Source organism: Streptomyces sp. NPDC002835 (genome assembly GCF_053591995.1).
The window spans coordinates 167,538-223,776 of sequence record NZ_JBSFUW010000009.1 but is presented as its reverse complement, the minus strand read 5'-3'; the positions used below and the strand labels follow the sequence as shown (position 1 = coordinate 223,776).

Annotated in this window: 54 protein-coding genes, 4 tRNA genes and 2 pseudogenes (2 of these 60 only partly in view); 29 read left to right on the top strand and 31 right to left on the bottom strand. The window is 69.7% G+C overall.

Annotation, left to right across the window (positions count from 1 at the left end; translation table 11 throughout):
- The 15 genes from ACWD01_RS13115 to ACWD01_RS13045 form a co-directional block, all read right to left on the bottom strand.
- On the bottom strand, positions 1-146 hold the 5' portion of the coding sequence (locus tag ACWD01_RS13115) for a hypothetical protein (protein WP_451161065.1). It extends 13 nt beyond the left edge of the window; only the first 146 of its 159 coding nucleotides appear in the window; it begins with the start codon at positions 144-146; its stop codon lies beyond the left edge, outside the window.
- Complete coding sequence (locus tag ACWD01_RS13110; protein ID WP_451161063.1) at positions 143-352, bottom strand: hypothetical protein; 210 nt, start codon at positions 350-352, stop codon at positions 143-145. The genes ACWD01_RS13115 and ACWD01_RS13110 overlap by 4 nt, the downstream gene beginning before the upstream one ends.
- Positions 345-626: a DUF7848 domain-containing protein gene (locus tag ACWD01_RS13105; protein ID WP_451161061.1), complete on the bottom strand. Its 282-nt coding sequence runs from the start codon at positions 624-626 to the stop codon at positions 345-347. Before ACWD01_RS13105 ends, ACWD01_RS13110 begins: the two co-directional genes overlap by 8 nt.
- A complete protein-coding gene (locus ACWD01_RS13100; RefSeq protein WP_451161059.1) occupies positions 626-799 on the bottom strand; it encodes a hypothetical protein in 174 nt (57 codons plus the stop codon). The genes ACWD01_RS13105 and ACWD01_RS13100 overlap by 1 nt, the downstream gene beginning before the upstream one ends.
- 156 nt (positions 800-955) lie before the next feature.
- Positions 956-2,188: a helix-turn-helix domain-containing protein gene (locus ACWD01_RS13095; protein ID WP_451161057.1), complete on the bottom strand. Its 1,233-nt coding sequence runs from the start codon at positions 2,186-2,188 to the stop codon at positions 956-958.
- A 112-nt stretch (positions 2,189-2,300) separates the two neighbouring features.
- Positions 2,301-2,627, bottom strand: coding sequence for a DUF6303 family protein (locus ACWD01_RS13090; RefSeq protein ID WP_451161055.1), 327 nt, complete (start codon positions 2,625-2,627; stop codon positions 2,301-2,303).
- Between the two features lie 5 nt (positions 2,628-2,632).
- A complete protein-coding gene (locus ACWD01_RS13085) occupies positions 2,633-4,702 on the bottom strand; it encodes a phage tail protein (RefSeq protein WP_451161053.1) in 2,070 nt (689 codons plus the stop codon).
- Between the two features lie 15 nt (positions 4,703-4,717).
- The gene (locus ACWD01_RS13080) at positions 4,718-5,476 is read right to left on the bottom strand and encodes a hypothetical protein (RefSeq protein ID WP_451161051.1); all 759 of its coding nucleotides are present in this window, start codon (positions 5,474-5,476) and stop codon (positions 4,718-4,720) included.
- Positions 5,466-5,714, bottom strand: a complete 249-nt coding sequence (locus ACWD01_RS13075; protein ID WP_451161049.1) for a hypothetical protein — start codon at positions 5,712-5,714, stop codon at positions 5,466-5,468. Before ACWD01_RS13075 ends, ACWD01_RS13080 begins: the two co-directional genes overlap by 11 nt.
- A 383-nt stretch (positions 5,715-6,097) precedes the next feature.
- The gene (locus ACWD01_RS13070; protein WP_451161047.1) at positions 6,098-6,406 is read right to left on the bottom strand and encodes a hypothetical protein; all 309 of its coding nucleotides are present in this window, start codon (positions 6,404-6,406) and stop codon (positions 6,098-6,100) included.
- Positions 6,403-6,855 (bottom strand): hypothetical protein, encoded by a 453-nt coding sequence (locus ACWD01_RS13065; RefSeq protein ID WP_451161045.1) that lies wholly within the window; start codon positions 6,853-6,855, stop codon positions 6,403-6,405. The genes ACWD01_RS13070 and ACWD01_RS13065 overlap by 4 nt, the downstream gene beginning before the upstream one ends.
- On the bottom strand, positions 6,852-7,580 hold the full coding sequence (locus tag ACWD01_RS13060; protein ID WP_451161043.1) for an ATP-binding protein: 729 nt from the start codon (positions 7,578-7,580) through the stop codon (positions 6,852-6,854). The genes ACWD01_RS13065 and ACWD01_RS13060 overlap by 4 nt, the downstream gene beginning before the upstream one ends.
- Positions 7,580-7,840 carry a hypothetical protein gene (locus tag ACWD01_RS13055; protein WP_451161041.1) on the bottom strand — a complete coding sequence of 87 codons (261 nt, stop codon included), beginning with the start codon at positions 7,838-7,840 and terminating at the stop codon, positions 7,580-7,582. Before ACWD01_RS13055 ends, ACWD01_RS13060 begins: the two co-directional genes overlap by 1 nt.
- 581 nt (positions 7,841-8,421) lie before the next feature.
- Positions 8,422-8,778 carry a hypothetical protein gene (locus ACWD01_RS13050; protein WP_451161039.1) on the bottom strand — a complete coding sequence of 119 codons (357 nt, stop codon included), beginning with the start codon at positions 8,776-8,778 and terminating at the stop codon, positions 8,422-8,424.
- Positions 8,779-8,899: 121 nt separating this feature from the next.
- Complete coding sequence (locus ACWD01_RS13045; RefSeq protein ID WP_451161037.1) at positions 8,900-9,118, bottom strand: helix-turn-helix transcriptional regulator; 219 nt, start codon at positions 9,116-9,118, stop codon at positions 8,900-8,902.
- Between ACWD01_RS13045 and ACWD01_RS13040 the strand changes: the two genes are divergently transcribed.
- Both ACWD01_RS13040 and ACWD01_RS13035 read left to right on the top strand, forming a co-directional pair.
- A complete protein-coding gene (locus tag ACWD01_RS13040; RefSeq protein ID WP_451161035.1) occupies positions 9,117-9,953 on the top strand; it encodes a helix-turn-helix domain-containing protein in 837 nt (278 codons plus the stop codon). The two genes, ACWD01_RS13045 and ACWD01_RS13040, sit on opposite strands and share 2 nt — an antisense overlap.
- Positions 9,946-11,277: a tyrosine-type recombinase/integrase gene (locus ACWD01_RS13035; RefSeq protein ID WP_451161033.1), complete on the top strand. Its 1,332-nt coding sequence runs from the start codon at positions 9,946-9,948 to the stop codon at positions 11,275-11,277. The genes ACWD01_RS13040 and ACWD01_RS13035 overlap by 8 nt, the downstream gene beginning before the upstream one ends.
- 19 nt (positions 11,278-11,296) lie before the next feature.
- Here ACWD01_RS13035 and ACWD01_RS13030 read toward each other — a convergent pair whose 3' ends face one another.
- Positions 11,297-11,785, bottom strand: coding sequence for a YajQ family cyclic di-GMP-binding protein (locus ACWD01_RS13030; RefSeq protein ID WP_356898622.1), 489 nt, complete (start codon positions 11,783-11,785; stop codon positions 11,297-11,299).
- A 194-nt stretch (positions 11,786-11,979) separates the two neighbouring features.
- Here ACWD01_RS13030 and ACWD01_RS13025 point away from each other — a divergent pair.
- Positions 11,980-12,061, top strand: a tRNA-Tyr gene (locus ACWD01_RS13025).
- Between the two features lie 100 nt (positions 12,062-12,161).
- On the opposite strand, the gene ACWD01_RS13020 is transcribed toward ACWD01_RS13025, so the two are convergent.
- The 3 genes from ACWD01_RS13020 to ACWD01_RS13010 all read right to left on the bottom strand — a co-directional run bounded on the left by ACWD01_RS13020 (position 12,162) and on the right by ACWD01_RS13010 (position 14,768).
- On the bottom strand, positions 12,162-12,671 hold the full coding sequence (locus tag ACWD01_RS13020) for a GyrI-like domain-containing protein (protein ID WP_451161031.1): 510 nt from the start codon (positions 12,669-12,671) through the stop codon (positions 12,162-12,164).
- Positions 12,672-12,779: 108 nt separating this feature from the next.
- Positions 12,780-13,436, bottom strand: a complete 657-nt coding sequence (locus ACWD01_RS13015; RefSeq protein ID WP_451161029.1) for an SDR family oxidoreductase — start codon at positions 13,434-13,436, stop codon at positions 12,780-12,782.
- Positions 13,437-13,535: 99 nt separating this feature from the next.
- Complete coding sequence (locus tag ACWD01_RS13010) at positions 13,536-14,768, bottom strand: amidohydrolase family protein (RefSeq protein ID WP_451161027.1); 1,233 nt, start codon at positions 14,766-14,768, stop codon at positions 13,536-13,538.
- Positions 14,769-15,141: 373 nt separating this feature from the next.
- Here ACWD01_RS13010 and ACWD01_RS13005 point away from each other — a divergent pair.
- The 6 genes from ACWD01_RS13005 to ACWD01_RS12980 all read left to right on the top strand — a co-directional run bounded on the left by ACWD01_RS13005 (position 15,142) and on the right by ACWD01_RS12980 (position 17,876).
- Positions 15,142-15,214, top strand: a tRNA-Thr gene (locus tag ACWD01_RS13005).
- 46 nt (positions 15,215-15,260) lie between these two features.
- Positions 15,261-15,333: transfer RNA gene (locus ACWD01_RS13000), tRNA-Met, on the top strand.
- 117 nt (positions 15,334-15,450) lie between these two features.
- Complete coding sequence (gene rpmG / locus ACWD01_RS12995; RefSeq protein ID WP_003956487.1) at positions 15,451-15,615, top strand: 50S ribosomal protein L33; 165 nt, start codon at positions 15,451-15,453, stop codon at positions 15,613-15,615.
- Positions 15,616-15,739: 124 nt separating this feature from the next.
- On the top strand, positions 15,740-16,192 hold the full coding sequence (locus ACWD01_RS12990) for an FAS1-like dehydratase domain-containing protein (protein ID WP_451161025.1): 453 nt from the start codon (positions 15,740-15,742) through the stop codon (positions 16,190-16,192).
- Positions 16,192-16,620 carry a MaoC family dehydratase gene (locus ACWD01_RS12985; protein WP_451161023.1) on the top strand — a complete coding sequence of 143 codons (429 nt, stop codon included), beginning with the start codon at positions 16,192-16,194 and terminating at the stop codon, positions 16,618-16,620. Before ACWD01_RS12990 ends, ACWD01_RS12985 begins: the two co-directional genes overlap by 1 nt.
- Before the next feature lie 200 nt (positions 16,621-16,820).
- Positions 16,821-17,876, top strand: coding sequence for a UDP-N-acetylmuramate dehydrogenase (locus ACWD01_RS12980; protein ID WP_451161021.1), 1,056 nt, complete (start codon positions 16,821-16,823; stop codon positions 17,874-17,876).
- A gap of 57 nt (positions 17,877-17,933) precedes the next feature.
- Here the strand turns inward: ACWD01_RS12980 and ACWD01_RS12975 are convergent, their stop codons facing one another.
- A complete protein-coding gene (locus tag ACWD01_RS12975; RefSeq protein WP_451161019.1) occupies positions 17,934-18,566 on the bottom strand; it encodes an NAD(P)-dependent oxidoreductase in 633 nt (210 codons plus the stop codon).
- Positions 18,567-18,653: 87 nt separating this feature from the next.
- On the opposite strand from ACWD01_RS12975, the gene ACWD01_RS12970 reads away from it, so the two are divergent.
- Positions 18,654-19,268: a TetR/AcrR family transcriptional regulator gene (locus tag ACWD01_RS12970; RefSeq protein WP_451161017.1), complete on the top strand. Its 615-nt coding sequence runs from the start codon at positions 18,654-18,656 to the stop codon at positions 19,266-19,268.
- 9 nt (positions 19,269-19,277) lie between these two features.
- Here the strand turns inward: ACWD01_RS12970 and ACWD01_RS12965 are convergent, their stop codons facing one another.
- Positions 19,278-20,339, bottom strand: coding sequence for an adenosine deaminase (locus ACWD01_RS12965; RefSeq protein ID WP_451161015.1), 1,062 nt, complete (start codon positions 20,337-20,339; stop codon positions 19,278-19,280).
- A gap of 168 nt (positions 20,340-20,507) precedes the next feature.
- Positions 20,508-21,734 (bottom strand): pyridoxal phosphate-dependent aminotransferase, encoded by a 1,227-nt coding sequence (locus ACWD01_RS12960; RefSeq protein WP_451161013.1) that lies wholly within the window; start codon positions 21,732-21,734, stop codon positions 20,508-20,510.
- 226 nt (positions 21,735-21,960) lie between these two features.
- On the opposite strand from ACWD01_RS12960, the gene ACWD01_RS12955 reads away from it, so the two are divergent.
- The 10 genes from ACWD01_RS12955 to ACWD01_RS12910 all read left to right on the top strand — a co-directional run bounded on the left by ACWD01_RS12955 (position 21,961) and on the right by ACWD01_RS12910 (position 35,293).
- Positions 21,961-22,033: transfer RNA gene (locus tag ACWD01_RS12955), tRNA-Trp, on the top strand.
- Positions 22,034-22,137: 104 nt separating this feature from the next.
- Positions 22,138-22,425: a preprotein translocase subunit SecE gene (gene secE, locus ACWD01_RS12950; protein ID WP_356898612.1), complete on the top strand. Its 288-nt coding sequence runs from the start codon at positions 22,138-22,140 to the stop codon at positions 22,423-22,425.
- 73 nt (positions 22,426-22,498) lie between these two features.
- Positions 22,499-23,398, top strand: a complete 900-nt coding sequence (gene nusG, locus ACWD01_RS12945) for a transcription termination/antitermination protein NusG (RefSeq protein WP_451161011.1) — start codon at positions 22,499-22,501, stop codon at positions 23,396-23,398.
- Between the two features lie 182 nt (positions 23,399-23,580).
- Positions 23,581-24,015 carry a 50S ribosomal protein L11 gene (gene rplK / locus ACWD01_RS12940; protein ID WP_005313632.1) on the top strand — a complete coding sequence of 145 codons (435 nt, stop codon included), beginning with the start codon at positions 23,581-23,583 and terminating at the stop codon, positions 24,013-24,015.
- 80 nt (positions 24,016-24,095) lie between these two features.
- Positions 24,096-24,824, top strand: a complete 729-nt coding sequence (gene rplA, locus ACWD01_RS12935) for a 50S ribosomal protein L1 (RefSeq protein WP_356898610.1) — start codon at positions 24,096-24,098, stop codon at positions 24,822-24,824.
- 149 nt (positions 24,825-24,973) lie between these two features.
- Positions 24,974-25,948 carry a hypothetical protein gene (locus tag ACWD01_RS12930; RefSeq protein WP_451161009.1) on the top strand — a complete coding sequence of 325 codons (975 nt, stop codon included), beginning with the start codon at positions 24,974-24,976 and terminating at the stop codon, positions 25,946-25,948.
- Positions 25,949-26,220: 272 nt separating this feature from the next.
- On the top strand, positions 26,221-26,751 hold the full coding sequence (rplJ, locus tag ACWD01_RS12925) for a 50S ribosomal protein L10 (protein ID WP_005313626.1): 531 nt from the start codon (positions 26,221-26,223) through the stop codon (positions 26,749-26,751).
- A 109-nt stretch (positions 26,752-26,860) separates the two neighbouring features.
- A complete protein-coding gene (rplL, locus tag ACWD01_RS12920) occupies positions 26,861-27,244 on the top strand; it encodes a 50S ribosomal protein L7/L12 (RefSeq protein WP_005313624.1) in 384 nt (127 codons plus the stop codon).
- A gap of 554 nt (positions 27,245-27,798) precedes the next feature.
- Positions 27,799-31,281 (top strand): DNA-directed RNA polymerase subunit beta, encoded by a 3,483-nt coding sequence (gene rpoB / locus ACWD01_RS12915; RefSeq protein ID WP_356898608.1) that lies wholly within the window; start codon positions 27,799-27,801, stop codon positions 31,279-31,281.
- Positions 31,282-31,378: 97 nt separating this feature from the next.
- On the top strand, positions 31,379-35,293 hold the full coding sequence (locus ACWD01_RS12910) for a DNA-directed RNA polymerase subunit beta' (protein ID WP_451161006.1): 3,915 nt from the start codon (positions 31,379-31,381) through the stop codon (positions 35,291-35,293).
- A gap of 75 nt (positions 35,294-35,368) precedes the next feature.
- On the opposite strand, the gene ACWD01_RS12905 is transcribed toward ACWD01_RS12910, so the two are convergent.
- Entirely contained in the window at positions 35,369-36,265 is an 897-nt protein-coding gene (locus ACWD01_RS12905; RefSeq protein ID WP_451161004.1) for a hypothetical protein, read from the bottom strand.
- Positions 36,266-36,326: 61 nt separating this feature from the next.
- Positions 36,327-36,617, bottom strand: coding sequence for a hypothetical protein (locus ACWD01_RS12900; protein WP_451161002.1), 291 nt, complete (start codon positions 36,615-36,617; stop codon positions 36,327-36,329).
- Positions 36,618-37,061: 444 nt separating this feature from the next.
- Between ACWD01_RS12900 and rpsL the strand changes: the two genes are divergently transcribed.
- The 5 genes from rpsL (at position 37,062) to ACWD01_RS12875 (ending at position 44,283) form a co-directional block, all read left to right on the top strand.
- On the top strand, positions 37,062-37,433 hold the full coding sequence (gene rpsL, locus ACWD01_RS12895; protein WP_003948652.1) for a 30S ribosomal protein S12: 372 nt from the start codon (positions 37,062-37,064) through the stop codon (positions 37,431-37,433).
- A 2-nt stretch (positions 37,434-37,435) separates the two neighbouring features.
- Positions 37,436-37,906 carry a 30S ribosomal protein S7 gene (rpsG, locus tag ACWD01_RS12890; RefSeq protein WP_147987673.1) on the top strand — a complete coding sequence of 157 codons (471 nt, stop codon included), beginning with the start codon at positions 37,436-37,438 and terminating at the stop codon, positions 37,904-37,906.
- A 38-nt stretch (positions 37,907-37,944) separates the two neighbouring features.
- The gene (gene fusA, locus ACWD01_RS12885) at positions 37,945-40,071 is read left to right on the top strand and encodes an elongation factor G (protein WP_451160999.1); all 2,127 of its coding nucleotides are present in this window, start codon (positions 37,945-37,947) and stop codon (positions 40,069-40,071) included.
- A 154-nt stretch (positions 40,072-40,225) separates the two neighbouring features.
- Positions 40,226-41,419 (top strand): elongation factor Tu, encoded by a 1,194-nt coding sequence (gene tuf / locus ACWD01_RS12880; RefSeq protein ID WP_451160997.1) that lies wholly within the window; start codon positions 40,226-40,228, stop codon positions 41,417-41,419.
- A gap of 236 nt (positions 41,420-41,655) precedes the next feature.
- Entirely contained in the window at positions 41,656-44,283 is a 2,628-nt protein-coding gene (locus ACWD01_RS12875; protein WP_451160995.1) for a peptidoglycan recognition protein family protein, read from the top strand.
- A gap of 141 nt (positions 44,284-44,424) precedes the next feature.
- On the opposite strand, the gene ACWD01_RS12870 is transcribed toward ACWD01_RS12875, so the two are convergent.
- From ACWD01_RS12870 to ACWD01_RS12845, 6 genes and pseudogenes are all read right to left on the bottom strand, one after another.
- Positions 44,425-46,629 (bottom strand): PIG-L family deacetylase, encoded by a 2,205-nt coding sequence (locus tag ACWD01_RS12870; protein WP_451160993.1) that lies wholly within the window; start codon positions 46,627-46,629, stop codon positions 44,425-44,427.
- Between the two features lie 447 nt (positions 46,630-47,076).
- A complete protein-coding gene (locus ACWD01_RS12865) occupies positions 47,077-49,890 on the bottom strand; it encodes a poly(A) polymerase (protein WP_451160991.1) in 2,814 nt (937 codons plus the stop codon).
- Positions 49,891-49,892: 2 nt separating this feature from the next.
- Positions 49,893-51,527 (bottom strand): RNA ligase family protein, encoded by a 1,635-nt coding sequence (locus tag ACWD01_RS12860; protein WP_451160989.1) that lies wholly within the window; start codon positions 51,525-51,527, stop codon positions 49,893-49,895.
- Between the two features lie 146 nt (positions 51,528-51,673).
- On the bottom strand, positions 51,674-51,907 hold the full coding sequence (locus ACWD01_RS12855) for a hypothetical protein (protein ID WP_451160987.1): 234 nt from the start codon (positions 51,905-51,907) through the stop codon (positions 51,674-51,676).
- Between the two features lie 86 nt (positions 51,908-51,993).
- Positions 51,994-52,880: pseudogene (locus ACWD01_RS12850) on the bottom strand (hypothetical protein).
- 104 nt (positions 52,881-52,984) lie between these two features.
- Positions 52,985-53,443: an ATP-binding protein gene (locus tag ACWD01_RS12845; protein WP_451160985.1), complete on the bottom strand. Its 459-nt coding sequence runs from the start codon at positions 53,441-53,443 to the stop codon at positions 52,985-52,987.
- Positions 53,444-53,600: 157 nt separating this feature from the next.
- Between ACWD01_RS12845 and ACWD01_RS12840 the strand changes: the two are divergent.
- Positions 53,601-54,352, top strand: a pseudogene (locus tag ACWD01_RS12840) (DUF5753 domain-containing protein).
- Positions 54,349-54,573 (top strand): DUF397 domain-containing protein, encoded by a 225-nt coding sequence (locus tag ACWD01_RS12835; protein WP_451160983.1) that lies wholly within the window; start codon positions 54,349-54,351, stop codon positions 54,571-54,573. The pseudogene ACWD01_RS12840 and the gene ACWD01_RS12835 overlap by 4 nt, the downstream one beginning before the upstream one ends.
- Here ACWD01_RS12835 and ACWD01_RS12830 read toward each other — a convergent pair.
- A complete protein-coding gene (locus ACWD01_RS12830) occupies positions 54,562-55,020 on the bottom strand; it encodes a hypothetical protein (protein ID WP_451160981.1) in 459 nt (152 codons plus the stop codon). The genes ACWD01_RS12835 and ACWD01_RS12830 overlap by 12 nt on opposite strands.
- Before the next feature lie 657 nt (positions 55,021-55,677).
- Between ACWD01_RS12830 and rpsJ the strand changes: the two genes are divergently transcribed.
- Both rpsJ and rplC read left to right on the top strand, forming a co-directional pair.
- Positions 55,678-55,986 carry a 30S ribosomal protein S10 gene (rpsJ, locus tag ACWD01_RS12825; protein WP_003948644.1) on the top strand — a complete coding sequence of 103 codons (309 nt, stop codon included), beginning with the start codon at positions 55,678-55,680 and terminating at the stop codon, positions 55,984-55,986.
- Positions 55,987-56,000: 14 nt separating this feature from the next.
- A protein-coding gene (gene rplC / locus ACWD01_RS12820) for a 50S ribosomal protein L3 (protein ID WP_356898595.1) crosses the window boundary here: on the top strand, positions 56,001-56,239 show its 5' end (the start). 406 nt of this gene lie beyond the right edge of the window; 239 of the gene's 645 nt are visible here — the first part of the coding sequence; its start codon is at positions 56,001-56,003; its stop codon lies beyond the right edge, outside the window.

The window sequence follows — 56,239 nt, the reverse complement described above, 5'->3', positions numbered from 1 at the left end:
TGGGTTCGGGGGCGGCACTCCGGGTCGCCGGCCTTGTGCCGGTGGTCATCCGGCCGGGCGCCGCTGGTCGCCCAGAGCTGCGGCACGGTCTCCGCCTCGCCCATGATCGGCCGATCACAGCGGACACAGATCTGCAGCGCTGTCACGGTGCGCCTCCCGCCCAGGCGCGCGCCAGCTGCTCGGTGTCCTCGCTGGTCCACTCGCCCACGACGGCGGCGCCGGACTGGGCGGCGCAGACGAGGTGCGCGAGGATCGGCCAGCCGGGGCCGGACCCGGCCGGGCGGTAGCCGATGACTGCGTCCGGCGGCGGTGTCGTCTCGGGACAGAGGGCGCAGGCCAGGGTGCTAGCCACGAGATACCTCCGCCTCGCTGCCGGCGTAGGGGTTGCCGGGCGCCGGGGTTACGCGCCAGAACGAGGTGGCAGTGGCGCGGAAGGAGCGGTGCGCCGGCCTCTCTCCGGTGTGCTTGATGGCCCACGTCTCCGCCGGGAGCCGCTTCCCCTCCGTCGCGCCCGAACGGGCCCCGCACGTCGTGCACTCGGCTTCGTGCAGCGGCTGCTGCGGGGCTCCCTCCGTGGTGTCCAGGCCCAGGTGCCAGTCGGCGGCCCTGATGATCGTGCGCCGCATCACAGGACCCCAGATGGACGGTGCTGCCCGACGAGCCGCGAGGGGTTCATCAGGCGCGAGAGGTGCGCGTGCAGGTGCTCCGCCTCGAGCCGGGAGAGCACCAGGTCAACGTCGCCCTGGGAGCGGTCGAGGCTGAAGATCTCCAGCGGCACGCGGATCTCTCCGGTGTCCACGTCCCCTGTCGGAGCTGCGTTCGGGCGCGGTGAGGCGTGCCAGTGTTTGCCGACCATGGTCTCCCCTGGTGTGAGCGGCCGTTGACGGGCCGTCACCGTACGGGGAGTACCAACGGGTAACGGGGACAGAGTGTCCCCGTTACCCAGACTGTCCCCCTATCCGGCCTCGGGCAGACCGATCTCCTCGGCGAGCCGGGCGGCCTCCGGGCGCAGGGCGCGGGGCGCGCGCTTCCACAGCTCCGCCACCGCAGTACGGGCGGAGGGGGTGAACTCGACTGTCTCGGCACCGATCTCGTGGGCCAGGGCCATGACGTGCAGCGCAGCTGTGTGGTCGCCGCGCTGGAGGTGCCCGCGGGCGACTTCCACCCACAGGCGGGCGCGACGCTCCACAGAGGGCATGGCGTCGGGGTCGATGTCGTCGGCCAGGGAGAGGGCTTCGCGGGAGGTGTGGAGGTCTACGGCGACGGACACCTGGTGGAAGTCGACGTTCGCGCGGCCGAACACGGTCGACGGGTGGACGTAGTGCGCCGGCAGGCTCTTGGCCACCTGGTCACCGGCGCCCCAGTACCGCCATGCCTCGCCCTTGCGCCCGTCGCGGGCGGAGGTGACGGCGGCATGCAGCTGGAGCGCGCCGTAGATGCCGCGCCAGTCGTCCGGCGCGGTCTCCAGGTGGGGGCGGATGAGGTCGGCGGCCTCGGTGACGACGCGCAGGGCCTCTTCGGGATACGACGTCTCGCGGAGGATGTTGCCCATGTTCCAGGCGGCGGCCGCTATGGCGGCGGGCTGGTCGGCGTCCTGAGCGGCGGCCAGGGCGCGGTCGGCCACGACCCAGGCCAGTTCTCCGGGAGCGACGTACGCGGTCGCCTGGCCCGTCAGGCGGTAGATGTCCGACTGGGCGACCAGGGCGGCGCGACGGTCGTCTCCGTCGAGGGAGCGGACGGCGGTGTCGGCCTGGCGGATGAGCGCGGGCAGCAGCTGGAGGACTTCGGTGCGGTTGCTGCTGGAGGTGTGCCAGAGCTGCCATGTCTGGTCGGCGCGGCCTTGGAGGCCGGCGACATCGATGGGGCCGGCCTGCGGGGCGATGGTGAGGCGCCGGTTCATCACGGCGTCCCAGATCGGGGGCATTGCTGGGTGGTTCAGGCGGCCGATCTGGACGGGCTGCGCGACGTCGGTGGTGCCGGTGATGACGGAGGCGTCGGAGAGCTGGAGGGCGGCGGCCAGGCGGTGGATGAGTGTGTGCTGGCGGAGCTGCCGTTCGCCGGATTCGATCTTCTTCAGCCAGTCGGAGCCGCGGCCGCACATGCTGGCCAGCATGTCGCGGGACATGCCCCGTGATTCGCGCAGGAGCCGGATGCGCTGCCCTATGGGGAGGTCCTCGGGGATGTCCACGGTTGTGCCCCTTCCGCTGGCGTAAGGCCTACCTGTGCAGCGTACGGGCGGACGCGGGGGCTTGGGGAGAGCAGAGCGCCGGCCCTCGAGGGACCGGGCGCCTGGTCGTCGTTCAGGCCGGGTCGGGCAACGGTTCGGCCGTGAGCTCATCCGCGCCCAGCAGCCGCACGGCGGTGAATGTGGCACTGGGGATCGGCATTCCGTCGTCGTCGTGCAACGGGCGCCATGCATCCGGACCACCGGCCATCACCACGTAACCCAGCTGTGCCAGCGCGTCATAGCGCATGAGCAGCGTCGGCGGACCGTCCTGGACCTGCCACTCCGGCCATGTCACATGGAACAGTCCGGGTTCATCGTCGGCGGTGAGGATCAGGAGCTGCCAGCAGGCGACCTCTGTCGACCAGTGCACAAGGGCATAGGGGTTGGCGATGCCGTTCACGGTTGTCATCTCCCTTGCCCCAGGTAAAGCTGGACGTTGCCGCCGCCGATGCGAATCGACCTGCGGAGCGTCGTGACAAGCAGGTCGTCCAACCGACTTCCGGCTGAGTCGATGCGGATCTGGATGGGCTTCTGGCGGCCGTCACGACCTGCGGAGGCGCTGCCCATGGCGGCGGGCGTGGGCGTGGTCGCAAGGTTGGACATGGCCTTGTCTACGGCTGGTGAGCCGGCCTGGATGCCATCGACGACACCAGCGGGAATCCACCGGCCGACCTGCTTCGCCATCACGCGCGAGGGGCTGGAGATCCCGAGGGCCTTCGCGATCGGCCCGGGGATCAGATCGCGGGCCCAGCCCATCAGGGTGTCGCGCAGCCAGCCGCCCATGCCCTTGATGCCGTTCCACAGGCCCAGCACGATGTCGCGGCCCTTGTTGTAGAGCAGGCTGCCCATGTTGCCGATGGCGCGGGTGATCCGGCCCGGCATGTCGCGCACCCAGGCGACGAAGCCGGCGACCTTGCGGGCCGCCGCGTCACGGAATTTCTGGAAGCCCTTGCTCGCCGCCTCGCTCAGCTTGGAGCCGAGCCCCGAGATGGCGGACCAGACGCGGCCCGGCAGGCCGGTCAGCCACACGACCATCTCGGCCATCTTGCGGATGGCCCAGTCCTTCGCGTCCTGGAACCATCCACTGATCTTGTCTGGCAGGTCGGCGAACCAGCCGATGGTCGCGGCGATCGCATCGACAGCGGTCTTGATCCACGTCTTCAGGGTCGTCCAGACGGCCTGGACGATGTCCCGGAAGGTCTCCGACTTCTGGTACGCGATGACGACGATCGCGACCAGGGCGACGATCGCGGCGATCACCAGGAACACGGGGTTGGCCAGCATCGACGCGTTCAGCTGCCACTGGGTCGTGGTCCAGATCCGGTTCCGCAGGGCCACCAGGGCCTGCGCCGCAGCCCACAGCTTCATCGCCACGACGGCCGTAGCGATGGCGGCGGCGAGGCCGGCCAGGACCGGGGTAGGGATGCCGTTGACGATCTCGGCGAAGGCCAGCGCGATCTGGGCGGAGATGCCGATCAGCGGGCCCAGGGCGACGACGAGCTTCACCGCGGCCTTGGCGAGGCTGGCGATGAGCTGTCCGCCCTCCTTCGCGAGGTCGATGAACTGGGCGAAGCCTTCGGAGCCCTTCAGCGAGGTGCCCCAGTCGGCGAACGCGGCGCTCATGGACACCAGCCCGCCGGTCACGCCAGCGGACGCGGGCAGGAATGCCTGCATCAGGCCCATGAACCCCTTGCCGAGGTTCCCGATCACGGTGATGAAGTTCTTCAGCGCGGTGCCGGAGGCAGCGGCCATGTCGGCAGCCCACTCCTTGAACTTGGCGGACTTCACACCGACCGCGACCCGGTCCAGCATGTCGCCCAGCGCCGCCGCAGCGGCCTTCACGAACGGCGTGAGGGTCGGCAGCAGGCTGCGCAGAATCTCAATGCCCTTGGTGAACACGGGCATCGTCGTGCTGCTGAGACCGTCCGACCATGCCTGGTAGTCGCTCTTCAGGCCGACGAACGCCTTCGCTGTGGCCTGTGTCGCGGGAGGCAGCTTCCCCAGCGCGTCGGTGTACGCCTTCTGCGCCGCGGCGGCCTTCTCGCCCCCCTCGGCTGCTGCTTCCTCGGCTGCTGCGGCGAGTTGGGCGACGTTCTTGACTGCCTCCATCTGCGGTCCGGCAGCCAGGCTGAACGCCTTGACGGCGATGCCGGCCGCGACCGCGCCCGCTGCGAGGCCCCCGAGCGCGGCCGTGAGGGCTGCTGCGACGGGTACGCCTACGCCGATGCCGGCAGCGGCGGGGCCGATGCGCTTCAGGACGTCGACGGCGGCGGTGGCGCCGCGGGAGAGGGCGCCACCGAGGGCGCGGCCCATGGCGTTCGACTGGGACACGAACCGGCCGTGCATGTCCCTGAGCTGTCCCGTGGCGTCGCGGGTGAACCCGGCCAGGGTCCGTTCCGCGTTGCTGAGGCCGCGCCGGAATCCTGAGTCGTCCGCGCGCAGGGAAGCGACGAGTTCGCCGATGTTGAGTGCCATGGGCCGTGCCTCCGGTTACTGGTCGGCCGGGGCCGGGCTGGTGTCGACGGGACGCCGCTCCTGGGCCGTGAGCTCGCGACGCTGCTCCGGGGTGGCGGCCTCCCACTCCTCGGGGGTGAGCCGCAGTGCGTCGGCCAGGCCGGGGATGTCCTCTCCGATCCGGGCGATTACCTGGTTCGGGAGTCCGCTCATGAACTTGCGGGCGTGCTCCTGCTCGGGCTTGTCGCCGGTCAGCGCAAGGTGGAGGGCGGCGGCGGCCAGGCGTCCGGGGTACACGGCGCGCGTACTGCCTTCGCCCAGGACGATGACGGAGGCCGGCGACGTCATGGCTCGCACGCCGAACTGGTCGATGGGCCACGAGTGATCGTCGGCTGTGGCGTTCTTCAGCTCTGCGTTGATGGCCACGAGGTCCTGGGCCGCGTCGCCGATCGCGGCGTTGCGGTCGGCCGCGACCTTCACGAGGTGCCGCAGGGCGTCGGCTGCGGCGCGTACGGCGTCGATGATGGGCTGGGTGTCGTCGGCGGCCAGGAGGTCGCGGCCGGCCTGTGCAGCGGCCTGTGCGCGGCGTTCGCGGTCGGCCGTGGTCTCGGCTGCGTGCTTGCGGTGCGCGGCCTCGACACGGAGTTCTGCGAAGCCGATGAGCTCGCGCTGTGCGGCGAGCTGGTCGGGCGTGATGTCGGTGTCGCCTTCGCGTACGCGCTCCTGGAGAGCGGCGAGGACCTGCTGAGCGTCGGCGAGCTCGCGCTGGGCGGTGGCGATGAGGTCAGGCTGCATCGTTGCCCCCTGCGGTGCGGGCCGTGCGGAGGGCCTGGGCGGCGACCAGCTGCTGGCGGGCGGGGCTCAGCGCGTCCCAGGCGGGGGTGCCGTGCAGGGCGGCGTCTGCGGCGAGTTGCTGTTCGCGGGCCTGGCGCTCGGGGGCGGCCTTGTCTGCGGCGAGTTGCTGCTTGGCGGCCTGGTCGGCGCTGACGGCACCGAAAAGGTCAGGCCGGCGGTGTTGGTCCTGCGATCCCATGGGGGCCCTCCTGGCGTCCGTAGCGGAAGCTGTCGAGCGCTGCGGCGGTGGTCGCCCACGTCCGGCCGACTCGCCATGCCTCGAGCCGGCCGGACGCCAGGAGGTGGGTCGCCCAACGCCTGGAGCAGTTGAGGACCCGTGCCACATCACTCGCTCCGAGCGTGGCAGTTGGGGCGAGTGGGCTTCCTTCGGAGGAAGTGGCGGGCGGGGCGGGGTGTTCGGCGGCTGTGCGGAGGCAGGCCAGAAGCGTGCGGGCCTCTGGGGTGAGGCCGGCCGGGTTGATCCGTGTCCATTCGCCGAAGCCGAGCGTGAGGGCGCCGTGCACGCTTGCGGCGAGGCGGGCCGGGATGGCTACCGACCCGTCCTCGAGGACCCGCGGCCCGTCAGCAGCCGTCACCATCGCCCGCATCCAGACCAGTCAGAGCCAGAGCCATCTGCGCCTCATCGGACGGGTACCACAGGTACGTCTCGACACCAGTCGCGTACCGGTCCACGGGAGGCCGGCGGTCGGCTCGGGGGCGGCCGGTCCGCAGCCACACCACCAGGAGCCGCGATCCCTTGGTGAGGACCATCGACGGGTCGTGCTGCTTGAGGCTGCGGGTGAGCTGCGGTTCGAAGACGGACCATCCGGACTTGCGGGCGAGGCTGACGACTCGGGAGTGCCAGCGGAGTTGGGTGTCGTTCAGGATCATGCGAGGGCTCCAGGGGGTGTGTCTCGCGCGCGAAGGGCCGAAATCGGCAGGGAACCGGTTCCCCCGGCGGAGGCTGGGTGTGTCTCGCGCGCGTGTGCGCGACGCGTGCACTGGTCCACCGGCGTGGTGTCGAGGCGGGTGAGGGTGATCTCGTAGGCGGGCTGTCGGGCGAGGATGGCGGCGACCAGCTGGGTGTCGGTGTCGGGTTCGGCGGGGTCCGAAGCGTGGGGGTCGTCCCACCAGTTGCCGGGTTCGCGGTGCTGCGAAGGCGGGGGGTCGTGGGCTTCCCAGGCGTCGGGGTCGTCGTAGGTGGCGTAGGGCTCTTGGAGGTTGTAGGTGCGGCTGGTGGCCCAGGAGTGGCCGCAGGCCCCGCAGACGTACCGCTGGGGGTCGTCTGCCGGGGGCTGGGGCTCGGTGCTGGTGAGGCACCGGGGGCAGGTGTCTGTCATCGGAACTCCGGGCGCCGGTCAGGGCCGCTGATCGGCACGACGGTGGCGATCTGCGACAGGCGTGACGTGATCCGTTCGCCCAGGACCGTGGCGAGGTCTCGGCTGCCGCTGGGGTCGCGCACCAGGAGGTTGCTCGTCATGATCAGCGGGCGGCACTCGTTGTAGCGCTCGTTCAGGAGCCGGAACATGTTCTGCTCGGTGGTCTCGGACTCTTTGAACACGTCGATGTCGTCCAGGAACAGCAGTGGGACGCGGCAGTAGCGGCGGAGTTCGTGCTCGATGTCGTGCTGGGGGTCGCTGGGGTGTACCCGGAGGTTGCCGTGCATGTCGGCGGCCGTGGTGGCGATCAGCGAGTAGCGCGTGAGTCCGGCTTCGGCGATGCGGCGGAGAGCGCCGTACGCCTGGTGGGTCTTGCCGGTGCCGACGTCGCCGAAGAGGAGGAGGGCGCCGGCGGTGTCGTGGTCTTCGATGACGCGGTCTGCCCAGGCGATGACGTCGGGGTGGCTGACGGTGGCCTGCCGGTACCGCTTTGGTGTGGCGGTCTCCAGGCGGGCGAGGGCCACGGCGACGCGTTGGCGGCGGTGGTACTCGGGGTGGCCGGGTTCGTCGGGGGTGGGGTTGTCGTTGATCGGGCCTGCGGTGATGTGGTTCAGGCCGCGTGCGGCGAGGGCCTGTTGCATGCGGGCCATGGCCTTCGTGCCGTCGAGGGTGATGGGCTCGGGCATCAGAATCGTTGCCCTTCGTCGTGGTATGCGGAATCGGGGATGCGCTGGGGGCGGGGTTGGTGCCCGCCGGTAGCGGCCTGGGAGCGCGGCGCGTAGTCGAGTGCGCGGCTCATCCAGGTGCGCCAGGCGGCTCCCCAGTCCTTGAAGGTGGAGCCCTTGGCGCGGTGGTGGTCGAGGAAGCGTTCGTGTTCGCGGTCGACGCGGGGGCGGTCGAGGCCCTTGGCGGCGGCCCAGGCGTACATGCGGTCTTCGATCGGCATGGCGTCGGGCGCGGAGGTTGCTCGGGTGGCGGGCTTGCCCGCTGCCTTGGCTACTTCCTGGGACTTGGGGGACTTCCGGGACTGCCGGGGACTCTTGGGGGCAGCTCCTGCCCTAGGGCTAGGGGATCTCCTGCCCTTGGCTGGGGCATCTGCTGCCCTAGGCTGGGGCAGCTCTTGCCCTAGGTCTGGGGTATCTCCTGCCCTAGCCTCTGGCGGGATGATCAGCACGTAGCGGGTACGCGCGTGCTCGGTACGTGCTTTGACCTCGTCTGGCCGGTGCCGCTCCAGCCACTTCCCGTCTTCAAGCCGATCAAGGTGTGTGCGCACGGTGGCGCGAGCGAGGCCGGTCGCGTCCACCAGCGTGCCCAGCGACGGCTGGAAGCGGTCAGGGATGGCACCGGTGTTCATGTCCGCCCACGTCGCGATGGTGAGTGCGAGGTGGCGCGACGGCGGCGGCAGGTCACTGCGCCGAATCGCGCGCTCGTACTCCAGGCGGCCAGGCATCGGCGTCCGTCCTTCAGGAGAGGGCAGCCCGGAGGCCCCGGCGTGCTGCCGGGGCGCTTCGGGTTCGGTGCGGTCGGTCACGCGCGCGGGTACTCCCGCATCACGGTGTTGAGCGCGTCCTCGATGGCCTCGCCGATGGCGCCGAAGAGGCCTGCGTCGTCCAGGAGCTCCTGGCGGACGTCGCGTCCGGCGGCCTGGTGCTCGAGGGCCAGGGCGCGCAGGGCGATGACGGCCTGGCCGGTGAAGGTGTCGAGTGCGGCGGTGGCATGCTCGCGCGGGGTGACTGCGGTGGCGTCCTGCGCGGCTCCGGAGAGGAGCAGGAGGGCCGCGGGGTCGACGGGCAGCTGGTCGGCGGGAGAGGCCTGAGCGACGACGTACGGCAGGTGGCCGGTTCGTGCGGTGGCGATCTCCGGGGCGATCGTGGCACTCTGCATCTGGAGTTCCTTTCGACGGCGGCGCAACGGGTGTAGGGCCCGCGCCGCCGTTCGGCTGTTCAGCGATGGATGGGGCTTCAGGCCCTCAGCACGGCGTTGGCGCGCCAGCTGGGGGCCGTTCTCATGCGGCGATGGTCTGGGCGTCGAGCCACTTCTCGATGTCGTCCCAGCGCGCCCGCAGGTGCCGGCCGACCTTGATGAGCTTCGGGCCGTTCCCTCGGCTGGACCACGCGTAGACGGTGGCGATGGGAACGCCGCAGTACTCGGCGATCTCGTGCGGAGTGGCCAGGGGGCGACGCGCTACAGCGGGCGCGGGCTTCGGAAGGGATACGCGCGTCATGCGGATCTCCGTCAATCAGACACAGGATTCGGTCGGTGTGACCGAACTGTGCATAGCTTGCCGCTACTGCTGGACTTCTGTCAATGCGCCGCGTACTTTTGTCGCTGTGACCGAATCGGTGGTGAATGTAGGGGCCGTGGTGGCCGAGCAGGTGCGCCGTTATCGACAGGCGCGGGGGTGGAGCGTCCGGCGCCTGGCCGAAGAGTGCGCACGGGTCGGCGCGACCAGACTTACCCAGTCGTCCCTGGCCAACATCGAACGTGGCCAGAAGCCCGCTGCGGAAAGACGACCTCGCGAGGTCACAGTGGACGAACTGATGGCGCTCTCCACTGCGCTCGGGGTGCCCGTGGCCGGCCTGCTTCTTCCGCTCTCGGAAGAGCACACGGGCGGTCGGCTCTCCGCCGAAGGCGATCAGGTCGCGGTGACACCTACGTACGTCGTTGACTGGTACACGTACGCCTCCTGGCTCACGGGGCGAACGCTGTTGTCCCAAGAGCAGAAGGACCGCGGCACCAGCAGCCACTGGCACGACTCGGTGAGCCTCATGGACAACGTGCGGCGGTACCAGGACGCGCTCCAGAGCGAGCAGGAGTGGTACGACCGCAAGCTCGAAATGGAGCTGCGTGAACCTGGCTCCGACAAGGCACGCACGGCGCGCCGGCTGTACGAAGACGCAGTCGAGCAGGTGCTTGACGCCCTCCGGGCGTTGGTGGTTGCCGGGGTTTGCCCGCCTCCTGTGGGGTCGCGCATCACCGAGCTGGTGAAGGAGCGCAACTACGCGCTGAGGCCAGAGGTGCGCAGGTTCCTTGGGCTTGGGGAGGCTGCGGATGGCTAGCGTCTACGATCGCTGGCACCTGTCCCGGCCGTCGAAGGATGCCGAGCTCTGCACCGAGCACAGCACCAAGACACGCCCGCTCGTGCCCAGCGCGGACCACGGCAAGGGCAAGCGCTGGCAGGTCCGTTGGCGCGATGCTGCGGGCGAGCAGCAGAAGGAGAACTTCGCCAAGCGCAGCCAGGCCGACACCCGCGCGGCCACGATCGAGGCCGACCTTGCCCGCGGGCTGTACGTCGACCCGGCGGCCGGCAAGGAGAGCCTCCGCTCGATCGGCGAACGCTGGCGCACGAACGCCGTGCACCGCGACGGCACCGCCTCCCGTGTTGAGCGCGCACTGCGGATCCACATCTACCCGACCTTCGGCGACCGGCCGATGGTCAGCATCCGCCCGAGCGAGATCCAGGCGTGGATCAAGGACCGGGCGCAGCACCTCGCCCCATCCACCCTGCGCGTGACCTACGCCTACCTGGTCACCATCTGCGGCACGGCCGTACGCGACCGGATCATCGCAATCAACCCGTGCACCGGTCTCAAGGTTCCGGACGTGCGGAAGGTGGAGATCGTCCCTCTGCACGCCTCCGCCGTACGGGCCCTGATCGACGCCTCCCCCGAGCGATACCGGGCGCTGAACCTGCTGGCGGCGGCGTCTGGGCTGCGGCAGGGCGAGCTGTTCGGGCTGGAGGTCGACTGCATCGACTTCCTGCGGCGCGAGGTCACGGTGCGGCAGCAGCTCATCGGCCCTGAGGCAGGGGAGCCGTACCTCGGCGAGCCGAAAACGCACGAGAGCTACCGAACCGTGCCGCTGGTCGGTTCAGCGGTCGACGCCCTGGCCGCGCACCTTCAGCGCTTCCCGGCCGTGCCGGTGGACATCGAGGACCGGACGGACCCGCGCAAGCCGCGCCGGCGCAAAGCCCAGCTGCTGTTCACCAGCGATCGGCGCGAGTCGCTACGGCGCGGCAACTGGGCTCACGTCTGGGAGCGCACCGAGGCGAACGCGAACAAGCTCCTCGATGCGGCGTATGCCGAGGCGTACGAGCAGTGGGTACGCCTCGGCCGACCGGACGGAAGGGAGCCCGCGCGCGTGCGCGTGCCAGAGGGCGCGAGCATGCACGACCTGAGGCACTTCTACGCCTCAGCGTTGATCAAGCACCGGGAGAGCGTGAAGACGGTTCAGCGTCGCCTGGGCCACGCGAAGCCTTCGATCACGCTCGATACGTACACGCACCTGTGGCCCGATGAGGAAGACACGACGCGAGCCGCAGTAGAGGCGGTCCTCGGCGATGTGCCCGCGTTGTGCCCTCCGAAGAAGATCGTTTCCCGCTAGCGCAGGTCAGCGGCTCTGCTCAGCGGTAGTTCACGAACTGCAGCGCGAAGTCGAAGTCCTGCCCCTTGAGCAGCGCCTGCACGGCCTGCAGATCGTCGCGGCTCTTCGAGCTGACGCGCAGCTCGTCGCCCTGGACCTGCGCCTTGACGCCCTTCGGGCCCTCGTCACGGATGATCTTCGCCACCTTCTTGGCGTTCTCCTGCGAGATGCCCTCCTCGATCGAGGCGAAGATCTTGTACTCCTTGCCGGAGAGCTGCGGCTCGCCGGTGTCCAGCGCCTTCAGCGAGATGCCGCGCTTCACCAGCTTGCTCTGGAAGACGTCCAGGATCGCGTTGACGCGGTCCTCGGAGTTCGCCTGCATCAGGATCTTCTCGCCGGACCAGGAGATCGAGGCACCGACGTTCTTGAAGTCGTAGCGCTGGGAGATCTCCTTCGCGGCCTGGTTGAGGGCGTTGTCGACCTCCTGCCGCTCGACCTTCGAGACGATGTCGAAACTGGAGTCGGCCATGTCCTGTGGCTCCTTGTATCGGGTGCGTGGAGGCGCGGCCGGGACACCCCGTACCGCTCGGCCAAGCCTAGCCACCCCCGCCCGCCCCAGGCGCTGATCAATCCGGTGGCGAAGCACCCCTGCACATCAGGTATCGTTTACGTCGTTGCCACGGAGCACGGCCCCCAGCGGCCCCTCCACCGGCGACATCCCATGGCGGTGTGCCCGAGTGGCCAATGGGAGCGGACTGTAAATCCGTCGGCTTAGCCTACCCAGGTTCGAATCCTGGCGCCGCCACGCGAAGTGATGGCCCCTGATCTGCGGAAACGCAGACCGGGGGCCATCGTCGTATGCCCTGACGTGGAAAGCTCGCCGGCCCTTCGGCGTCGCGTCGCCGTCAGTCGGCCAGGCGGAAGGCGAGCTCGACCCGCCATTTCGACATGTCCGGCTCCACCCGCGGGTCGGTCAGATACGACTCGGTCCGGCACGCCCAGTGCTCCACGCCGTCGACGACGGTCATGTCCCACTCCCGCCCCTCCCGCGCCGCCCACTCGCGCAGCGCGGTGACCGCGTCGACGAGCCGGGCGGGGTGGCCGGAGTGGATGACGGTCGCGTAGCGGCCCGGGGGCAGGACGGCCACGCCGATGTCGCCCTCCGGCTCCGGCGCCACCATCACGGGCACGCCGGCCTCGACCACCGACTCCCCGTCCAGGTCGACGGTGTTGTAGCGGAAGAACGGTGCCCCCGCGAGCTCCGCGCCCCTGCCCGCCAGCCAGTTGACGAGTTCGGGCAGCCGGTCGGCGATCAGGGCGAAGGCGTCCATCCGTACCGAGCCGCGGATGTACGCGTAGAGCCGCTCCTCGCGCTCCACGACCACCGGCAGGACCTGCTGTGCGTGATTGCTCATGACCTCATCACCTCATGCCCGGATGCCCTCAAGAACCCTGCGGGCGCAGGGGATCGCCAGCGGCATCGACGCGCCGCGTCGAGCCCGCCCCGCCGCGCCCCCGCGGCTTCAGTTGCCCGCGACGTCCTTCACCGCCACGCTGACCGGTGTCGAGCCGCTGATCAGCTCCAGCGTCAGCCCCGCCGTGGCCGGTGTCTCGATCATCTCCGCGAGCACCGCCGCCACATCGTCCCGCGGCACCGGTCCGCGTCCCGTCGACGCCGCCAGGCGCACCAGGCCCTTGCCCGCGTCGTTCGTGAGCTGACCCGGCCGCAGAACGGTCCAGTCGAGGCTGCTCTTGCCGCGTACGTAGTCGTCGGCGGCGCCCTTGGCCCGCAGGTACACGTCGAAGACGTCGTCGCCCTCGTGTGCGGCGTCCGCGCCCATCGACGAGATGACGATGTAGCGCCGTACGCGCGCCCGTTCGGCCGCGTCGGCGAAGAGCACCGCCGCGCCGCGGTCGACGGTGTCCTTGCGTTCGGTGCCGCTGCCCGGGCCGGCTCCGGCGGCGAACACCGCGGCGCCCGCGCCCTGCAGCACGGCCGCGACCTCTTCCACGGACGCCGTTTCCAGATCGAGTGGCACCGGTTCGGCTCCGGCCGCGCGCAGGTCGTCGCCCTGGTCGCGGTTGCGGATGATCCCGGCGACCTCGTGGCCGGCCGCGGAGAGCAGCCGTTCGAGACGCAGAGCGATCTGACCATGTCCACCAGCGATGACAATGCGCATGTCTACGACCGTACGTCCGAAGCCCGCTTCCCGCTCAGACAGTCGTGCGCCAGTCGCCGAATAGTCGTCCGGCTGCCTCGCACGGGAGGCGACGCGGTGTCACGGGCTCGCGTCCGGCCGTCCCTGGCGCGGAAGTTCGAGCGCAACCGCCGCAGCCGAGTCGCAGTACTCGCGCACCGCGCTCGTCCGGGCCACCACCCGCCCCCGGTGGATGACGATGCGGCTGTACGCGAGCGACAGCACGCCCGAGATCCCTGTCCCCCGCACCGCGAGCAGCTCCGCCGGGAAGCCGGCCTCGACCCGCACCGCCGGCAGCCCCATCACCGCGCGGGCGGTGCCGGCCACGCAGCCGTACGCGTCCGAGGGCCGTATTCCGGCCTGGGACGACAGCAGGTACGCGGCCTCCAGCGGATCCCCGCGCCCCACCGGGTTGCTCACGTCCCGCAGCGCCCCGCTGCCCGCCGCGACCCGTACGCCCGCCGCCCGCAGCAGCCGCACCGGCGCGTTGCCGCGCTGCTCCACGCCCGCGCAGCCGCCCTGGGGCAGTGAGACGACGGCGACGCCCGCCGCCGCGAGCCGGTCCGCGGTCCGGGATGCGATGTCCCTGGGCAGCCGGGCGAGACCGGCGCACGGCCCGACGGTCACGCCGGGCCGCAGCCCGCCCGCCATGGCGGCGAGCCGGGCCAGCCGTGCCGGGTCGTCCCCATGGGTGTGGAGGTCGACTGGGCACCCGTACTCGGCGGCGATCTCGAGGAGCGTCTCTACGTAGCCGGTGGGGTCGGGGTCGGCGTCGGGGCAGCCGCCCACCACGCCGGCGCCCATCTTCAGCGCGTCCCTGAGGACGGCCAGACCGTCCGCGCCGGCGACGCCCGTCAGCAGCCGGGGCACGGCGACAGCGGTCAGGTCGGCCAGTCCGAGCAGCGAGCGGCGGGCCTGCAGCACCGCCTCCAGTGGCCCGAGGCCTTGTACGTCGCCGATCCGCACGTGCGAGCGCAGCGCCGTCGCCCCGTGGCCCAGTTGCAGCAGAGCGGCCTCGGTGGCGCGCCGTTGGACGTCCCGCGGGTCGTAGGAGACGGGGCCCGGGGTCTCGGCGCTGAGGGCCGTGTCGCCGTGGAGGTGCGGCTCGGCGGGGGCGGGCAGCAGCAGGAAGCCCGCCAGATCCACCCGGGAGGAGTGCGGCGGGAGGGAGCCCGCGGTGCCGACCGCCTCGATGCGGCCGCCGCTGAGCCGTACGTCGACCGTCCGGCCGTCCGTGAGCCTCGCGCCGCAGAGCAGCAGCGCGGTGGAGTCCGCGGTGGCCCCGTCGGGGGGTTGCGGCTGGCTGTCGGGCATCGCGCTCCTGCGTGGGGCGGTCGGACTCGGGCGGCGTCCGCGTACTGCTCAGGTGGCGTTTCACACACCGCCCGGGTGGCGCGGAGTCGTGGCGTGGGAGCCGGAGGGGGTCACACAGCGTGAGACGAGCGTAGGGGCGCTCGGGGTGCGCTTCGAGGAGGAGCGCAATAGTCGTACCGGCGCGGTCGCAGGTCGGCCTAGGGGCCGCCGGTACGGGGCCGGTGAGGGGCGTGTGACGTGCGAGGTCGGCCGGGTGGACGGCGGACGGCACGCCGGGGAGCGCCTTTGTGAGCACGGGCCGGAAGGGGCCCGCCGGGCGCACCGAAACGGATTTGGGCGAACGGCGGCAGACCGTGTAATGTCTTCATCGCTCGCCCCAATAGCTCAGTCGGCAGAGCGTCTCCATGGTAAGGAGAAGGTCTACGGTTCGATTCCGTATTGGGGCTCTGATGTAGGTGATCCTCGCCTTCGGGCGGGGTGAACCGACATCGCAGCGGTGTAGCTCAGTCGGTAGAGCAAGCGGCTCATAATCGCTGTGTCACCGGTTCAAGTCCGGTCACCGCTACACACAGTAGCCGATTGTGGGGTCGGTCCTCCGGTCGGCTACTCTTTTATGCGCCCCCATGGCCTTTGCGGCATGGAGGTGCACCATCCGTCCATCGTCCGTCCAAGGAGCACTCACGTGGCTGCCACCGACGTCCGCCCGAAGATCACGCTGGCCTGCGTGGAGTGCAAGGAGCGGAACTACATCACCAAGAAGAACCGGCGTAACAACCCGGACCGTCTTGAGATGAAGAAGCACTGCCCGCGCTGCAACTCGCACACCGCGCACCGCGAAACTCGCTGAAACAGGCTCGTACACGAGGCCGTCCCCTTTGGGGGCGGCCTCGTGTCGTTTGTCGTGGGCCGTCGATCGCGACGCCTGTCGGCACATCAGACATGGTGATCAACATTCAGGAGGGAGCCAGTCCATGGCGCTCGACCAGTCGTTCGTGGGGCGGACGTATCCGCCCACCGCGCCGTACGAGGTGGGCCGGGAAAAGATCCGTGAGTTCGCCGAGGCGGTGGGTGACGCGAATCCCGTCTACACCGACCCCGAGGCGGCCCGGACGCTCGGTCACCCCGATGTGATCGCCCCGCTGACCTTCGCCTTCACGATCACCTTCAGCGCCGCCGCGCAGGTCGTCCAGGACCCGCAGCTGGGACTGGACTACAGCCGTGTGGTGCACGGCGACCAGAAGTTCGCCTACCGGCGGCCGGTACGGGCGGGGGACCGGCTGACGGTCACCTCGACCATCGAGTCGGTCAAGTCCCTCGCGGGCAACGACATCCTGGACATCCGCGGTGACGTGCACGACGAGACCGGCGAACTCGTCGTGACCGCGTGGACGAAGCTGGTGGCCCGTGCCGCCGAGGAGGCGTGATGGCAGCGAAGATCGCTTACGCGGACGTCGAGGTCGGCACCGAACTGCCGGCGCAGAGCTTCCCCGTGACCCGGGCCACGCTGGTGCAGTACGCGGGCGCCTCCGGTGACTTCAACCCGATCCACTGGAACGAGAAGTTCGCCACGGAGGTCGGCCTGCCGGACGTCATCGCCCACGGCATGTTCACCATGGCGGAGGCGGCCCGCGTCGTCACCGACTGGGTCGGCGACCCGGGCGCGGTCGTCGAGTACGGGGTGCGCTTCACCAGGCCCGTCGTCGTCCCGAACGACGACGAGGGCGCCCTGATCGAGGTGAGCGCCAAGGTGGCGGCGAAGCTGGACGACAACCGGGTCCGGGTGGACCTCGTGGTGACCAGCGACGGCCAGAAGGTGCTCGGCATGTCCCGCGCGGTGGTCCAGCTCGTCTGACGGCCGCGTCGTCCGACGGCGTGCGGTGAAACGGCAGGAGTAAGGGGCGCCCGCCCATGGAGGGCGCCCCTTACCGCGGACGGGCGCGTCTGCTCCAACGGGAGCAGGGCATCGCCTCCGCGGCGAGCAACGCTCAAGGGGCGCACCGCCCAGGGCCGCCCCGCCCGAGCAGCTGGGCCGCGGACCGTACTCTTGTCCCCGTGCAGGAACTTCACGACGCCCCCCTCGCCCCCCTGACCACCTTCCGGCTCGGCGGCCCAGCGACTCGTCTCGTGGTGGCCACCACCGACGACGAGGTGATCGCCGCCGTACGCGAGGCGGACGAGGCCGGTACGCCGCTGCTGATCATCGGCGGCGGCAGCAACCTGGTCATCGGCGACAAGGGCTTCGACGGCACCGCGCTGCGCATCGCGACCCGCGGTGTCGAGCTGCGCGGGACCGCCCTGGAGCTGGCGGCGGGGGAGACCTGGACCGACGCCGTCGCCCATACCGTCGAAGCGGGTCTCGGCGGGGTCGAGTGCCTCGCCGGCATCCCCGGCTCGGCGGGCGCGACCCCGATCCAGAACGTCGGCGCCTACGGCCAGGAGGTCGCCACGACGATCACCGAGGTCGTCGCGTACGACCGCCGCAGCGGCGAGACGGTCGTTCTGGCGAACGCCGACTGCGGCTTCGCCTACCGGCACAGCCGCTTCAAGCAGGACCCGGACCGCTATGTCGTGCTCCGCGTCCGCTTCGAGCTGGAGGACGCGGGCGGCCTGTCCGCGCCCGTGAAGTACGCGGAGACCGCCCGTGTCCTCGGGATCGAAGTGGGCGAGCGCGTCCCGGTCGCGACCGCCCGCGAGACCGTGCTCCGGCTGCGCGCGGGCAAGGGCATGGTCCTGGATGCCGACGACCACGACACCTGGTCGGCCGGGTCCTTCTTCACCAACCCGATCCTCACCGCGGCCGAGTACGAGACCTTCCTCGCCCGCGTACGCGACCGGCTCGGCGACGCGGTCGCCCCGCCCGCCTACCCCGCGGGCGACGGCCGCACCAAGACCTCGGCCGCCTGGCTGATCGACAAGGCCGGTTTCCACAAGGGCTACGGCTCCGGGCCGGCCCGGATCTCGACCAAGCACACGCTCGCGCTCACCAACCGGGGCCGGGCCACCACGGAGGACCTGCTGGCCCTGGCCCGCGAGGTCGTGGCCGGGGTACGTGACGCGTTCGGCGTGACGCTGGTCAACGAGCCGGTGACGGTCGGCGTCAGCCTGTAACCCCGCTCTGTCACCGCTGCCGTCCGAACCCCTGCTCCCGCACCGCCGTCGCCCGCCTCAGTAGGCGACGCCGACGCCCCTCTTGAGGGTCGCCGGGTCATCGGCCATGGACAGCATCGCGTGCGCCACGTCGGCCCGGCCGATCGACCGCGCGCTGCGCGGATTCCCGCCGACGGCCGTGCGGTACTCACCGGTCAGCGGCCTGTCCACCAGCTTCGGCGGCCGTACGGACGTCCAGTCGGTCGCGCTGCGCGCCAGTTCGGCCTCCATGGCCCGCAGATCGTCGTAGACGGGTTTCAGGACCGCCCCCACGACCGACATCATCGCGCGGTCCAGCAGCGGCTCCCGTTCCGGCGGCGCGCCGAGCGGGGCCGCGCTGACGACCAGCAGCCGCCGCGTCCCCTCGGCCTCCATCGCGGCCACCACCGCCCGCGTGAGCCGGGCCGTGATCCCGGCGTCGGACCTGCTGCGGGCGCCGAGACCGGAGAGCACCGCGTCCTGCCCGGCCACGGCCGGACGCAGTTCCTCCGGGTCCCGCAGGTCGGAGCGCACCACCTCGAGCGCTTCGCCCGTCACCCCGAACCGCGCCGGATCGCGGACCACGGCCGTGACCCGGTGGCCCGCCGCCAGGGCCTGTCTGACGATCTCCTGGCCGATGCCGCCGGTCGCGCCGAACACTGTGAGCTTCATCGCGCATCCTCCTAGGGTAAGTAAGTATTCACTCACCTCTAGGGTGAGTATGCACTCACTCACTCGTCAAGCCCGGTCAGGAGCGACATGGACCAGAAGCCGACCCGCGTACGCATCGTCGACGCCGCCCGGGAACTGATGCTCTCCCTCGGCCTCGCGCGGACGACCACCAAGGAGATCGCCAAGGCGGCGGGCTGCTCGGAGGCGGCGCTCTACAAGCACTTCTCCAGCAAGGAGGAGCTCTTCGTGACGGTGCTGGCCGAACGCCTGCCGCAGCTCGGCGCACTCCTGCACCGGTTGATCGCCGACCCCGGCGACGCGAGCGTCGAGCAGAACCTCACCGACATCGCCCGCCGTGCCGCCCTCTTCTACGAGCAGACGTTCCCCATGGCCGCGTCTCTGTACGCCGAACCGCAGCTCAAGCAGCGCCACGAGGAGGCCATGCGCGAGATGGGGACCGGGCCCCACCGGCCGATCGAGGGCCTCGACGCCTATCTGCGCACCGAGCAGCAGGCCGGGCGCATCAGCCCCGACGCCGACACCCACGCCGCCGCGTCCCTGCTGCTGGGAGCCTGCGCCCAGCGCGCCTTCGCCTACGAGATGAGCCCGGACCGCAAGCCGCCGCAGTCCCTCGACGCGTTCGCGGCCGGTCTCGCGCGCACCCTGCTGCGGGGGATCGCCGTCGCCGACGGCCCGCGCTGAGCGGCGCCGTCAGGCCACCGGGCCGGCCAGCCAGTCGTCCACCCCGGCGAGCAGCTTCTCCTTGGTCTCCTGCGGCGCCGCCGAACCCCGCACCGACTGGCGTGCCAGGTCCGCGAGCTCCGCGTCCGTGAAGCCGTGGTGGTGGCGGGCCAGCTCGTACTGCGCCGCCAGCCGGGAACCGAACAGCAGCGGGTCGTCGGCGCCCAGGGCCATCGGGACACCGGCCTCGTACAGCGTCCGCAGCGGCACGTCCTCCGGCTTCTCGTACACGCCGAGCGCCACGTTCGACGAGGGACACACCTCGCAGGTGATGCCCCGCTCGGCGAGCTTGCGCAGCAGCCGCGGGTCCTCCGCCGCCCGGACGCCGTGCCCGATGCGGGAGGCGCGCAGATCGTCCAGGCAGTCCCGTACGGACGCGGGGCCGGTCAGCTCGCCGCCGTGCGGTGCCGCCAGCAGCCCGCCCTCGCGCGCGATGGCGAACGCGCGGTCGAAGTCCCGGGCCATGCCCCGCCGCTCGTCGTTGGACAGCCCGAAGCCGACGATGCCCCGGTCCGCGTACCGCACCGCGAGGCGGGCGAGGGTCCGGGCGTCCAGCGGGTGCTTCATCCGGTTCGCCGCGACCAGCACGCGCATTCCGAGCCCGGTCTCCCGCGAGGCGGTGTCCACGGCGTCGAGGATGACCTCCAGTGCCGGGATCAGCCCCCCGAGCCGCGGCGCGTACGAGGTCGGGTCGACCTGGATCTCCAGCCAGCCCGAGCCGTCCCTGATGTCCTCCTCGGCCGCCTCGCGCACCAGCCGCTGGATGTCCTCCGGATCGCGCAGGCAGGAGCGGGCCATGTCGTACAGCCGCTGGAAGCGGAACCAGCCGCGTTCGTCGGTGGCACGCAGCTTCGGGGGCTCGCCCCCGGTCAGCGCCTCCGGGAGATGGACGCCGTGCTTGTCGGCGAGCTCCAGCAGGGTGCCGGGCCGCATCGACCCGGTGAAGTGCAGGTGCAGATGGGCTTTCGGCAGCAGGCTGACGTCTCGAACGTACGGGGGGTTGTGGGGGTGTCCACCTGAAGAGTGCAGCATTCATGGATCCTGCCGCACCGACCCCGCCCCGGGCAGCCCTTTTCCCCGATCGGGTTCTTGCCCGAACGCAGAAACGGAAGGCGGGGGGACGGCAGGGACCGCCCGCAACGCCGGAGCGGCGCCTCCCCGTGAAGGGGAGACGCCGCTCGGTTCCGGACGCGGGCCGCTCTAGGCCTTCGCCTCGGCCAGCAGCTTCTGGATCCGGGACACGCCCTCCGCCAGGTCCTCGTCGCCCAGCGCGTAGGAGAGGCGCAGATAGCCCGGCGTACCGAAGGCCTCGCCCGGGACGACCGCGACCTCGACCTCGTCGAGGATCAGGGCCGCGAGCTCCACGGAGGACTGCGGACGCTTGCCGCGGATCTCCTTGCCCAGCAGCCCCTTCACCGACGGGTACGCGTAGAACGCGCCCTCCGGCTCCGGGCACACGACGCCGTCGATCTCGTTGAGCATCCGCACGATGGTCCGGCGGCGGCGGTCGAAGGCGGTGCGCATCTCGGCGACCGCGTCCAGGCTGCCGGAGACCGCGGCCAGCGCCGCGATCTGCGCCACGTTGGAGACGTTGGACGTGGCGTGCGACTGGAGGTTGGTCGCGGCCTTGACGACGTCCTTCGGGCCGATGATCCACCCGACGCGCCAGCCGGTCATCGCGTACGTCTTGGCGACGCCGTTGACCACGACGCACTTCTCGCGCAGGGCCGGGACGAGCGCCGGCAGCGAGGTGAACTTCGCGTCGCCGTAGACCAGGTGCTCGTAGATCTCGTCCGTCATCACCCACAGGCCGTGCTCGGCGGCCCACTCGCCGATCGCGACCGCGTCGGCCTCGCTGTAGACGGCGCCGGTCGGGTTGGACGGCGAGACGAAGAGGACGACCTTGGTCTTCTCCGTGCGCGCCGCCTCCAGCTGCTCCACGGAGACCCGGTATCCGGTGGTCTCGTCGGCGACGACCTCGACCGGTACACCGCCCGCGAGCCGGATCGACTCGGGGTAGGTGGTCCAGTACGGCGCCGGGACGATGACCTCGTCACCCGGGTCGAGGATCGCGGCGAACGCCTCGTAGATCGCCTGCTTGCCGCCGTTGGTCACCAGGATCTGGGCCGGGTCCACCTCGTAGCCGGAGTCGCGGAGTGTCTTCTCCGCGATGGCCTTCTTCAGCTCGGGCAGACCGCCGGCCGGTGTGTAGCGGTGGTACTTCGGGTTGCGGCAGGCCTCGACGGCAGCCTCGACGATGTAGTCGGGGGTCGGGAAGTCGGGCTCGCCGGCGCCGAAGCCGATCACCGGACGCCCGGCGGCCTTGAGGGCCTTGGCCTTGGCGTCGACGGCGAGGGTCGCGGACTCGGAGATCGCGCCGATGCGCGCGGAGACCCGGCGCTCGGTGGGAGGGGTTGCAGGGCTCATGCGGCCCATGGTCCCAGACGGCATTCGGGGGCGGCACACAGGTTTCGAAGAGCGGACAGAAGCGGTCAACCATGGTCCGCGGGACGGGTCGGAAACGGACCGCGGGGCTTTGTGTTCGACGCCGGGCCTGGGAACACGTACACTCACTGGCTGTTGGCCCTCACCAGCCACGTCCGAGCCGGGCACTTAGTGCATCCGGGCGGATGCGGTAGGTTGGGAACCACAAAGGGTCGTAGCTCAATTGGTAGAGCACTGGTCTCCAAAACCAGCGGTTGGGGGTTCAAGTCCCTCCGGCCCTGCTACACACTGCGCCACGCTGTGTGCGCATGAAGTATTTCGATGCACAGCCGTGCGGCTCATCCGGACGCGGCACGGCCACGACCCGGGAATCAGGTGAGAGATCGTGACGGACGCCGTAGGCTCCATCGACATGCCTGATGCCGAGGACGAGAGCGCCGACTCGAAGAAGAAGGCCCGCAAGGGCGGCAAGCGTGGCAAGAAGGGCCCGCTCGGCCGCCTGGCCCTCTTCTACCGTCAGATCGTCGCCGAGCTGCGCAAGGTCGTCTGGCCGACGCGTAACCAGCTGACGACGTACACCACAGTGGTGATCATCTTCGTCGTGATCATGATCGGTATCGTGCTCGCGCTCGACTTCGGCTACCAGGAAGCCGTCAAGTACGTCTTCGGCTGATCCGCGGAGGGCGCCGGACTCGGCGCCCCTTTCGCATGTTCCACCCATCTGTATCCAGGAAGAAGCAGCCACCGTGTCTGACCCGAACCTGAACGACGCCGACCGTTCCGGCGAGAGCTTCGAGTCCGCCGAGGACGAGCTCGACATCGTCGAGACGGCGGACGCCGTGGAGCCGGACCAGGCCGAGGCTGCCGACCCCGTGGCCGGCGAGCCGGCCGAGGACGAGGCTCCGCACGTCGAGAGCGTCGAAGAGACCGGTGACGAGACCGCCGAGCTCGCGGACGCCGAAGCCGACGCAGAGGCGGACGCCGACACGCAGGAGCCCGAAGAGGCCGAGGAGGAGCCGGCGGCCCCGGTCGACCCGGTCACCGCCCTCCGCGACGAGCTCCGCGGCCTGCCGGGCGAGTGGTACGTGATCCACACCTACGCGGGCTACGAGAAGCGCGTGAAGGCCAACCTGGAGCAGCGCGCCGTCTCGCTGAACGTCGAGGACTTCATCTACCAGGCCGAGGTCCCCGAGGAAGAGATCGTCCAGATCAAGAACGGCGAGCGCAAGAACGTCCGGCAGAACAAGCTGCCCGGTTACGTGCTCGTCCGCATGGACCTGACGAACGAGTCCTGGGGCGTCGTCCGCAACACCCCCGGCGTCACCGGCTTCGTGGGCAACGCCTACGACCCGTACCCGCTGACCCTGGACGAGATCGTCAAGATGCTCGCCCCGGAGGCCGAGGAGAAGGCCGCCCGCGAGGCCGCCGAGGCCGAGGGCAAGCCGGCTCCGGCCCGCAAGGTCGAGGTCCAGGTGCTGGACTTCGAGGTCGGCGACTCGGTCACCGTCACCGACGGTCCGTTCGCGACGCTGCAGGCCACGATCAACGAGATCAACGCCGACTCGAAGAAGGTCAAGGGCCTCGTCGAGATCTTCGGTCGCGAGACCCCGGTCGAGCTGAGCTTCGACCAGATCCAGAAGAACTAGCTCCTCAAGAGCTGGCTCCCTCTGGACACACGGCTTCCGAACAGGTCAGACCGCCTCTCGCAGGTTGTCTGACCTGCTCGGTTTTTGGCCGCGCATAGATACCCGTTATCGTTGTGCGGTATGCCTGCATCCGGATGATCGGATGGCGGGCGGAACACTCTCACTAGGACCCGGAGAGAGCAATGCCTCCCAAGAAGAAGAAGGTCACGGGGCTTATCAAGCTCCAGATCCAGGCCGGTGCGGCCAACCCGGCTCCGCCGGTCGGCCCCGCACTGGGTCAGCACGGCGTCAACATCATGGAGTTCTGCAAGGCCTACAACGCCGCGACCGAGTCGCAGCGTGGCATGGTCGTGCCGGTGGAGATCACGGTCTACGAGGACCGTTCCTTCACCTTCATCACCAAGACTCCGCCGGCCGCCAAGCTGATCCTCAAGGCCGCGGGTGTGGACAAGGGCTCCGGCGAGCCGCACAAGACCAAGGTCGCCAAGCTGACGGCTGCCCAGGTCCGCGAGATCGCCACGACCAAGCTCCCCGACCTGAACGCCAATGACCTCGACGCCGCGTCGAAGATCATTGCCGGCACCGCCCGTTCCATGGGCATCACGGTCGAGGGCTGACAGCCCCCTCGTAGGCCTCAGTGGTAGGACCAAGCGCTGGTCCGCACCACGACTCCACGCTCAACACATCAGGAGCAGAAGTGAAGCGCAGCAAGACTCTCCGCGCTGCGGACGCCAAGATCGACCGGGAGCGCAACTACGCCCCGCTCGAGGCGATCCGTATCGCCAAGGACACCGCAGCCACCAAGTTCGACGGCACCGTCGAGGTCGCCTTCCGTCTGGGCGTTGACCCGCGTAAGGCCGACCAGATGGTCCGTGGCACCGTCAACCTTCCGCACGGCACCGGCAAGACCGCCCGGGTCCTGGTCTTCGCGACCGGTGACCGTGCTGCGGCCGCGGAAGCCGCGGGCGCCGACATCGTCGGCTCCGACGAACTGATCGACGAGATCTCCAAGGGCAACCGCCTGAACGAGTTCGACGCGGTCGTCGCCACCCCGGACCTCATGGGCAAGGTCGGCCGCCTCGGCCGCGTGCTCGGTCCGCGTGGTCTGATGCCGAACCCGAAGACCGGCACCGTCACGATGGACGTCGCCAAGGCCGTCACCGAGATCAAGGGCGGCAAGATCGAGTTCCGCGTCGACAAGCACTCGAACCTGCACTTCATCATCGGCAAGGTCTCCTTCGACGAGACGAAGCTGGTCGAGAACTACGCGGCCGCGCTGGACGAGATCCTTCGTCTGAAGCCGTCCGCCGCGAAGGGCCGCTACATCAAGAAGGCGACCCTGACCACGACGATGGGCCCCGGCATCCCGCTGGACTCCAACCGCACCCGCAACCTCCTCGTCGAGGAGGACCCGGCCGCGGTCTGAGACCAATGGCCAGGGCGGCCCTGACGGGCTCGCGTGCTGTGACCGGCCCCCGCCGCTCCTCGGAGCGGCGGGGGCCGGTCTATTTCATTCCTGGGTGTCGGCGGGGTGGGCTACGGTTCAAAGGATCGTACGAACCAAGGGGTGGGAAGATGATCATGTCCGTATGGGGGCGGCGCGCAGGCGTCTCGCTGACGGCCGTCGCGCTGGTCGCCGGTGTGGCGGGGTGCCAGAGCGCCGAGAAGAGGGCCGCGGAGGCCCCGTCGGCGAAGCCGCCGACCCAGTCCCGCACGGCGGTGACGCAGACGCTCACGGCGGCCTACGAGAAGACCGCTGCCGCCAAGTCCGCCAAGGTGCGGATGACCCTCTCGATGCCGGCGGCCGCGGGCGGCGGCGGCAGCATGGAGATCACGGGGACCGTGGGCTGGGACCCCGCGGCGATGGACGTGACCATCAAGGGCGACGCGTTCCCGGCGGCCGCGCCGGACGCGCCCGAGCAGATCCGCATGGTGATGCTGGACGAGGTCATGTACATGGACATGGGTGCGAAGGCGCCCATCGACATGGACGGCAAGCGCTGGATGAAGATGGACCTCGGCGCCATGGCCGCGCTGTCCGGCGACGAGGGCCTCCAGGAGCCGCTGACCGGCGGACTGGACGAGCTGAACCAGGATCCGGCCCAGCAGCTCGCGCTGCTCCTCCAGTCGCCGAATCTCAAGCACATCGGCCCTCAGCAGATCGACGGCGTGGACACCCAGCACTACAAGGGCTCGCTCACCGTCGCCGAGATGCTCGAGGCGAACAAGTCGTTCGACGTCCTCACTCCCGGGGAGCGCAAGGAGTTGCTGGCCGGCATCGAGGAGTCCGGCATCGAGGGCTACGACACCGAGGTCTGGGTCAACGAGGACGGCTATCCGGTGCGGATGGACGTCGGCATCGACAGCCCCGTGGGCACCGTCGAGATGGTGGCGAACTACTCGGACTACGGAGTGAAGTCCGAGGTCAAGGCGCCGCCGGCGAGCGAGACGTTCGACTTCACGAAGATGCTGGAGGGCCTCGGCGAGGAGTTCGGCGCCGGCGGCACGGACGACGGGACGGGGAGCGCGGACGGCGTCGGCGCCGCCTGACGAATGCTGCGGATGACCCGATTTGCCTGAGCGGGACCTGCTCCCGTACCCTTCCGAGGAAGCCAAAGACCGCTGGTCGTTGCCGTGCTCTCCTTCGAGGGTCCGGTGGCCGAAGGATCCGCTCAGTAGCGGACGACCCGCGCAGGTGCCTTGAGGACAAGCTCCCGGAAGTCATTCCGGTCGAGCTGAGCCCCGTGCGCCTGCGCCGGGGCGTTTCGTTTTGTTCGGCACCTTCTGAGCGGTCCTCATCACCCGGAAGGAGGCCGACGCTCATGGCAAGGCCCGACAAGGCTGCCGCGGTGGCCGAGCTGACGGAGTCGTTCCGCAGCTCGAACGCCGCCGTGCTGACCGAGTACCGGGGTCTCACCGTGGCTCAGCTCAAGGAGCTGCGCCGTTCGCTCGGTGAGAACGCCCAGTACGCCGTGGTGAAGAACACGCTGACCAAGATCGCGGCCAATGAGGCCGGGATCAACTCGCTCGACGACCACTTCACTGGTCCGACGGCGGTTGCCTTCATCACCGGTGACCCGGTGGAGTCGGCGAAGGGTCTTCGTGACTTCGCCAAGGACAACCCGAACCTGATCATCAAGGGCGGTGTCCTTGATGGCAAGGCGCTGTCCGCCGATGAGATCAAGAAGCTCGCGGACCTCGAGTCCCGCGAGGTTCTGCTCGCCAAGCTGGCGGGTGCCATGAAGGGCAAGCAGTCCCAGGCTGCCGCGCTTTTCCAGGCGCTTCCCTCGAAGTTCGTCCGCACCGCGGAGGCGCTTCGTGCCAAGAAGGCCGAGCAGGGCGGTGCCGAGTAATTCGGCTCGCGCATTGACCGCCGCCTGAGGCAGCGGTCACAGCGGGCCGAACGTACGCCCGCCTCACATGTACACACGGCACCTGCCGAATGAGTGGAAGGACGCCATCATGGCGAAGCTGTCCCAGGACGACCTGCTTGCGCAGTTCGAGGAGATGACCCTCATCGAGCTCTCCGAGTTCGTGAAGGCCTTCGAGGAGAAGTTCGACGTCACCGCCGCCGCCCCGGTCGCCGTCGCCGCCGGTGGTGCCGCTGCCGCCCCGGCCGAGGCCGAGGCCGAGCAGGACGAGTTCGACGTCATCCTCACCGGCGCCGGTGAGAAGAAGATCCAGGTCATCAAGGTCGTGCGTGAGCTGACCTCGCTGGGCCTGAAGGAGGCCAAGGACCTCGTCGACGGCACCCCGAAGCCGGTCCTCGAGAAGGTCGCCAAGGACGCCGCGGAGAAGGCTGCCGAGTCCCTCAAGGCCGCCGGCGCCTCCGTCGAGGTCAAGTGACCCCAGGGAGTCTGCTGACTCCTCGCGTGTAACGCACGCACACCGAAGGGCGATCATCCAACTGGGTGGTCGCCCTTCGGCATACCCGCCGAGGCTGCCTTGCTCTTCGTCCTCCGGGGAGTATGGTGATCATCGCCGTGCGCCCCTCGCGGCGGCAGGCAGGACCCGGAGCAGCAGCTCAGGGGCGGGGGCCTTGACGAACCGCACGCAGCGCGCAATTCTCAGGACGCGTCGTCACACGGATCCTTGTTCCGAGGCATGGATCGGCGACCGAACGGGCAGTATCGAGGTGCGCCTCACGGCGCACAGGTTCGCAGCGGAGATGAGAACAACGAGGGATTCGAGGGTCTCCAAGACCCGCACTGGACATCAGTGTGCCAAGTGGCTACACTGACCCTTTGCGCTGCCTGTTAGCTGCCCTCTGCCCGTCACCAGGGGCATGCCCGTGATTGAGCATCGGATGAAGAACAGCCCCTAGCAGGGGTTTCTCCCTCCATGCACACCATGGGACCGGTACGCGCGTAGTGAGTCCGAGCCCTCGGAAGGACCCCCTCTTGGCCGCCTCGCGCAACGCCTCGACCGCGAATACGAACAACGGCGCCAGCACTGCACCGCTGCGCATCTCCTTTGCAAAGATCAAGGAGCCCCTCGAGGTTCCGAACCTCCTTGCGCTGCAGACCGAGAGCTTTGACTGGCTGCTCGGTAATGCCGCATGGAAGGCTCGTGTCGAGGCGGCTCTCGAAAGCGGACAGGACGTCCCCACCAAGTCCGGCCTGGAGGAGATCTTCGAGGAGATCTCCCCGATCGAGGACTTCTCCGGGTCGATGTCGCTGACCTTCCGCGACCACCGCTTCGAGCCCCCCAAGAACTCGATCGACGAGTGCAAGGAGCGCGACTTCACGTACGCGGCCCCGCTCTTCGTCACAGCCGAGTTCACCAACAACGAGACCGGCGAGATCAAGTCCCAGACGGTCTTCATGGGCGACTTCCCGCTCATGACCAACAAGGGCACCTTCGTCATCAACGGCACCGAGCGTGTCGTCGTGTCGCAGCTGGTCCGCTCGCCGGGTGTCTACTTCGACTCCAACATCGACAAGACGTCCGACAAGGACATCTTCACGGCCAAGATCATCCCGTCCCGGGGTGCCTGGCTCGAGATGGAGATCGACAAGCGCGACATGGTCGGTGTCCGCATCGACCGCAAGCGCAAGCAGTCCGTCACCGTCCTCCTGAAGGCTCTCGGCTGGACCACCGAGCAGATCCTCGAGGAGTTCGGCGAGTACGAGTCGATGCGCGCCACCCTGGAGAAGGACCACACCCAGGGCCAGGACGACGCGCTGCTCGACATCTACCGCAAGCTGCGTCCGGGCGAGCCCCCGACGCGCGAGGCCGCTCAGACGCTGCTCGAGAACCTCTACTTCAACCCGAAGCGCTACGACCTCGCCAAGGTCGGCCGCTACAAGGTGAACAAGAAGCTCGGCGCCGACGAGCCGCTGGACGCCGGCGTGCTCACGTCGGACGACGTCATCGCCACCATCAAGTACCTGGTCAAGCTGCACGCCGGCGAGACCGAGACGGTGGGCGAGTCCGGTACCCAGATCGTCGTCGAGACCGACGACATCGACCACTTCGGCAACCGTCGTCTGCGCAACGTCGGCGAGCTCATCCAGAACCAGGTCCGCACGGGTCTGGCTCGTATGGAGCGCGTCGTGCGTGAGCGGATGACGACCCAGGACGTCGAGGCGATCACGCCGCAGACCCTGATCAACATCCGGCCGGTCGTCGCCTCCATCAAGGAGTTCTTCGGCACCAGCCAGCTGTCGCAGTTCATGGACCAGAACAACCCGCTGTCGGGTCTGACCCACAAGCGCCGTCTGTCGGCGCTCGGCCCGGGTGGTCTCTCCCGTGAGCGGGCCGGCTTCGAGGTCCGTGACGTGCACCCGTCGCACTACGGCCGCATGTGCCCGATCGAGACCCCCGAAGGCCCGAACATCGGTCTGATCGGCTCGCTCGCGTCCTACGGCCGGGTCAACGCGTTCGGTTTCGTCGAGACCCCGTACCGCAAGGTCACCGACGGCCAGGTCACCGACGAGGTCGACTACCTGACCGCCGACGAGGAGGACCGGTTCGTCATCGCCCAGGCGAACGCGACCCTGAGCGACGAGCTCCGGTTCACCGAGGCCCGCGTTCTGGTCCGCCGCCGTGGCGGCGAGGTCGACTACGTCCCGCCGACCGAGGTCGACTACATGGACGTCTCGCCGCGCCAGATGGTGTCGGTGGCGACCGCCATGATCCCGTTCCTCGAGCACGACGACGCCAACCGTGCCCTCATGGGCGCCAACATGATGCGCCAGGCCGTTCCGCTCATCAAGGCGGAGGCGCCGCTCGTCGGCACCGGCATGGAGTACCGCTGCGCCACCGACGCCGGTGACGTCATCAAGGCGGAGAAGGACGGTGTCATCCAGGAGGTCTCGGCCGACTACGTCACCGTCACCAACGACGACGGCACGTACACCACGTACCGCATCGCGAAGTTCTCCCGCTCCAACCAGGGCACCTCGGTGAACCAGAAGGTCATCGTCTCCGAGGGCGACCGCGTCATCGAGGGCCAGGTCCTCGCCGACGGCCCCGCCACCGAGAACGGTGAGATGGCGCTCGGCAAGAACCTGCTCGTGGCGTTCATGCCGTGGGAGGGTCACAACTACGAGGACGCGATCATCCTGTCGCAGCGCCTCGTGCAGGACGACGTCCTCTCCTCGATCCACATCGAGGAGCACGAGGTCGACGCCCGTGACACCAAGCTCGGCCCCGAGGAGATCACCCGGGACATCCCGAACGTCTCCGAGGAGGTCCTCGCGGACCTCGACGAGCGCGGCATCATCCGTATCGGTGCCGAGGTCGTCGCCGGCGACATCCTGGTCGGCAAGGTCACGCCCAAGGGCGAGACCGAGCTGACTCCGGAGGAGCGCCTGCTCCGCGCGATCTTCGGTGAGAAGGCGCGCGAGGTCCGTGACACCTCGCTGAAGGTGCCGCACGGCGAGACCGGCAAGGTCATCGGTGTGCGCGTCTTCGACCGCGAGGAGGGCGACGAGCTTCCCCCGGGCGTCAACCAGCTGGTCCGCGTCTACGTGGCCCAGAAGCGCAAGATCACCGACGGTGACAAGCTCGCCGGCCGTCACGGCAACAAGGGCGTCATCTCGAAGATCCTGCCGATCGAGGACATGCCGTTCCTGGAGGACGGCACCCCGGTCGACATCATCCTCAACCCGCTGGGTGTCCCGTCCCGAATGAACCCGGGACAGGTCCTCGAGATCCACCTCGGCTGGCTCGCCAGCCAGGGCTGGAAGGTCGAGGGCAGCGAGGAGTGGATGCAGCGACTGCAGGTCATCGGCGCCGACGAGGTCGAGCCCGGCACCAACGTCGCCACCCCGGTCTTCGACGGCGCCCGCGAGGACGAGATCGCCGGCCTCTTCGAGGCCACGATCCCGAACCGCGACGGCAACCGGATGGTCCAGCCGTCCGGCAAGGCCAACCTGTTCGACGGCCGCTCCGGCGAGCCGTTCCCGGACCCGATCTCGGTCGGGTACATGTACATCCTCAAGCTCCACCACCTGGTCGACGACAAGCTGCACGCCCGTTCGACCGGTCCGTACTCGATGATCACCCAGCAGCCGCTGGGTGGTAAGGCCCAGTTCGGTGGCCAGCGGTTCGGAGAGATGGAGGTGTGGGCACTCGAGGCATACGGAGCGGCCTACGCCCTCCAGGAGCTGCTGACCATCAAGTCCGACGACGTGACCGGCCGCGTGAAGGTCTACGAGGCCATCGTCAAGGGCGAGAACATCCCCGAGCCCGGCATTCCCGAGTCCTTCAAGGTGCTCATCAAGGAAATGCAGTCGCTCTGCCTCAACGTGGAGGTGCTCTCCTCGGACGGCATGTCCATCGAGATGCGCGACACGGACGAGGACGTCTTCCGCGCCGCGGAGGAGCTCGGTATCGACCTGTCCCGGCGTGAGCCGAGCAGCGTCGAAGAGGTCTGACGGGCCTGGCGGGGGCTCCCCCACAGGAGCCCCCGCCATCCCCGGGACCGTTCAGACCATGATTGAGACACGACCCCGAAAGAGGGATTGACGCACAGTGCTCGACGTCAACTTCTTCGACGAGCTGCGGATCGGCCTGGCCACCGCGGACGACATCAGGACCTGGTCCCACGGCGAGGTCAAGAAGCCAGAGACCATCAACTACCGCACCCTCAAGCCCGAGAAGGACGGACTCTTCTGCGAGAAGATCTTCGGTCCGACCCGGGACTGGGAGTGCTACTGCGGCAAGTACAAGCGTGTCCGCTTCAAGGGCATCATCTGTGAGCGGTGTGGCGTCGAAGTCACCCGTGCCAAGGTGCGCCGTGAGCGGATGGGCCACATCGAGCTCGCCGCTCCCGTCACCCACATCTGGTACTTCAAGGGCGTCCCGTCGCGCCTCGGCTACCTGCTGGACCTGGCGCCCAAGGACCTCGAGAAGGTCATCTACTTCGCCGCGTACATGATCACGTTCGTGGACGAGGAGCGCCGCACGCGCGATCTGCCGTCGCTGGAGGCCCACGTCTCCGTCGAGCGCCAGCAGGTCGAGAACCGCCGCGACGCCGACCTCGAGGCCCGCGCCAAGAAGCTCGAGACGGACCTCGCCGAGCTCGAGGCCGAGGGTGCCAAGGCCGACGTGCGCCGCAAGGTGCGCGAGGGCGCCGAGCGCGAGATGAAGCAGCTGCGCGACCGCGCCCAGCGCGAGATCGACCGTCTCGACGAGGTGTGGAACCGCTTCAAGAACCTCAAGGTCCAGGACCTCGAGGGCGACGAGCTGCTCTACCGCGAGCTGCGTGACCGCTTCGGCACGTACTTCGACGGCTCGATGGGTGCCGCGGCGCTGCAGAAGCGCCTGGAGTCCTTCGACCTCGACGAGGAGGCCGAGCGCCTCCGCGAGATCATCCGCACCGGCAAGGGCCAGAAGAAGACCCGTGCGCTCAAGCGCCTCAAGGTCGTCTCCGCGTTCCTGCAGACGTCCAACAGCCCCAAGGGCATGGTGCTCGACTGCGTGCCGGTCATCCCGCCGGACCTGCGTCCGATGGTGCAGCTGGACGGTGGCCGCTTCGCGACCTCCGACCTGAACGACCTGTACCGCCGGGTGATCAACCGCAACAACCGTCTGAAGCGGCTTCTCGACCTCGGCGCGCCCGAGATCATCGTGAACAACGAGAAGCGGATGCTCCAGGAGGCGGTCGACGCCCTCTTCGACAACGGCCGTCGTGGCCGCCCGGTCACGGGCCCCGGCAACCGTCCGCTGAAGTCGCTGTCCGACATGCTCAAGGGCAAGCAGGGCCGCTTCCGTCAGAACCTGCTCGGCAAGCGAGTCGACTACTCGGCGCGTTCCGTCATCGTCGTCGGCCCGCAGCTGAAGCTGCACCAGTGCGGTCTGCCCAAGGCCATGGCGCTGGAGCTCTTCAAGCCGTTCGTGATGAAGCGCCTGGTCGACCTGAACCACGCGCAGAACATCAAGTCGGCCAAGCGCATGGTCGAGCGTGGCCGCACCGTGGTGTACGACGTCCTCGAAGAGGTCATCGCAGAGCACCCGGTGCTGCTGAACCGTGCGCCCACGCTGCACCGCCTCGGCATCCAGGCCTTCGAGCCGCAGCTGGTCGAGGGCAAGGCCATCCAGATCCACCCGCTCGTCTGCACCGCGTTCAACGCGGACTTCGACGGTGACCAGATGGCCGTGCACCTGCCGCTCTCCGCGGAGGCGCAGGCCGAGGCCCGCATCCTGATGCTGTCCTCGAACAACATCCTCAAGCCGGCCGACGGCCGTCCGGTCACCATGCCGACCCAGGACATGGTGCTGGGCCTCTTCTTCCTGACCACGGACGAGGAGGAGCGCAAGGTCATCGGTGAGGGCCGCTCCTTCGGTTCCACCGCTGAGGCGATCATGGCGTTCGACGCCCGGGAGCTCTCGCTCCAGGCGAAGATCGACATCCGCTTCCCGGTCGGCACCATCCCGCCGCGCGGCTGGACGCCGCCGGCGCAGGAGGAGGGCGACGATTCCTTCGGCGAGGGCGTGTGGCAGCAGGGGGACTCGTTCCGTCTGCGCACCACCCTGGGCCGCGCGCTCTTCAACGAGCTGCTGCCCGAGGACTACCCGTTCGTCGACTACACGGTCGGCAAGAAGCAGCTCTCCGAGATCGTCAACGACCTCGCAGAGCGCTACCCCAAGGTCATCGTGGCGGCGACGCTGGACAACCTGAAGGCGGCCGGCTTCTACTGGGCGACCCGTTCCGGTGTCACCGTGGCCATCTCGGACATCGTGGTCCCCGACGCCAAGAAGGCGATCGTCAAGGGCTACGAGGACCTGGACGAGAAGGTCCAGAAGCAGTACGAGCGCGGTCTGATCACCAAGGAAGAGCGCACGCAGGAGCTCATCGCGATCTGGACCAAGGCGACCAACGAGGTCGCCGAGGCGATGAACGCGAACTTCCCGAAGACCAACCCGGTCTCCATGATGGTCAACTCGGGTGCTCGCGGAAACATGATGCAGATGCGTCAGATCGCCGGTATGCGCGGTCTGGTGTCGAACGCCAAGAACGAGACCATCCCGCGTCCGATCAAGGCGTCCTTCCGTGAGGGCCTGTCCGTGCTGGAGTACTTCATCTCCACGCACGGCGCCCGTAAGGGTCTGGCGGACACCGCCCTGCGTACCGCCGACTCGGGTTACCTGACCCGTCGTCTGGTGGACGTCTCGCAGGACGTCATCATCCGCGAGGAGGACTGCGGCACCGACCGCGGCCTCAAGCTCAAGATCGCGGAGCGTGGCGCCGACGGCAGCCTGCGCAAGACCGAGGACGTCGAGACCTCCGTCTACGCCCGGATGCTCGCCGAGGACGTCGTCGTCGAGGGCAAGGTCATCGCGCCGGCCAACGTCGACCTCGGTGACGTGCTCATCGACGCGCTGGTCGCGGCCGGCGTGGAGGAGGTCAAGACCCGCTCGGTCCTGACCTGTGAGTCCGCGGTCGGCACCTGTGCGTACTGCTACGGCCGTTCGCTCGCGACCGGCAAGCTGGTCGACATCGGTGAGGCGGTCGGCATCATCGCCGCCCAGTCCATCGGTGAGCCCGGCACGCAGCTGACGATGCGTACCTTCCACACCGGTGGTGTGGCCGGTGACGACATCACCCAGGGTCTGCCCCGTGTCGTCGAGCTCTTCGAGGCTCGTACGCCCAAGGGTGTCGCCCCGATCTCGGAGGCGGCCGGCCGCGTCCGTATCGAGGAGACCGAGAAGACCAAGAAGCTCGTCGTCACCCCGGACGACGGCAGCGACGAGACGCCGTTCCCGATCTCGAAGCGTGCCCGTCTCCTGGTCAACGAGGGCGACCACGTCGAGGTGGGCCAGAAGCTCACCGTGGGTGCCACCAACCCGCACGACGTGCTGCGGATCCTCGGTCAGCGCGCGGTCCAGGTCCACCTGGTCGGCGAAGTCCAGAAGGTCTACAACTCGCAGGGTGTGTCGATCCACGACAAGCACATCGAGATCATCATCCGGCAGATGCTCCGCCGAGTGACGATCATCGAGTCCGGCGACGCCGAGCTGCTGCCCGGCGAGCTGGTCGAGCGGTCGAAGTTCGAGACCGAGAACCGTCGTGTGGTCACCGAGGGCGGTCACCCCGCCTCCGGCCGTCCGCAGCTGATGGGTATCACCAAGGCCTCGCTGGCGACCGAGTCGTGGCTGTCGGCGGCGTCCTTCCAGGAGACGACCAGGGTTCTGACGGACGCGGCGATCAACGCCAAGTCCGACTCCCTGATCGGCCTCAAGGAGAACGTCATCATCGGTAAGCTCATCCCGGCCGGTACGGGTCTGTCCCGCTACCGCAACATCCGGGTCGAGCCGACCGAGGAGGCCAAGGCCGCGATGTACTCGGCCGTCGGCTACGACGACATCGACTACTCGCCGTTCGGCACGGGCTCCGGCCAGGCCGTTCCGCTGGAGGACTACGACTACGGTCCGTACAACCAGTAAGAGCGTGTGAAGAAGGGCGGTCACCCCACGGGATGGCCGCCCTTCGGCGTTCTCGGGCTGTCGTGCCCGGCGCCGTCAGGTCCCGGGTACGGTGGTCAGGGCCCAGGCGTCGGCGCCGTCTTCGTCGACAGCGACGATGCCCTGCAGGCCGAGCCGCAGCCGCGACCGCCCCTGGCCCTCGGCGATCAGCCGGCCGGCGCGGGGGTCCATTGCATGGGGCTCGCGGATCGCGAAGTCCCCGTCGCCCCGGTGCTCGAACGTGGCCATGCGGTGCCCGGCGCGGTTCAGCAGCACCTCAGAGGCGTCGCCGTGCACCGTGCCGTCGAGGGCGCGCGCCTGGCGGGCGGGGAGCAGGGCGGCCCGCCACGGTCCTTCCGTGATGATCTCGATGGTGACGGCGTCGTCGACGGCGGCCGGCGCGGGTACGCGGACCAGGGCCGGGCCGTGCTCCCGGGAGGCCAGCTTCACGGCCCGCCGGCCCCGGCGGCCGCCGACTTTCGCGCACACCAGGAAACCGCCGGGGGACGTCCCCTCGAAGGCCAGGAGGCACTTGCCCGTCCAGCCCTCCGGCCGGGGCATCCGCAGGGTGGCCGAGCCGCTGCCGTGGCTCCAGACCGCCGGGTCGTTCTCCGTCCGCCGGTCGTCGCCGCCGGCGGACAGCCGCTCCAGGGCCTGGTGCCCGCGGGCGAGGACCCGCGGCACGAGGCCCGGTTCCGCGTCTTTGGCCTCCTCGTAGACGTCGAGGGCGATCTGCCAGTCGGCCGCGTGGGCGCCGTCGGCCAGAGGGCGGCGCGCGAGCAGCTCCCCGTACCGGGTGACGGCCTGCTCGGCGGCCTGCTGCCCGGACAGGGGCCGCGCGGGCGGCAGCAGGGGTTGCGGTCCTGCTGCCGGGGCTCCCGCCCGCTCGCGCAGCCGGCGCAGATGGAGGGAGAGCGCGGTGCCGGAGCCGAGCAGCAGGGCGAACAGGAGCACCGGGGCGGCGGGCGCCAGGAGCCGGTGGTGGCGAGGGCGGCGGGAGGCGACGGGCGGGGGGTCATGGCGTCTCCCGGGGCTGGGGCTGTCCGAGGAGCGCGAGGTGGACCCTGCGCAGTGCCCGTGCTCCCACCGCGAGCACGGGTGGCACGTCCGCGGGCGGGAGAGCGTGGGCGAGGGCGAGCACGTCCACGACGACGGCGTAGTCGTCGACGACGGCCCGCGGTACGCCCGGCGCGCTCACGGCGGCCGCGTAGCCGCCTGCCACATCTGCGTATTCCATGATGGTCAGGCGCACGTCGACGGTGGTGTCGTCGAGGTCGTGGGCGGTTCGGGCTCGCTGGTCGGTCACGGCGGACCTCCTCGTACCGGACGGTTCGGCTCACCGCATTGTCCGGGCGCGCCGGTGCCCGGTTCAGGGGATGCCGGGGGCTGTCTTGGGCGCTTCGAGGTTGCCGACTTCCGGCAATCCGGCGCCGTTCCTCCGAGGCCGCGTCCGCCGCGGGACGGGGGTCCGAGGGCGGGTGACGGGTGCCCAGGTCGCGAGGGTCGTCCCGCGCGTGGGCATTTGTTTTGACCGGAGTCCATGCGGTAGGTACGCTCAGACCTTGTGCCTGGGGTGTGCCTGGGCTCGTGTGCGTGTCTTCAACCGCAACGCGAGTCAGATATCGGCCGCCGCAATCTGTGTTCCTTCCGCCTTGTCGGTGGAGGTCTGCAGTATTCGACACACCCGACCGCGTGGGTCGGAGATGTTCCAGGTTAGCTTCACTGACGGCACACAGAAACCGGAGAAGTAGTGCCTACGATCCAGCAGCTGGTCCGTAAGGGCCGGCAGGACAAGGTCGAGAAGAACAAGACGCCCGCGCTCGAGGGTTCCCCTCAGCGTCGTGGCGTCTGCACGCGTGTGTTCACGACCACCCCGAAGAAGCCGAACTCGGCCCTCCGTAAGGTCGCGCGTGTGCGTCTGACCTCCGGCATCGAGGTCACGGCCTACATCCCGGGTGAGGGACACAACCTGCAGGAGCACTCCATCGTGCTCGTGCGTGGTGGCCGTGTGAAGGACCTGCCGGGTGTTCGTTACAAGATCATCCGCGGTTCGCTCGACACCCAGGGTGTCAAGAACCGCAAGCAGGCCCGCAGCCGCTACGGCGCCAAGAAGGAGAAGTAAGAATGCCTCGTAAGGGCCCCGCCCCGAAGCGCCCGGTCATCATCGACCCGGTTTACGGTTCTCCTCTGGTGACCTCGCTCATCAACAAGATCCTGCTCAACGGCAAGCGTTCCACCGCCGAGCGGATCGTCTACGGCGCGATGGAGGGTCTTCGTGAGAAGACCGGCGCCGACCCGGTCATCACCCTCAAGCGTGCTCTCGAGAACGTGAAGCCGTCTCTCGAGGTCAAGTCCCGCCGTGTCGGTGGCGCCACCTACCAGGTGCCGATCGAGGTCAAGCCCGGTCGCGCCGCCACCCTCGCGCTGCGCTGGGTCGTGGGTTACTCCCGCGCCCGCCGTGAGAAGACCATGACCGAGCGCCTCATGAACGAACTGCTCGACGCCTCCAACGGCCTCGGCGCTTCGGTCAAGAAGCGTGAGGACACGCACAAGATGGCCGAGTCCAACAAGGCCTTCGCGCACTACCGCTGGTAGTCGCTACCCACATCGAGACCGAGAGAAGATTGAGCCTTATGGCCACCACTTCGCTTGACCTGGCCAAGGTCCGCAACATTGGGATCATGGCCCACATCGACGCGGGCAAGACGACGACCACCGAGCGCATCCTGTTCTACACCGGTGTGAGCTACAAGATCGGTGAGGTCCACGACGGCGCTGCCACGATGGACTGGATGGAGCAGGAGCAGGAGCGCGGCATCACGATCACGTCGGCCGCGACGACCTGTCACTGGCCGCTCGAGGACGTCGATCACACGATCAACATCATCGACACGCCGGGTCACGTGGACTTCACGGTCGAGGTGGAGCGTTCGCTCCGCGTCCTCGACGGTGCCGTAACCGTGTTCGACGGTGTCGCCGGTGTCGAGCCGCAGTCCGAGACCGTCTGGCGCCAGGCGGACCGCTACGGCGTCCCGCGCATCTGCTTCGTCAACAAGCTCGACCGCACCGGCGCCGAGTTCCACCGCTGCGTCGACATGATCGTGAACCGCCTCGGCGCGACCCCGATCGTGATGCAGCTGCCGATCGGTGCCGAGGCCGACTTCAAGGGCGTCGTCGACCTCGTTCGTATGAAGGCTCTTGTCTGGTCCGCCGAGGCCACCAAGGGCGAGATGTACGACACCGTCGACATCCCGGCCACGCACGCCGAGGCCGCCGAGGAGTGGCGCGGCAAGCTGGTCGAGACGGTCGCGGAGAACGACGAAGAGATCATGGAGCTGTACCTCGAGGGCCAGGAGCCCACCGAGGAGCAGCTGTACGCCGCGATCCGTCGTATCACCATCGCTTCCGGCAAGGGCGGCGACACCACGATCACCCCGGTGTTCTGTGGTACCGCCTTCAAGAACAAGGGCGTCCAGCCCCTGCTCGACGCCGTTGTGCGCTACCTCCCCTCCCCCCTGGACGTCGAGGCCATCGAGGGCCACGACGTGAAGGACCCGGAGACGGTCGTCTCGCGCAAGCCGTCGGAGAGCGAGCCGCTGTCGGCCCTCGCGTTCAAGATCGCGAGCGACCCGCACCTCGGCAAGCTCACCTTCATCCGGGTCTACTCGGGTCGCCTGGAGGCCGGCACCTCGGTGCTGAACTCCGTCAAGGGCAAGAGGGAGCGCATCGGCAAGATCTACCGCATGCACGCGAACAAGCGTGAGGAGATCGACGCGGTGGGCGCCGGCGACATCGTCGCCGTCATGGGCCTGAAGCAGACCACCACCGGTGAGACGCTGTGCGACGAGAAGAGCCCGGTGATCCTGGAGTCCATGGACTTCCCGGCGCCGGTCATTCAGGTCGCGATCGAGCCCAAGTCCAAGGGTGACCAGGAGAAGCTGGGTGTCGCCATCCAGCGGCTCGCGGAGGAGGACCCCTCCTTCCAGGTTCACTCGGACGAGGAGACCGGCCAGACCATCATCGGTGGTATGGGCGAGCTTCACCTCGACGTCCTCGTCGACCGTATGCGCCGCGAGTTCAAGGTCGAGGCGAACGTCGGCAAGCCGCAGGTCGCGTACCGTGAGACGATCCGCAAGACCGTCGAGCGCCACGACTACACGCACAAGAAGCAGACCGGTGGTACCGGTCAGTTCGCCAAGGTGCAGATCGCGATCGAGCCGATCGAGGGCGGCGACGCCTCGTACGAGTTCGTGAACAAGGTCACCGGTGGCCGTATCCCCAAGGAGTACATCCCTTCGGTGGACGCGGGCGCGCAGGAGGCCATGCAGTTCGGCATCCTGGCCGGCTACGAGATGACCGGCGTCCGCGTCATTCTTCTCGACGGTGGTTACCACGAGGTCGACTCCTCCGAGCTGGCCTTCAAGATCGCCGGTTCGCAGGCCTTCAAGGAGGCCGCGCGCAAGGCTTCGCCCGTACTGCTCGAGCCGATGATGTCCGTCGAGGTCACCACGCCCGAGGACTACATGGGTGAGGTCATCGGCGACATCAACTCCCGCCGTGGTCAGATTCAGGCCATGGAGGAGCGCCACGGCGCTCGCGTCGTGAAGGGCCTCGTGCCCCTCTCGGAGATGTTCGGCTACGTCGGAGACCTCCGCAGCAAGACCTCGGGTCGCGCAAGCTACTCGATGCAGTTCGACTCCTACGCCGAGGTTCCCAGGAACGTCGCCGAGGAGATCATCGCGAAGGCCAAGGGCGAGTAACTCACCCGAGTTGACGCTTTAGGCTTGTCACCGGAGCCTGCTGGGGCATTCCCTCCGACATCACGGAGGGAATGCCCCGGGCCCCGGCATCCCAGCAAAGATCACCTGGCGCCGATGAGTAAGGCGTACAGAACCACTCCACAGGAGGACCCCAGTGGCGAAGGCGAAGTTCGAGCGGACTAAGCCGCACGTCAACATCGGCACCATCGGTCACATCGACCACGGTAAGACGACCCTCACGGCCGCCATTACCAAGGTGCTGCACGACGCGTACCCGGACCTGAATGAGGCCTCGGCCTTCGACCAGATCGACAAGGCTCCTGAGGAGCGCCAGCGCGGTATCACCATCTCCATCGCGCACGTCGAGTACCAGACTGAATCGCGTCACTACGCCCACGTCGACTGCCCCGGTCACGCGGACTACATCAAGAACATGATCACGGGTGCTGCCCAGATGGACGGCGCCATCCTCGTGGTCGCCGCCACTGACGGCCCGATGCCGCAGACCAAGGAGCACGTGCTCCTGGCCCGCCAGGTCGGCGTTCCGTACATCGTCGTCGCCCTGAACAAGGCCGACATGGTGGACGACGAGGAGATCCTGGAGCTCGTCGAGCTCGAGGTTCGTGAGCTGCTCTCCGAGTACGAGTTCCCGGGCGACGACCTGCCGGTCGTCAAGGTCTCGGCGCTCAAGGCGCTCGAGGGCGACGCCGAGTGGGGCAAGTCCGTCCTCGACCTGATGAAGGCCGTCGACGAGTCCATCCCGCAGCCCGAGCGTGACGTCGACAAGCCGTTCCTGATGCCGATCGAGGACGTCTTCACGATCACCGGTCGTGGCACCGTCGTCACCGGTCGTATCGAGCGTGGTGTCCTCAAGGTCAACGAGACCGTCGACATCGTCGGCATCAAGACCGAGAAGACCACCACCACGGTCACCGGCATCGAGATGTTCCGCAAGCTGCTCGACGAGGGCCAGGCCGGTGAGAACGTCGGTCTGCTCCTCCGTGGCATCAAGCGCGAGGACGTCGAGCGCGGCCAGGTCATCATCAAGCCCGGTTCGGTCACGCCGCACACCGAGTTCGAGGCCCAGGCCTACATCCTGTCGAAGGACGAGGGTGGCCGTCACACCCCCTTCTTCAACAACTACCGCCCGCAGTTCTACTTCCGTACCACGGACGTGACCGGCGTCGTGACCCTCCCCGAGGGCACCGAGATGGTCATGCCGGGCGACAACACCACCATGTCCGTCCAGCTGATCCAGCCGGTCGCCATGGAGGAGGGCCTGAAGTTCGCCATCCGTGAGGGTGGCCGGACCGTGGGCGCCGGCCAGGTCACCAAGATCAACAAGTAATTGTTGCTCTGACCGACCTGTGCCGCTCCGGACGGAGCGTCATATGAGGGCCCCCGGCCCGCCGTTCTCGGCGGGCCGGGGGCCCTCGCCGTTGCGCCGTCGGGACGAAATATGGCGCCCAGGTGGCGATTCACCGACACCCCGGTAACGGAAGTGTCAGTTGATACCCGTACTATCACGCGGGTCAGCTGTGACATGTCCACTAAGGGGTGGGGACAACTTTGAGATTGGGACGAGTGCGCGGCACAGCCGTCGCCGCTGCCCTCGGTGTCGTTGCGGTCCTGGGCGTCCAGGGGATCGCAGGCGGTTCCGAAGCCGAAACGCAGGCACAGAAGAAGTCCGACGAGACCCCGTCGGCATACAGCGCCCGGGCCAAGGAGAACGGCCCGGTCAAAAGCAAGGTCCACAAGCTCGCCCTGAAGTCCCAGGGCAAGGGCGAGGCGGCGCTCTCGCGGCGCGGCACCGAGCCGTTCGGCATGCTGGGCGTCTCGTGGCCCGACCCGGACGCCGAGGTCGATGGCACGATCGAGGCCCGCACGCGCGACGCGGAGACCGGCGAGTGGTCCGACTGGATCGAGCTCGAGCCGTATTTGCCCGGCCTCGACGGCGAGCGCCCTGCGGAACGCGGCTCTACGGAGCCGGTCTGGGTGGGACGCTCCAACGGCGCCGAGGTACGGGTGAGCGACGGAGCGGCTGCCGGGAAGCTGCCGGCCGGCCTCCGTCTCGACATGGTCGACCCGATCGCCGAGGACGGCGCGCAGCAGTCCGGCGACGACCTGAACGCCGAGCCGGCCGCCTTCGCGGCCTCCGCGGTCGAGCCGGGCCCGCCGTCCACGGTTCCGCAGCCGCCGGTGGTCACCCGCGCCGAATGGGGCGCGGACGAGACCATGAACGACGAGGGCCCGCTCTATCTGGCGGACGGCCGGATCAAGGCCGTCTTCGTGCACCACACGGCGAGCGGTGCGTACGACTGCACCGAGTCGGCGGCCGTCGTCCGGTCGCTGCACGTCTACCACGTGCAGACCAACGGCTGGCGCGACCTCGGCTACAACTTCCTCGTCGACAAGTGCGGCACCATCTTCGAGGGCCGCCAGGGCGGCATCGACCAGCCCGTCCAGGGCGCGCACACCTACGGCTTCAACGCGGAGTCGACGAGCGTCTCGGTCATCGGCGACTACACGGACGTCGGCGCGAGCAGCGCCGCGCAGACCGCGGTGGCGCGGATGTCCGCGTACAAGCTGGGCCAGTACGGGGGCGACCCCGCGGGCCGGACCACGCTGGTGGCCGGCGCCACGCAGACGAACTACCACGGCACCCGGTTCACGGCCGGGCAGTCGTACACGTTCGACCAGATCTCCGGTCACCGGGACGGATTCAACACCGAGTGCCCGGGCATGAAGCTCTACCCGCAGCTGCCCGACATCCGGACGCTGGCCGCCGGCCCCGTGCAGAACCTGAAGGTCACCGACGTCGGTGGCGGAGCGGTTCTGGGCGGCAACGGCTACGAGAGCCCCGGGCCGGTCACCGTGAAGTGGTCCACCACCACGCCCAGCTCGCTCATCTCCCGCTTCGAGCTGCTCGCCGACGGCACCCCCGTGGCGACCGTCGAGGGCAACCTGCGTTCGGCCGGGGCGACGCTGCCGCCCGGCACGCACCAGCTTCTCGTCAAGGGCGTGCACCAGTCCGGCAAGGCGGTCTCCGTCACCGCCGCGACGGTGACCGTGCCCGAGGCCAAGAGCTACTTCCCGGTGACGCCGAAGCGGCTGATGGACACTCGTATCGGTCTGGGTGTGCCGAAGGCTCCGGTCGGTGACGGCGGTGTCGTCACCCTCCAGGTGACGGGCGTCGAGGGCATCCCGGCCACCGGGGTCGGCGCCGTCGTGCTGAACGTGACGGCGACCAAGCCCACCGCGCCGCACAGTTACGTGTCGGTCTACCCGGACGGTACGACGCGCACCAGCGCGTCCAGCCTCAACTTCGTCCAGGGCCAGACCAAGCCGAACCTGGTCATCGTGCCGGTCGTCAACGGCAAGGTGAACTTCTACAACTGGGACGGCACGGTCGAGCTGATCGCCGACGTCACCGGCTACTACATGAGCGGCGACGCCGCCGCCCAGGGGTCGACGCACTTCCCGGTGACGCCGAAGCGGCTGATGGACACCCGTACCGGTCTGGGTGTGCCGAAGGCTCCGGTCGGTGACGGCGGTGTCGTCACCCTCCAGGTCGCGGGCGTCCAGGACGTGCCGGCCGGTGTCAGCGCGGTCGTGCTGAACGTGACGGCGACCAGGCCCACGGCGCCGCACAGCTATGTGTCGGTCTACCCGGACGGTACGACGCGCACCAGCGCGTCCAGCCTCAACTTCGTCCGGGGCCAGACGACGCCGAACCTGGTCATCGTGCCGGTGGTCAACGGCAAGGTGAACTTCTACAACTGGGACGGCACGGTCGAGCTGATCGCCGACGTCACCGGGTACTTCATGGCGGGCGGTGAGGGCGCGTCGCACTACAACGTCACGCCGAAGCGCCTGATGGACACCCGTACCGGTCTCGGTGTGCCGAAGGCTCCGGTCGGTGACGGCGGTGTCGTCACCCTCCAGGTCTCCGGCGTCCAGGGCGTCCCGGCGACCGGCGTGACCGCGGTCGTGCTGAACGTGACGGCGACCAAGCCGACGGCGCCGCACAGTTACGCGGCGGTCTACCCGGACGGTACGACGCGCACCAGCGCGTCCAGCCTGAACTACGTGCAGGGCGAGACCGTCGCCAACCTGGTCATCGTGCCGGTCGTCAACGGCAAGGTGAACTTCTACAACTGGGACGGCACGGTCGAGCTGATCGCGGACATCACGGGCTACTTCAGCGAGTGATGTGACGCGGGGCTGCGAACGACGCAGCCGGACGAACACAGCGGGATGAACACGGCGGGATGTTCCGGGGTCCGCCCCGGAGCATCCCGCTCGTCGTTTCCACCCTGTCGTCGGCCGGGCGGGGCCGGTGCCGGGGGCGTACTAGCCCGTCGTGGCCGCCGCCCCCGCGCGGGGCGACCAGGTCCACGGGTGGGCGTCCGGTCCCATGCCCACCAGCGTCGGCCCGGCGGGTGTGACGGCCGGCGTCGGCGTGTCCAGCGGCACGGGGCCGGTGGTACGGGTCAGCAGCAGGCCCTCGTGGTGCACCTGGACCCGGCCCCGCAGATCCCGCCCCACGAGCACATGGCCGTACGACCCGCCGCCCCCGTCCGGCGTACCGGCGTCCCGCCGCGTGCCGGGCGGGACCGGCGCGGCGGTGAGCGGTCCGTACCCGTCGAGGCGGAAGCCGGCGGACAGCCGTCGGCCTTCCGCCGTGAACAGGGCCGCCCGCGGGGACGCGCTGCCGCGCGAGTCCGTCGGCGACTCACGCCGCCACGGGGCCTCCGTCCGGTAGAGCAGCCGTACGGAGCCGTCCGGCCCGGGCTCCGTCAGCACGGCCGGCCGGTCCACGGCGGCCGGGAGCCGGCCGGCGGGCCGGTGGCGCATCGGCTCGCCCGGTGCGTCCTGGGTCCAGTGGTGGACCGTGTCGCGGCCCGTGCCGAAGAGGTGGACCCGCCCGGCGCCGTCCACCACGGCGGTCAGACCGTCCTGGACCTCGGCGTGACCGTCCAGCGCCCGCCAGTCGCTCCAGCCGCCGTCGGCGTCACGGACCCGGGTGCTCACGCCCTTGTCGGCGTCGCGTACGAACAGATGGACCCGCCCGTCGGGCGCGGTGACCGCCACCGGCACACCGATACGCCGCCCCCGGCTGTCGGAGCGCTCCGGGTTCCCCAGCCCCCGCCAGGCGTGGAACTCCCCGCCCGGGGCGCGCTGTTCCAGCAGCACGATCTCCCGGGAGTTGCCCCCTCGGTGCCCGCTGATCTCCGCGAACCGCAGCCCGAAGACCAGCCGGCGGCCGTCCGCGAGGGCCGCCGTCCCCAGTACGGGGGCGAGCGGGCCGCCGCCGAGGTCGTCCGGCTCGTCCCAGTTCCCGCTGCCCGGCCGGCTCTCCCGCCAGCGCACGGCCCGCAGCCCGAGCACCCCGTAGGCGACGAGCCGGCCGTCCGGGTCGGTGGCGACGGCGGCGCGTGCGCCGGGGTAGCGGCGATGGGTCGAGCGCACCCAGCCCTTCCTGTTGGTCAGGGGCCGCCGGCCGCCGACGCTGTAGTCGCCGCAGCCCCCGCTGTTGCCGCACTCCCAGTCGGGGTCACCGCCGTACGGGACCAGGTGCGACGCCTTCCGCTCCAGGACCGGCAGCGGCAGGTTCTTCGGCCAGTGGCGGTTGTAGTAGCCGCGGAACGAGGTGGTGACGAAGGCCGGTATCCCGCCGCCGTCCCTGGTGCTCTCGGCGACCCAGCGCACCATGGCCGCCCAGCTGAAGGACGCGACGGCGGTGTGGTCGGCGTGGTCCGAGTAGCCGGGCTGCTCGCTGTCCCGCTTACGGGTCGCCTCGTCGCTGAACTGGATGTCCGGATCCGGGTCGAGGGTGTGGATCACGGTCGGCCGGTACCGCTCCATCAGGCCCACGAGGACGTCGATGAGCTCGTCGTAGTCGTAGCTGTCGGCCCGGCGGACGGGAGAGTCGTCGGCGACCGCCGTCCGCACGCTCAGCGCGCGGTCGTGCCAGAGGCTGGGCAGGGCCGTCCAGCGGCGCGGGCTGTGCATGGAGAGATTGAGGAAGATCAGCTCCACGCGGCGGTTGCCGTCGGCGAGCGTGTTGATCTCCGCCCGCCGGTCGCCGCGGAGCGTGGCGACGCCCTTGTGCCAGTCCGTAAACCTGTCCAGGCCAAGCAGGGTCGCGTACGCCTGGCGCAGGCCCTGGTGCCGGGCGGACGAGTAGGCGCCCTTGTCGGCGGGAGCGGCGGCCCGCCCGGGTATCCGGTTGATGCCGTTGTGCTCGCCGGCCGTGACGTAGACGCAGACCAGCGGAACCCCGGAGTCCAGCATGAGCCGGGCGTCCGGGTTCATGAAGTACAGGTCGTCGTCCGGGTGCGCGAGCAGCTGCATCAGCTGCGCCCGCCGTGAGGTGGCGATCGGCATACCGGGCGCGGGATCGGCGACGGGTCCGGTACGCCGCGGCGCCGGCACGGAACACGAGACGAGCGCGGTGGAGGCGGAGGCCGCGAGGGCGGCCGCGGCCGCGACGACACTGCGCCGCCGGGGCCGGTTCGGGGCAGGGGCCGGCCCTGACACAGCTCTGTCACCCACGTGTCCCGCTCCGTCCGCTTCCCCCGCAGCGGCCGGGCGTCGCCCCCGTCTGCGTACCGTGATCTCCCCAGGCCGGCGGGCCGACTGGTCGAGGCCGGCGCACCGCGATCAACTAGACGGGAGACGGACGCCAGGGGTTGCCTGCCAGTTCGGTTCCTGTTCGACCGCAGCGGGCTCCCGCCGGGCGGGGAGTACTCAGGGCAGCGGCAGTGTGATCCCGAAGGCATCGCCGTTGGTCCCGGCGGCCCACCCCATCGCCTCGGGCGGCTGGTGCAGACCCGTGCGCCGCCTGTGACGGTCGAGACCAGCAGAGCGGCGCGGCCACGGCCCGCCCGACCACCCGCGTCGGTTTCTGTGCCGCTCTGGCTGCCGGCCGAGGTGGGACGACCGGCGAACCGGGGACACGGGTGGCCTCCGGGGGCCACAGCCCCTCCCCGCGGTTGTCGTTCACGGAGCCGGAGCCGGAGGCTCCGCACAATGGTCCGGACGTGCGGTGAATGGAGCAGGAAGGGGCCTGCACTCCGGGGTCGGGACCTCGCCGCCGGGTGCGTACGTCACCGTCGTGTGCGCCAGTCCCCGCAGCCACGGGGCCGCGCGTTCCGCGAGCCGGGCCGCGTCCGGCGGGGTCGGGCCGAGGCCGATGGCGTAGCGGGTGGGGGAGTGCGCGAAGGGGCGGGGCCAGGCGTGGACGCCCGGTTCGGGGAGCGCCGACAGGAGGGCGCGCATCCGGCCGCGGACCCGGCCCTCCTCCGAAGGGTCGGCCACGGTCACGACCGCCCAGGCGGCGTGGCGGCGGTGCAACGGCGGCGGCGCGAGCAGTGGTTCGGCGGGGGAGGGGGACTCCAGGAGCTCCCAGGCGCGGAACAGCTCCTGGCCGATCAGGTCCCGCATACCCGCCGTGACCTGTTCGGAGCAGGGGCGTACCGGCTCGGTCGGGGTCCAGATCGTGACCGGCAGATCGGGGCGGGGCGCGGCGCCGCCGACCGGCTCGCGCCAGTCCCAGGCGGCCCACGTCGCGAAGAACTGGCGGAGCGGGGTGGGAGAGCGCAGGTCATGGGTCTCCCGGACCGTACGGGCCGCGAGTACGGACCACGCGAGGCCCGGCAGCCCGCCGAACGGTGCCGAGTCCAGGCCGCGGGCCCTCGCCCAAGCCTTGACGTCGCGCGCCAGCCGCGAGAACGCCGCGTGGCGGTCGCCGACCGCGGCGAGCAGCGCGTCGGCGTCGCTCACCGCGCTCAGCGCGACCGCCGCGTCCTCGCCCAACTCGGCCCGCCGGGCGACCGCTTCGGCCGGATCGACCGCGCCGGTGGAGACGACGGCCAGGTCCACGCCGAGGCCGCCGGCGTTCAGCCGCACCCCGGGGACGCGGGCCCCGACCACCTCCCGTACGTCCGTCGCCCCGGGCAGCGCGGCCGTCAACCGGGCGCGGACGTCCGCGAGTCCGGGCGCGTTCGGCAGTGCCGCGACCAGGTCCAGGTCCGCGCCCGGCAGCGCGCAGCCCATCCGCCGCGAGCCGACGACATGGACGGTCCCCTCGGCCAGCGCCTCCGCCACGCGCTCCGCCGTACCGGACGCGTCCCCGTCCTCACGCGCCGGCGGTGCCTCGTCCGGCACCCAGCGCACCTCGCCCGTGCCCAGCGCCACCGTCGCCCGTACCCGCATCGGCTCGTCGCCGCGGCGCGAGAGAAGGACCAGCTCGCCCACGTCGGCGGCGAGCGGAGGCAGCCGGGTCGCGCACGCGGCCGTCAGCGGCTGCGGGTCCTTCGTCCGGCCCAGGCTCAGATGCGGGGTGAAGCCCTCACGGCGGCCCCGGCACCGCGGGAACCGCTGCTCCAGGGCGTGCCGAAGCTCCTGCCACGGCCGGTCGCCGTCCGCCGCCGGGTCGAGCCACACCGTCGCGTCGTCGCGGTGGCCGAAGCTGTGGACGCCCTCCAGCCGGGCGGTGAAGGGCGCGGTCCGGGAGAGCGCCTCCGTCAGCAGCGGCGCCGCCGCCTCGAAGTCGGACTCCGGTACGAAACCGAAGAGCACGCTGACGTGCGGCGGCCAGCGGTGGATCTGCGGGTCGTGCTCCCGGCGGATCTCCTGGACCGGCGGCCACAGCTCGGCGGGCGGCACCCATGCCACGGCGGTACGGGCCGTCGGCCGTACGTCGAGGACCCGGCTCCCCTCGTGCACCGCGCCGAGCCCGACCACCACGCCGTAGTGGTCGGAGACGTAGAGCCCCCGCGCGGTCGGGACGTCGCCGAGCAGGGCCGCCGAGTCCACGACCAGCCCGTCGGCCCGCAGCAGCACCCGGTCCAGCCGCCCCGCACGCCCGGTGAGGGAGGAGACGGCGGCCAGCGGGTTGGCGGCCGGGTCGAAGGTGGGGGTCGTGTCGGCCGGGCCGTGCACCTCGCTCCACGCGTCGCGCATCCCGAGCGTGGTCTGCGGGGCGCCGGTGCCGTCGTTGAAGTCCCCGACGAGGACCACGTCCCCCTCCAGGCCCGCCAACCCTTCGGCGATCCGCGCCAGTTCGGCCTGCCGCCGGGCCGCGCCGTCGTCCGAGTGGTCGCTGCTGAGGTGCGTGGCGGCGACCGTGACCGGCCCCGTGGCGGTGTCGACCAGGACCGCGGTGACGGCCTTGTGCGGGCCGAGGACATGATGGCCCACCTCCCGGACCGGCAGCCGACTGAGCAGCAGCAGCCCGCACTCGTCGACGTCCCGGCCGGCCGGATCGGTCGCCAGCGTGTACGACTCCCGCACCCAGGGCGTCCGGAGCAGCATGACGAGCAGCGCGGGCTCGACCTCCTGGAGCGCGACGACGTCCGCGTCGGCCTCGCGCAGGGCGTCGATCAGCAGCGGGCGGCGCACGGCGGTGTCGAGGCGGTCGGAGTCGTACCGGTCCCACAGCGTGTTCCAGGTCAGTACGCGCAGCCCGCCCGCGGTGCCCCGCGGTGCGTGCGCCGGCACCCAGGCGTCGTGCTCCCACATGTACGGCGTCCGCGCGCCGAAGAACGGCGCCCGCAGCCGCCGCGCCTCCCGGACCCGCCCGGCCTCGGTGTCGTCGATGCGGTCGACGCCCGTCGTGCGGTCCCACACGACCTCGCCGTCGGCCTCGAAGAACAGCACCCGGTGCCAGGGGATGTCCCCGCCCGGCTCGAACGCCGACAGCGGCATCCGCTTGGGCGGGGCCTCCCGCCGTCGCACGCCGACCACGAAGCGCGCCGGGTCGAAACGCGCGTCCCAGCGGACCCGGTGGTAGATCTCCTCGCTGGTACGCACGGCTACGCCTCCTCCTCTACGGTCCCGCTCGCCCCGATGTACCAGGTGCGGTGCGCCTGGCCCGGGTACGGCGGCACGAACCGGTGCAGTTGGGCGGTCAGCACCTGCGGGGGTACGGGGTGCTCCCTCTTCTCGTTGCGGCGGACCAGCTCGTCCTCGGCGACCAGCACCACGGCGTGGGTGGTCAGCGCGTCGCGGCGGCGGGCGACCGCGTGGACCAGGGACCGCTGCCGCGGACTCAGCGACGTGGCGTCCCACACCACGGTGCCGCCGGCGGCCAGGGCGGTGTCAAGCCGGCCGAGCGCCGTGCGCAGGATCTCGTCGTTGGCCTTCTGGTCGGCGCGGGAGCCGCGGGCGGCGCGGAGATCGTCGAGGGAGACGTACGCGTCGGTCCCCTCGAGACTCCGCGCGAAGGTGCTCTTGCCGCTGCCGGACGGGCCGACCAGATGGATCAGGCTCGGGAAGTCGCCTTCCCGCCACCGCCAGGTCGCGGCGACGGCCTCTTCGGCGCTGCCGATCCGCCCGTCCGCGTACGCCTGGCGTGCTTCGGCCCGGCAGCGGACGGCGGCGGGCTCCGGCAGGTCGGCGAACGCGTCCGCCAGGCCGGCCGGCGGCTCGACCTCGTCGGCGTGGAGACATGACCAGGCCACCTGCTCGTGGGCCTCGGCCGTCCGCGCTGTCGCCGCCGCGACGGCGTGCAGGACACCGAGGTCGGCGGCGTACGACATCTGCAGGAGTCCCGCCCGGCGCTCCTCGTCCGGGTACGGCCGGTGCAGCGCCGTGTGCAGACCGACGAGGTCGGCGACGCGCCGGGCGAGCGGCATCCCCAGCGACGGGGCCAGCCTGGGTGCGAGCGCCGCCCGGTGCTCGCCGTGCAGCAGCGCGGCCAGCACGCCGGCGAGCCGGTCGTCCCCCGTCCGCCCGCCGAGATCCAGCCGCGCGACGGCCTCGGCGTCCCCGTCCCCCAGCGCCGTCACGTCGACGGGCCCGCCGGACCGTACGTCCCACAGCGCGGCCCCGGGGCCGAGGCCGTTCGGGACGACGGCGGCGTGCATCCAGTGCGTATCGGTCCGCACATGCCCGGCCCGTACCCACTTGGCGACCCGCTGCCCGAACTCCTCGGCCGCGAAGCCGTCGGTGGTGCGGACGACGTATCCCTCCTGGCGCGCGGGGTCCGACTTCAGCGCCCGCAGCGCCTTTTCGTCGAGCGTGCCGCGCCACAGCACACTCGGTACGGGAATCCCGAGCCGCCGCAGAAACAGGACGGTGCGGTCCCAGTCCAGACACCGGCCGCGCTCGTCCCACACAGAGAAGCCGTAGAAGTAGCTGTCCAGGTCGTCGTACGCAATCGAGTGCCGGGCAAACATGTTCTCCCCGCACACGCGCCAGCCCTCGGGGATGTGGTGCCCGGTCCGCCCCTGCAGCGCCTTCACCCACGCACGGGACGGATGATGCGCCGAGTCGAGCGACCGCGCGTGCAGCCCGTCCCGGTAGAGGGTGGTGTTCTCCCCGTCCAGCTTCTCCGTGACGACGACTTCCCGGCCGCGCAGCCCGGACAGATCGGTGACCCGGACATCGTCCGCCGTCGCCCCGGGCGACCACGGCAGATGCCTGGTCCGCGGATAGTGCGTGCGCATGATGACCGAGCCCCCGTGTCGATGATGTGCCCGGTCACTGTAGGAGCGCCAAAGAAAAGGAGCGACCCGATATCGCGGCCCCTGAGGCCGCGACATCGGGTCGGTCGTTGTCCGCCACGCCCGGTGGCTCCTGCTGCGAACCGGGCTTACTCGACCGCGAAGACTTCCTCGAGCGTCGGGGCGGTCACGGCTCGGACGAGCCAGCGACGCTGGATCTCCGGGTCGTGGCAGCCGCCGATGCGGTCGCGGGTCTCCTTCGGGATGTGGATGCCGCGCCGTCTCAGGACGAGCAGGATGCTCTCCTCGCGGCTCTGAGCCCGGCCTTCGGCCCGGATCTCCTCCGAGAGCGCCGACCTGTAGAACGAAAGATCACGGACCACCAGGTCCCTCCACTGTTCCAACGGGGTCAGGACTGTGCCCGAGTCCGGACAGGAGTCTTGGGCCGGGACGACGGCTTCGTCGGCCATCAGATGCCGTCGCCGGTGAAGATCTCCTCGACGGAGGAAACGGTGAGGGCCCGGTCGAGCCAGTGGAGCAGCACCTCGCTGTCGTCGCAGCCGGTGATGCGCTCGCGGACGTCGTCCGGGACATCGACACCGCGCCGCCCCAGGATGAACAGGATGTCCTGGGCGCGGCCCTCCGCGCGGCCCTCCGCGCGGCCTTCGTCTCGGAGTTCTTCGGAGATGGGCGACTTGTAGAAAGAGAGGTCCACGGCCACCAGTTTCCTCCATAGCTCTGCGGCCGGCAGTGTGCCCAGCCCTTGTGAGACAAATTCCATCAACGGGTACCGGATGTCGTCCCGGGTCTCCCGCAGCGCGCCGGTCAACGCCTTCAGTATGGTTCCGGCTGCCGAACCCGCGCCGTGTGTGATCGCGGCCAGGGTGGCGAGTGGCAGGTCCTTACGGGCCTCGGCCGTGGTCGTGATGAGGGGCATGTTGTGCGGGCCGATCACGAGAGGACGCACGGTGAGGGACGGCCACCCCGCTGCCGTGAAGTCGACCGGCCGCCCTGCCCACTCCGCTGTGGCGCGGTCCTGGCAGACGACGAGGAGCAGGGGCGGCATTCGATACTTGTTCAGCAGGTACGCCACGTAGTAGGCCCAGCCGGCCGGTTTGACGGGGTCCTTCTTGCCCTGGGCCTCGACTGCCAGGATCAGGTCTCCGTCCTCGGTTTCCAGACGTAACAGCGTGTCGACGCGGCGCTCGACCGGCCTGTTCTCGGTGAGGTCCGTCGGCAGGACGGTGACGGACGTGGGTGGGGGAAGGCGACGCCGAGCACCTCGGAGAGCCCGTAGAAGAGCTCCGGGTACTCCTGGAAGATGCGGTGCATCGCCTCATGGGGCGAACTGACCATGCGGGTCCTTACCTGAGGCGCATTTCTGGCACATGCCATTGGCAAGTGCTCCATGTCGAGCGTAGGTAGCCAAAGCGGCCTGCAAAGCGTCAAGTTGGGGACCTTCACCCGGAGGAGTGATCTGCCTCCCGTACGAGCTCCAGCTCCGCCCACACCGTCTTGCGCGGGACCGGTCCCGGCATCACGCCCCAGCGGTCGGACAGCGCCTCGACCAGCAGCAGGCCGCGGCCGGACTCCTCGTCGGCTGCCGGTGGGCGGGGCACGAGGTTCGGCAGACGGTCGCCACGGGTGTCGGTCACCTCGATGCGCAGCGCCCGGTCGCCCGCGGTGGTGAACAGCGCGAGGAGAAAGTCCCTACCGCGCAGCCGGCCGTGGGTGGAGGCGTTCGCGGCAAGCTCGGCGACGACGTGCTGGGCGGCCTCCGTCACGCCGGACGGCATGTCCCAGCTGCGTAGTTGCGCGACGGTGAGCAGCCGGGCGAGACGCACCCCGCGAGGCGTCGGGGACAGGATCACCGTGAAGTGATGGGTGGGAGAGGTGAGTTGGGTGGTCTTCTCGTTCACGTCACTCAGCGTGGTGGACCGCGCCTACGCTGAACAGTGACGAACCGCGTACGTACGGTGACTGTCCGAGGCTTGTCCGGCGCTGTCGGGCCTGTCCGGGGCAGCGGTACGGGTAAGGGGGCGTCCAGGTACGGCAGCACGTCGGAGGTGGGTGCGGGTGTCGGTGGAAACGGGCGGGGTCAATGCGGAGGCGGACGAGCCGGGTTGGGAGGTCGATCCGGACGACGAGTCGGGCGCGGCGGTCGTCGCCGCGGTGGGCCGCCAGTTGCGGCTGCGCCGCGAGGCGGCGGGTATGCGGGCGGGCGGTCTGATCGCCGCGATGAAGAAGGACGTCGCGGAGGTCCGCTACCCGAAGAAGGTCCGTGATCTGGCGCGCATGGAGGCCAAGACCGTTGAGTTGTTGGCTTACGGAAGCCACGATCTGCACGGCCTGCTGCAAACCGAGGAGTACGCCCGCGCGCTCTTCCGGATGCGCCAGCCCCCGTACCAAGAGGACGAGATCGAGCGGGCGGTGGCCGGGCGCATGGCCCGCCGGTCGATCTTCGACCGCTCCCCAGCCCCGGTGCTCAGCTTCGTTCTGGAGGAGGCGAGACTGCGGCGCCCGCTCGGCGGAAGGGCTGTCCTACGGCGGCAGCTCGAACGTCTCCTGGAAGTAGGCCAGTTGCGCAGTGTCACCCTGCAGGTGATGCTGAACGAGTGCGAGGAGCACGCCGGAGTGGACGGCGGGATCGAGGTCCTGAAGTTCGGCGACGGCACGGCGGTGGGCCGCTCAGAAGGAGCCTTCAACGGACGCCCGGTTTCCGACCCGAAACAGCTTCATTCGAACTGAGGTATGGCATCATCCGGTCCCAGGCTCTCGCCCCACGGGAGTCGCTGGCCTTCATCGAGCAAGTGCTGGGAGAGACATGATCCGCAACAAGTCTGCGGACGGTGGCTTCGCGCAGGAGTGGCGAAAGAGCAGCTACAGCGGCAACGGCAGCGAGGCCGACTGCCTCGAGGTCGCCCCCGCCCCCGACGCGGTCCGCGTCCGTGACTCCAAGCGCGTGGCCGGGCCGCGTCTCGCTGTCACGTCCGCCGCGTGGGCGGCGTTCGTGGCGTACGCGTCGGAGCTACCGGCGTCACTTCAGTAGGTGCTTGCAGGGCTTGCCCGAGTCGTCGGCGCTCTGGGCGACGACCTTGCCGTCGACCATGATCTTGCACTTCGCCGCGACGAGCTTGCCGCCGGTCCCCATGATCGTGCCGGGTGTGACGATCACCAGGCGGCCCACCTTCTGCTCCGCGCCGCGGGCGGCAATGGTGGCCGTCTTCTTCCAGGGGAGGTCCATCTTCTCGAAGCCCGATTCGTCAAGGGTCCACATGACGTTGGCTTCACCCTCGCCCAGCACCTCGATGGTCACCTCGTGCGGCGTGCCCTCGCCCGTGATGCGCTCCCCGGAGTCCTCGGGCTTCTCAGTCTGCTGGGCGGCGGGGGACTCCTTGCCCGCGGCCTTGTCGTCCGCGCCGCCGTCGCCGCTCCCGCAACCGGTCAGCAGCGCCGCGGCCAGGACGAAGGTGGTCGTGGTGAGTGTCTTGCGCATGGGTCCCCCGTGAATCGATGAATCGAAGATCGACCTGCGAGCTTAGGCCGCGCCTCGTGGAATGTGCACGCTGGCACCACCACGCGTCTGCAGCCGGAATTCATGGCGGACCGGATCGGGGAGCCGGAGCGGACGGGGCCGTCGGATGACCGGTACGACCGCAGCGAGGGCCTGCGAGGCGGTCCCGAGCAGTGCGGCACGGTGACCCGGACCTGATGATCGTCCGGAGCGTGGGCGTGCGTGCCGCAGTTTGACGATCAACCCCTGCGGGGTACTCTTCTGGGCTCGATTGGCCAGGGCGAGGGACCGTGTGGCAGACTGTCCGGGTTGCTCGGTTGCGTGCCGATGCTGCGCGCCTCCCGCCGGGAGGACCGGAAGCGAGTCCCACAGTACTCGTCGCTCCACGCCTCTCCAGATGGAGAGACCGGGGCGGACGTACGGGAATCTTCCGGGAAGTGTCAGCGGGGTACCGGCCAGGCACTCGGCGGGAGCTCTTCCCCCGATACGCGGCCGATGGCCGCACCCCCTTGGTTGGGAAATCCTTCGGGAGATCTGCGTAGAGGGAGTGCGACACGCCCGACCGCGTGGGTCGGATGAAGAGAGCAAGACCCTCCGGGTTCCAGAGCGTTTCACTAGACAAAGGACTACTGAGTAGCCATGGCGGGACAGAAGATCCGCATCCGGCTCAAGGCCTACGACCACGAGGTCATCGATTCGTCGGCGAAGAAGATCGTCGAGACGGTGACCCGCACTGGTGCGTCGGTCGCAGGCCCGGTGCCGCTGCCCACTGAGAAGAACGTGTACTGCGTCATCAAGTCGCCGCACAAGTACAAGGACTCGCGCGAGCACTTCGAGATGCGCACGCACAAGCGCCTGATCGACATCCTCGACCCGACGCCCAAGACCGTTGACTCGTTGATGCGCCTGGACCTTCCGGCCGGCGTCGACATCGAGATCAAGCTCTGAGAGGCGCGGAAGAGATGGCTAAGCAGATCAAGGGCGTCCTGGGCGAGAAGCTCGGCATGACCCAGGTCTGGGACGACAACAACCGTGTCGTCCCGGTGACCGTAGTCAAGGCCGGGCCCTGCGTCGTCACCCAGGTCCGTACGAACGACATCGACGGCTACGAGTCGGTCCAGATCGCCTTCGGCGAGATCGACCCTCGCAAGGTGAACAAGCCCCTCAAGGGCCACTTCGCCAAGGCCGACGTGACCCCCCG

Excerpts from the sequence above, each read along its gene's own strand:
- ACWD01_RS13045 (WP_451161037.1), bottom strand. The coding sequence starts at position 9,118 with ATGACGCGCGTATCCCTTCCGAAGCCCGCGCCCGCTGTAGCGCGTCGC.
- ACWD01_RS12970 (WP_451161017.1), top strand. The coding sequence starts at position 18,654 with ATGGACCAGAAGCCGACCCGCGTACGCATCGTCGACGCCGCCCGGGAA.
- ACWD01_RS12960 (WP_451161013.1), bottom strand. The coding sequence starts at position 21,734 with ATGAGCCCTGCAACCCCTCCCACCGAGCGCCGGGTCTCCGCGCGCATC.
- ACWD01_RS13075 (WP_451161049.1), bottom strand. The coding sequence starts at position 5,714 with ATGGGATCGCAGGACCAACACCGCCGGCCTGACCTTTTCGGTGCCGTC.
- ACWD01_RS12930 (WP_451161009.1), top strand. The coding sequence starts at position 24,974 with ATGATCATGTCCGTATGGGGGCGGCGCGCAGGCGTCTCGCTGACGGCC.
- ACWD01_RS13085 (WP_451161053.1), bottom strand. The coding sequence starts at position 4,702 with ATGGCACTCAACATCGGCGAACTCGTCGCTTCCCTGCGCGCGGACGAC.
- ACWD01_RS13020 (WP_451161031.1), bottom strand. The coding sequence starts at position 12,671 with ATGAGCAATCACGCACAGCAGGTCCTGCCGGTGGTCGTGGAGCGCGAG.
- ACWD01_RS13065 (WP_451161045.1), bottom strand. The coding sequence starts at position 6,855 with ATGACAGACACCTGCCCCCGGTGCCTCACCAGCACCGAGCCCCAGCCC.
- ACWD01_RS12835 (WP_451160983.1), top strand. The coding sequence starts at position 54,349 with ATGATCCGCAACAAGTCTGCGGACGGTGGCTTCGCGCAGGAGTGGCGA.
- ACWD01_RS13080 (WP_451161051.1), bottom strand. The coding sequence starts at position 5,476 with ATGCAGCCTGACCTCATCGCCACCGCCCAGCGCGAGCTCGCCGACGCT.
- ACWD01_RS13060 (WP_451161043.1), bottom strand. The coding sequence starts at position 7,580 with ATGCCCGAGCCCATCACCCTCGACGGCACGAAGGCCATGGCCCGCATG.
- fusA (WP_451160999.1), top strand. The coding sequence starts at position 37,945 with ATGGCCACCACTTCGCTTGACCTGGCCAAGGTCCGCAACATTGGGATC.
- ACWD01_RS13010 (WP_451161027.1), bottom strand. The coding sequence starts at position 14,768 with ATGCCCGACAGCCAGCCGCAACCCCCCGACGGGGCCACCGCGGACTCC.
- ACWD01_RS13050 (WP_451161039.1), bottom strand. The coding sequence starts at position 8,778 with ATGCAGAGTGCCACGATCGCCCCGGAGATCGCCACCGCACGAACCGGC.
- ACWD01_RS12985 (WP_451161023.1), top strand. The coding sequence starts at position 16,192 with ATGGCAGCGAAGATCGCTTACGCGGACGTCGAGGTCGGCACCGAACTG.
- ACWD01_RS13055 (WP_451161041.1), bottom strand. The coding sequence starts at position 7,840 with ATGCCGATCGAAGACCGCATGTACGCCTGGGCCGCCGCCAAGGGCCTC.
- rplK (WP_005313632.1), top strand. The coding sequence starts at position 23,581 with ATGCCTCCCAAGAAGAAGAAGGTCACGGGGCTTATCAAGCTCCAGATC.
- rplJ (WP_005313626.1), top strand. The coding sequence starts at position 26,221 with ATGGCAAGGCCCGACAAGGCTGCCGCGGTGGCCGAGCTGACGGAGTCG.
- ACWD01_RS13035 (WP_451161033.1), top strand. The coding sequence starts at position 9,946 with ATGGCTAGCGTCTACGATCGCTGGCACCTGTCCCGGCCGTCGAAGGAT.
- rpsJ (WP_003948644.1), top strand. The coding sequence starts at position 55,678 with ATGGCGGGACAGAAGATCCGCATCCGGCTCAAGGCCTACGACCACGAG.
- ACWD01_RS13040 (WP_451161035.1), top strand. The coding sequence starts at position 9,117 with ATGCGGATCTCCGTCAATCAGACACAGGATTCGGTCGGTGTGACCGAA.
- ACWD01_RS13105 (WP_451161061.1), bottom strand. The coding sequence starts at position 626 with ATGCGGCGCACGATCATCAGGGCCGCCGACTGGCACCTGGGCCTGGAC.
- ACWD01_RS12975 (WP_451161019.1), bottom strand. The coding sequence starts at position 18,566 with ATGAAGCTCACAGTGTTCGGCGCGACCGGCGGCATCGGCCAGGAGATC.
- rplL (WP_005313624.1), top strand. The coding sequence starts at position 26,861 with ATGGCGAAGCTGTCCCAGGACGACCTGCTTGCGCAGTTCGAGGAGATG.
- ACWD01_RS13070 (WP_451161047.1), bottom strand. The coding sequence starts at position 6,406 with ATGATCCTGAACGACACCCAACTCCGCTGGCACTCCCGAGTCGTCAGC.
- ACWD01_RS13015 (WP_451161029.1), bottom strand. The coding sequence starts at position 13,436 with ATGCGCATTGTCATCGCTGGTGGACATGGTCAGATCGCTCTGCGTCTC.
- ACWD01_RS12860 (WP_451160989.1), bottom strand. The coding sequence starts at position 51,527 with ATGCGCACGCACTATCCGCGGACCAGGCATCTGCCGTGGTCGCCCGGG.
- ACWD01_RS12830 (WP_451160981.1), bottom strand. The coding sequence starts at position 55,020 with ATGCGCAAGACACTCACCACGACCACCTTCGTCCTGGCCGCGGCGCTG.
- ACWD01_RS13030 (WP_356898622.1), bottom strand. The coding sequence starts at position 11,785 with ATGGCCGACTCCAGTTTCGACATCGTCTCGAAGGTCGAGCGGCAGGAG.
- ACWD01_RS12965 (WP_451161015.1), bottom strand. The coding sequence starts at position 20,339 with ATGCTGCACTCTTCAGGTGGACACCCCCACAACCCCCCGTACGTTCGA.
- ACWD01_RS12990 (WP_451161025.1), top strand. The coding sequence starts at position 15,740 with ATGGCGCTCGACCAGTCGTTCGTGGGGCGGACGTATCCGCCCACCGCG.
- rpsG (WP_147987673.1), top strand. The coding sequence starts at position 37,436 with ATGCCTCGTAAGGGCCCCGCCCCGAAGCGCCCGGTCATCATCGACCCG.